This is a genomic window from Rhodococcus sp. WWJCD1 (assembly GCF_002258735.1).
Lineage (GTDB): Bacteria > Actinomycetota > Actinomycetes > Mycobacteriales > Mycobacteriaceae > Rhodococcoides.
The window spans coordinates 172,120-229,790 of the sequence record NZ_NOXY01000031.1 but is presented as its reverse complement, the minus strand read 5'-3'; the positions used below and the strand labels follow the sequence as shown (position 1 = coordinate 229,790).

Genomic DNA, 57,671 nt, shown 5'->3' with positions numbered 1-57,671 from the left:
GCACGACAGATCGAGCAGTCCGGGTACCTGGATGACGTCGCCGGGGTCGACATCGAGTTCACGCAGCAGCAATTCGAGCATGTGCTCGGTCATGTCGTCGGCGATCTCGAGGCGGACCGGTGAGCCGAAACGCCTACGGGCCAGCTCGCGCTCGAGCGCCTGAAGCAGATCCTCGTCGCGGTCTTCCTCGACCTCGAAATCGGCGTTGCGCGTGATGCGGAACGCGTGAGACTCGACGACCTGCATGCCGGGGAAGAGTACGTCGAGGTGCGCCGAGATCAACTCCTCCATCGACAGAAACGCGTCGATGCGGTGCGAGCCTTCGCCGCGCTTGACCCGCACGAAGCGATCGACGTTGTCGGGGACCTTCACGCGAGCGAAATGCTCACCGGTTGTGGAGTAATCCTTAACCGTCACAGCGAGATTGAGGCTCAGGCCGCTGATGTAGGGGAACGGGTGAGCGGGGTCGACGGCCAGTGGTGTGAGCACTGGGAAGACCTGTTCGGTGAAGTAGTCCGAGAGCCGGGCACGTTCGTCGCTGTCCAGATCCGACCACCGGATGATCGCGATGCCTTCTGCGGTGAGCTCCGGCAGAATCGAATCCAGCAGTACTCGCGCATGTTTGAGCGCGAGCTCCTGGGTTCGCTGGCCGATCACCGCGAGCTGTTCGCGCGGAGTCATACCGTCCGCGGATCGAACCGAAAGACCGGTTTCGTCGCGACGTTTGAGACCGGCCACTCGAACCATGTAGAACTCGTCGAGGTTCGACGCGTAGATCGCGAGAAACTTTGCCCGTTCCAGCAGGGGGAGCGACGAGTCCTCCGCCAGAGCGAGGACACGTGAATTGAAGTCGAGCCAGCTCAATTCCCGATTGAGATAGCGATTTTCGGGGAGCACGGTGGTGATGTCCACCGACTCCGGTGTGGCGGCCGGTAGCGCGGAGGGGATGCTCGGCATCGTCGCTGCGATCGGAGCGCTCCAGACCGGCTCCGAACCGGTGCCTTCCCCAGTCTCCCTCGACGGATCTTCGTTGGCCGGCTGCGCGTCGTCTCTGCTCACCGGACGATCATCCCTCATACCCGGCGTGGGTGAAACTCCGATGGGCGAAACTCGGTCACGCAGTTGTCGCCGATGCGTCGTCACTCCAACCGAGCGCGCGCAGGACGGCAGCCGTTGCGGGTCCGACCCCGAGCCGGTGTGCACTGCGGACGTCCACCGCAGTGTCGACGTCGAGCCGCAGACCCGGCCAGGTGCCGTCGAGCTTCTGTGCGCCTGACTCGGCATGGCGGCGTGCGGAATCCACCCCGAACAGTGGTGCGAGATCGCCGGGGGAGTCCTTGAGGATCAACGCGGCGGTACCGGTGCCGTGGTGATCGACCACCAGTGATCGGCCTCCGCGAGGCGCAACAGCGTATGCCTGAGCGAGTTCGGCGGGACGCATGGCCGGGAGGTCGGCTTGCAGCGCAATGATGTCGATCCGGGCGTCGTCATCGTGCTCTCGTCGCCGGCCGACGACCTCTGCGCGTCGCAACACGGCCGCCGCGGACGCGAACGCGTGGTTGAGACGTGCGTCCGGTGGCTGTGCGGGATCGACGACCGGCTCGTCGAACACTCGCGCGCCGATTCTGCGGGCGGTCTCTGCGACGAGGGGATCAGGGGTGACCACCGTGACCGAATCCACCACCGATACGGCGTCTGCGGCGGCCACGGTGTCGCTGAGCATCGCGAGCACCAAACTTGTTCGCTCGGAACCCGAGAAGTCCGCCGCCAACCGCGACTTCGCCGCCGCGAGATCCTTCACCGCGATGAGGACGGCGACAACGCGGCGGGCAGGGTCGGACGACGCGGCCACTCGGTCGCCGTCGTCGAGTCGGTGTGCACCCATGGTGCTCGATCCTGCCAGCGTCGCGGATCTGTGCCGACTCCGACCGCCCGAGCCGGTGTGCGAGTTAGGGTGATGCCGCGCGAAGAACGAGGGCATCGGCAAGCAGGTGAGGGGTTGGCGGCATGAGCAGAGCAGCGGTGATGGGTTCGGGGTCGTGGGGAACGGCATTCGCCAAAGTGCTGGCCGATGCCGGGACCGACGTCACGATGTGGGCCCGCCGTGACGAGCTCGCTGCATCCATCACCGACGGCCACGAGAACAAGGACTACCTTCCGGGGATCGAGCTGCCCTCGTCGATTCACGCATCGAGCGATCCCGCTCGTGCTCTCGACGGAGCCGACATCGTGGTGTTGGCCGTGCCGTCGCAGAGTCTGCGGGCCAACCTGGGGGAGTGGACCGACTCGATCCCGCCGCACGCAACACTGCTGTCGTTGGCCAAGGGAATCGAGACCGGCACGCTCATGCGCATGAGCCAGGTGATCGCTCAGGTCACCGGAGCAGATCCGAGTCGGGTGGCGTGTCTGTCCGGGCCCAACCTTGCGCGCCCGATCGCCGAGGGGCAGCCTGCCGCGACCGTCATCGCATGCTCGGACTCCCAGCGTGCCCTCGAGATCCAGAAGTCCTGCGCCACCGGTTACTTCCGGCCGTACACGAACTCCGATGTCATCGGGGCCGAGATCGGTGGAGCCTGCAAGAACGTCATCGCCCTCGCGTGCGGGATGGCCAGTGGCGTCGGATACGGAGAGAACACACTCGCATCGATCATGACCAGGGGTTTGGCCGAGATCATCCGACTCGGCGTAGCACTCGGTGCCAAGCCGTCGACGTTGTCCGGTCTGGCCGGCGTAGGCGACCTCGTCGCCACGTGTTCGTCGCCCCTCTCGCGCAACCGCACGTTCGGTGAGCGCCTCGGTTCGGGTGGTTCCCTCGAAAGCGCGCAGGAAGCAGCGCACGGACAGGTTGCCGAGGGTGTGAAGTCCTGCACGTCGGTGCGTGCGCTAGCCGAGAGCTACGACGTGGAGATGCCGCTGACCGATGCGGTGCACCGGGTGTGTCACGGGGGCATGTCCGTTCCGGACGCGGTCGGTCACCTGTTGGGACGACGTATCAAGCCCGAGTGAGGCAAAGTTCGCGCGCTCGCGACCGACAGGGCGAATCCGCGCCGAGCGGGTAGCGACGGTACGGTTTCTCATCGTGAGTACTCCCCGCATCAAAGTCGCCGTCGTCTTCGGTGGCCGCAGCAGCGAGCACGCCGTGTCCTGTGTATCGGCAGGTAGCGTGCTGCAGAATCTCGATCCGGCCAAGTACGAGGTGGTCCCGGTGGGCATCACCCCGGACGGTGCCTGGGTTCTCGGCTCCTCCGATGCCGGTGCACTGACGATTCACGACCGGGTGCTGCCCACCGTGGACAAGGCCGGTGCGGCACTGACCCTCAGTACCGACCCGGGCCACGCCGGTGCGCTGATCGCTCTCGGCGAGGGAGACGGCGCAACGGTCTTCACATCTGTCGACGTGGTGTTCCCGGTACTGCACGGGCCGTACGGCGAGGATGGAACGCTGCAGGGCCTGCTCGAGTTGGCGGGCGTCCCGTACGTCGGGCCAGGGGTGTTGGCCAGCGCGGCCGGAATGGACAAGGAATTCACCAAGAAACTGCTCGGTGCCGAAGGGCTTCCGATCGGTCGCCAGGTCGTACTTCGCCGCGGTGCCGACAACCTCACCACAGTCGAGCGGGACCGGATCGGGTTGCCCGCGTTCGTCAAACCGGCCAGAGGCGGATCGTCGATCGGTATCTCCCGGATCACCGGTTGGGATCAATTGGACGCCGCGATAGCCGTCGCGCGTGAACACGACCCCAAAGTGATCGTCGAAGGAATGATCCACGGCCGTGAGGTCGAGTGCGGGGTCCTCGAATTTCCGGACGGAACCGTGCGCGCGAGCGCCATTGCCGAAATCCGCATTCCGGATGCGGAGGTCGACGATCACGCGTTCTACGACTTCGACACCAAGTACCTCGACGATGTCAGCGAGTTCGACATCCCGGCTGCTCTCGACGATGCGACCAGCGACCGCATCCGCGAACTCGCCGTTGCCGCTTTCCGGGCGCTGGACTGTCAGGGGCTGGCGCGAGTGGACTTCTTCGTCACCGAAGACGGCCCGGTCATCAACGAGATCAACACGATGCCCGGATTCACCTCCATCTCGATGTACCCCAAGATGTGGGCGGAATCCGGTGTCGACTACCCGACGCTGATCACCACCCTGATCGACACTGCGCTCGCCCGCGGGACGGGATTGCGCTAGTTCCGTCCGCTACTGCAACGGAGCCGGATCGAGGGCTTGCTGGGGTAGTGCGTTCGACACTGCCGATGACGCATCCTGCAGGGGCGTCGGACCGGAATCACCCGGAATGGTCAGGGCGATGTAGACACCTCGATCGACGACGAACCATGTGCTGGCGTCGATTCCGTCGTCCTCCCCGGACACTTCGAACCATTGGACGCCGTCGATGACCTGAAGCGGCGCAGCCACATCGAACCCGACCGGACGGGTCAGGCCGCAGCGCAGCACGACCGGCTCGGCGTTCTCCTCGGCCGAGACCCACGCGCGAACCCCGGCCGGCGCAGGGTCGGCCAGCTCGGCTGCGGTGTAGTCGCCCAGGTCCTCGGGCAGGGCGTCGAGTAACGACGCACATTGCGCACTCGTGGCGTCCGGGGAGTCGACCGGGCCCAACGCGACCGGATCGTGGACCGGCGAACGGTTCACCGCAATCGCGGCGACCAGAACTCCGACCACCAGCGCAACCGGCAACGCGATCGCGGTGGCTATCAAGGCGGGGTGTCGTTGTTCGCGGGTGCCGTCGGTGTCGGTCTTGCCGTCGGTGTTGTCGTCGTGGGCGTCGTTGCCTGCGTCGGTCGAGCTCACGAGCTATCCGACCGATGCGGTCGGCTGCGGAGCGACCGGACAGGTGAGAGTCCGAGTGATGGCGTCCACCTTCTGGATGCGGGAGACGATCTCGGCGACCTCGGCGTCGGATGCACCGTCGGCGCGCACGATGACGTCGTAGGGCCCGACGACGGCCTCCGCGGAGACCACTCCGTCGACGGCCTCGATCTGCTGCGCGACGGCCCTCGCGCGGCCCACCTCGGTCTGAACGAGAACGAATGCTTGCACCATCGGTGGTCCCTTTCCCTGCCGGACTTCTCGACTGTAAATTGGGTCGACTACGTTCTCTGTGCACGTAACCTGCAGCGTCGGTGCTGTCCCGGCCGCCTCTGAAAGGTACCGCAGGCGGGCCACGCGCTCCGCGCGAGTCCGTCGCGCACGCACCGCGTTCTCGAGGAGGAACATCATCGACGACCCCGGCACCGAGTCGGCCGCAGACGCCGAACCCACCGTCGCGCAGATCGGCGAATTCGAAGTGATCTCCCGCGCCGTCGCAGACCGCGTGCAACCTCCGTCGACCATCGTCGGGCCCGGTGACGACGCGGCCGTCGTCGCCGCGCCCGACGGAAGAATCGCGGCATCGACGGATATGTTGGTGCACGGCAGGCATTTTCGGCTGGACTGGTCCAGTCCGGTGCAGATCGGCCGCAAGGCGATCGCGCAGAACGGCGCGGACATCGCCGCGATGGGCGCTCGGTGCTCGGGTTTTCTCGTCTCTCTCGGATGCCCGGCCGATACGCCGGTGCGTGTGACCGACGGCCTCAACGAGGGCATGTGGCTCGAGGCGGTGGCCGCGGGATCGGCCATCGTCGGTGGCGATGTGGTGCAGTCACCAGAGCTGGTGATCTCGGTCACCGCCCTCGGTGATCTGCAGGGCAGGGCGCCGGTGCTGCGATCGGGCGCGCGTGTCGGTGACGTGATCGCTTACGCGGGGCGACTCGGCTGGTCGGCCGCCGGACTGGCTCTACTGCTTGCGGACACGGACAGAACGGGCCACGACGCTGTGCTCGACGCACACCGAGTTCCCGTCCCGCCGTACCGCGCCGGGGTCGGGGCCGCCGAGGCCGGCGCGACGTCACTCACCGACGTCTCCGATGGATTGCTGTCCGATCTGGGCCACATAGCCGATGCGTCGAACGTCCGAATGGACATCGATCCCGAGCTGTTGGAAATTCCAGTCGAATTGCGTTCGGCAGCAACGGTAATGGGAGTCGATCCGCTGGATTGGGTACTCACGGGCGGTGAGGACCATGCTCTCGTAGGAACGTTCGGCGATCACAGTGCCGTTCCGGCGGAATGGACGGTGATCGGCCGTGTCGAGCACGTCGTTGACGACCGGGCGAGTCGGGTGACGGTCGACGGACGCGTTCATTCGGGTAGATCGGGGTGGACGAGCTTCGAGAGCGAGTGAACGCGGCCGGCGTCCGATCGAGTCGGCTAAGTTGCTGGGATGGCTATCTACGCACTCGGTGATCGTGAACCCGACATTCATCCCGACGCCTACGTCCACCCCGACGCGGTCGTCATCGGAGCGGTGACCCTCGCGGCCGGATCGTCCGTGTGGCCCACCGCAGTTCTGCGGGCGGATTACGGCACCATCACCATCGGCGCGGGGACCAACGTCCAGGACGGGACCGTGGTGCACTGCACACCGATCGACGCGACGGTGATCGGCTCCGGATGCGTACTCGGGCACAATGCACACGTCGAAGGTGCGGTCATCGGAGACAACTGCCTCATCGCCTCGGGCTCGGTGGTGCTGAACGGCTCGAAGATCGGGGCGGGTTCGATCGTCGGGGCGGGAGCAGTGGTGCCGTTCAAGTTCGTCGTTCCCGAACGTTCCATGGCGCTCGGTGTTCCCGCGAAGATCCGGGAGGGGTACCAGGTCCCCGAAGGGCATGTGGACATCAACGTACAGATGTACTCGGCCAATGCCGCGTACTACCGTGACGCGCTGCGCCGGATCGACCGATGACGCCCCGGCCGCTCGCCGAGAGCGTCGAATCGGGGTGGGCGGATGCTCTTTCGCCCGTCGAGTCGAATGTTGCCGCGATGGGCGACTTTCTGCGGGAAGAGCTTGCCGCCGGTCGGCACTACCTGCCTGCAGGAGAGAACGTTCTGCGCGCGTTTCGCTATCCCTTCGACCGTGTCCGGGTCCTCATCGTCGGTCAGGATCCGTATCCGACACCGGGACATGCAGTGGGACTGAGCTTTTCCGTCGCACCGGAGGTAAAGCCCGTGCCGCGCAGCTTGAGCAACATCTTCAAGGAGTACTCCGACGACCTGGGGTTACCCACGCCCAGCAACGGAGATCTCACACCGTGGTCGGACCGTGGCGTGATGCTGCTCAACAGGGTGCTCACCGTCGAACCGTCGCAGGCCGCATCGCACCGGAAGAAGGGGTGGGAAGCGGTGACGGAGCAGGCTATTCGGGCTCTCGTCGCGCGATCCGAGAATCCCGACGCGCCGGGTCTCGTCGCGATTCTGTGGGGACGCGACGCTGCGACTCTGAAGCCGATGCTCGGATCTGTGCCGTACATCGAATCTGCGCACCCGTCACCGCTGTCCGCGTCACGCGGGTTCTTCGGGTCCAAGCCTTTCAGTCGAGTCAACGAGTTGTTGGTCGAGGGGGGAGACGAGCCGATCGACTGGACGTTGCCGTGATCGGATCAGGAGAAATCGGGACGACGCTTCTCCACGAACGCGTCGACGCCTTCTCGTCCGGCCGGCGAGGATGCGGCCGCCGAAATCGATGCGGCTTCGGCGTCCAAATGCTCTGTCAGAGTTGCGGATTCGGACGCCTGTAGCAGCGATTTGATTCCCTTGTACGCTGATGTCGGCCCGTTGGCGAGGGTTCGAGCCAGGCGCTCGGCCTCGCTGTCCACGATGTCGTCGCCCACGAGGCGGCTGAGAATCCCGAGACGAACTGCCTCCTCGCCGTTGATGATCGAGTCGTTCAGCAGAATGTCCATCGCGCGGCCCGAACCGACGATGCGGGGCAGCGTCCACGACATTCCTCCGTCCGGAGTGAATCCGATCGAGGGGTACGCGGGGCGCAGCTTGGTGGACGGTCCGCCGATGGCGATATCGGTGAGACACACCAGGCTCATACCTGCACCGGCGGCCCAGCCGTGTACACCGGCGACGATCGGGACGCTGACTGCTGCGAGTTCACGAACGAAAGCATGGAACGTGTCTGCGACGGAACCGACGAAGGCACTGCGATCGGCCGCACCGGCGAAATCGCGTACATTGCCGCCGGCGCAGAAATTGGGTCCCCGTCCGATGAGCAGGACGCTTCCGATTGCGGTCGTACCGGCGTTGACGGAGCGGAGGGCCGAGGTGCCGTCGGCGATGCCTTCGAGGTCGAGCGAGGCACCGCCTGCCTCGGTGGCGACGACGATGCGCAGTACACCGTCCTCGATGCTGACCTTGCTGGAAATGTCTGCGTCCGAATAAGTCACGTTCGGGACTCTAACCGACTCTTCTGTTCCGCCGTGGGGCCGGAGTGCTCGGGCACGGATGCGCGAGCCCTCTGCCAGGATCGCTACCGGGGTCGAAGACGGGGCAGCTGGACGCTGAATACCGTGCTCGAATCCACCCGGTCGACGGTGATGGTGCCGCCGTGCAGGCGCACGTTCTCGGCGGCGAGGGACAGTCCGAGACCGCTGCCCTCGCTGCGTCCACGAGCGGTGTCCACCTTGTAGAACCGTCGGAAGATCGCGTGGCTGTCCTCCGGTGATATTCCGGGCCCGTGGTCGACCACTGCCACGTCCACCCACTCGGGACGAGCGTGCATCTCCACGCGTACCGGGGGCTCGCCGTGACGCAGGGCATTACCCACGAGGTTGGCGACCACCACGTCGATGCGTCGTGGATCCACGGTGGCGTCGATAGTGTCCGGCCCACGCAGTTCGACGCTCTCCGCCCATCCGCGGCGGGTCAGCGAGTGTCGGACGAGTTCGACGAGGTCTACGTCGTCGAGAACGAGGCGCGCCTGTTGTGCGTCGTGACGAGACATCTCGATGAGATCCTCGACGAGGCGAGTGAGCTTGCCGATCTCACCGCTGACTATTCGGGCGGCTGCTCCCGCATCGGGCGAGAGTTGGGGGATTTCCTCTCGGAGTATCTCGCCGACCGGAACGAGTGCTGCCAGCGGAGTTCTCAGCTCGTGGGAGACGTCGGCGACGAACCTGCGCGCCTGCTCTTCCGACTCCTCCAACCCGCGAATGACCGTCTCGTTTCTGGCGATCATGGTGTTGAAGGTCGTCGTCAGCTCGGCGAGTTCGGTCACGCCCTCCTCGGAGAGTCGGACACTCAGATCACCGTCGGCGGCGCGGGCAGCGGCCCGATCGAGGCGTCGCAGCGGACGCACCAGGGTCGAGGCGATCCACAATCCGAGCAGACCACTGACCAGTACTCCGCCCGCCAGGGTGAGGGCCACGGCGCGCAGAAGATCGTCGAACTTGTCCTGCACGCCCTCGAGCGGCCGAATGGCGACGGCCGTGACGAGGGTTTCGTCGCCGTCCGGGTCGTTCGACTGGAAGACACGGACCGACATGGCCAGCAGGATCCGTTCGGAGTCGAGTCGGACGAAACGGATGATTCCGCGACCGTCCACCCCGGCCAGAAAGTCGGGGGAGAGCGTGGCCGGGTCGACGGATCCCCGTTGCACTTCGTCGTCGCCGACGAGCAACGTCGCGTCGGACGGAAAGAGTTGTCTCAGTTCGGATGCCGTCGTTCGGGTCACCTGGGCCCCGTCGACATCCCGTAGCTCGTCGCGGAACTGCGCCGTCGCCACGTCCTGCGCGTTGGAGTAGATCCACGATCGCGCCATGAACGACACCACACCGGCAGTGGCACCGGCGATGATCACGACGATGGTGATGAACACGAGGACCAGTCGAGTACGTAGGCCGTCGACTCGCAGCCGAGACGGCATCAACGAGCCGGGCCGGGATCGAATCGATATCCGAACCCGCGCACCGTTTCGATGGCTGCCGGTGCAGCAGGGTCGTCCTCGATTTTTCCGCGCAGTCTCTGGATCGCGGCATCGACGATCCGGGAGTCACCGAGGTAGTCCTGATCCCATGCTGCAGACAACAATTGGCCTCGGCTGAGCACGTGACCCACGTTCTCGGTCAGGGCGAGCAGGAGGCGAAGCTCGGTCGGTGTCAGCGTCAGCAGAGTTCCGCCCTTCCTCACCTGTAGCGACGAACGGTCGACGGTCACATCGCCGTACTGTTCGACGATTGCCGTTGCCGTCGCCGCGGCGGGTGTCGTCTCGGTCGATCGTCTGACCACAGCCTTGATACGAGCGTCCAGGACTCGTGGGCTTGCGGGTTTGACCACGTAGTCGTCCGCACCGGCTTCCAGACCCGCGACGGTGTCGATGTCATCGGAGCGGGCCGTGAGGATGATGATCGGGATCGAACTCTGCGCTCGAATCCGTCGACAGATCTCGTAACCGTCGGCTCCGGGGAGACCGAGGTCGAGCAGGACGATCTCGGCGGCGGTGAGCGCGTTGTCGAGATCACCGTTGCCGTCGGGGCGATGGTCGACGCAGTGACCGAGTCGATTCAGCCCCAACGTCATTGCTTCGGCCACAGCTGGATCGTCCTCCACGAAGAGAATGTTCACCATGTCGAAGACCTTGTGTAGTAGGGGCAATCGCGATCGGCCAAGGGTACAGGGCTCACACCTGCGCGAGACGTTCGTTGTCGGGGTCGGCCAGCGTCGAATGTCGGGGGTCGGAGATCCTGATCGGAAATGCGGAGACCGCCAGGGCATAGCATCCGACGAGCAGCAGCGCGCCGAGCGCGTCACTGGGGCGGTGCCATTTCAGGACGACGACCGACACGGCAGTTCCGAGGACGAGCAGTGCTCCGTTGATCGCGACGACGATCCGCCAGGGGCGAGCGGTTGCGAGGTAGACCGCACAGACGACAGCTGTGACGCAGGTGAGGGTGCCGCTGGGAAAGGAATTGTGCTGGACGAGGCCGTCCAGGTTCGGTCGATCGAGCGAGTACTTGAGAATCCAGGCCGTCGCAATCGGTCCGAGTGTCATGATTCCCACTCGCAGTGTCAGGGCAATCCTGTTGCCGCTGAACATGATCAGAAATGCGACGAGAACCGCTCCTGCGGCCGAGACCGGTGCGACGAGGTCGACGAATTCGGCGCAGACGTCCACGAGGTCTCCGGACAGTGTTTCGGCGCTCACCATCAGTTCCTGATCCACCGTTTGTCCTACGGTCGTCAACACGCCCAGGTAGTAGACGACGACTCCCAGGTTCAGCAATGCCAGCGCGGCGACCAGACGCCTCGGTTCGACCCGTGTCATCGTCGGCCCTCCGCTCGTTCGTCGGACGGGTCGTCGAGTGCGACCGGGCATGTGTCGCCGGGAGTGGTCGCCATCTCGAAGTGCCACATTTCGTTGGCATAGGTCTGGCACAGGCCGTAGTCGTTGCCGTGTCGGCTCATCCAGTCGGCGGCATCCGTCGGTCCGACATCCACCGCCCGTCCGGTGACATGCTTGGAGTTGTTCGGAGTTTGCACCCATCGTCTGGCTTCGTCGGTGCTGCCGTAGCGGCGTACGGCCTCGTCGAACAAGCGTTGCTGGTACGCCGCGGAACGCCATCCGGAGGTGACGTACACATCCACTCCGGACGATGTCGCATCGGCAGCAGCGGAGCGCAGCGCTTTCAGCAGAACGGGGTCGAGACGGGCCAGTGCGGGAAGATCGGTGTTGTCGAGGCCTATCCGGTCGTCTATCTCACCGCCGGCCGGCCCCGAGTCGGGCTGAGTGGCCAGGTAGTGCTCGGCCGTCGGCGTGTCGGGCTCTGTATTCGAGCATGCCGTGAGCGTCAGCATTGCGAGCGCCGAGACGAAGAGTGTGCGTGTGGTCGCCATACGTTCGAGACTGCTCGGCCGGTGTCACCGGCCGGTGCCCGTGATTCGCCATCTTCGTCACGGTTCCGCTCGGCTGTGTAACAGAACAGAACGGGAGCACGAACGACTGTGCCCCGCCTCCGAGTATCCGGGGGCGGGGCACAGTGCTCGCACGCAGTCGAGGCCGTGGAGGAAATCGAAGAGCGAGGCCGAAATCAGCCCCGGACCACCTTGCCTGCCTTCAAGCAGGAGGTGCACACGTTCATGCGCTTGGAATTACCAGGCGCAACCTGAGCGTGAACGGTCTGGATATTCGGGTTCCAACGACGGTTGGTCCGTCGGTGCGAGTGCGAGACCGACTTACCGAAGCCGGGCCCCTTGGCGCATACGTCGCAGACGGCAGCCATAGTCGCGAACTCCTTGATAGATGTTGATCGATACATGTGGTCGAAGACATCGAAACGAACTACGAGCAGATGCAAGGATTGCAATGCGTGAAGATCGCCTCGAGGCAACCCTGCAAGAATAGCGGCGCAGCACGCAATCACCAAACCGCCACGGCAGACGCTGCGTGAGGGCTCACGGCGGCGCGCCACCGATCCTGCCCGACTAAGCTTCGGGCACTGTCCGCGACCGGAGTACGGACAAGGGTATCGGTGCAACGCGGGGGAGGCTGCTCGACGTGGTCGACGTTCTCGATTCGATCGATGCTGCAGCCCTGCGACGGTGGGCCTACCGGTGCGTGGATTCCCTCACTGCCCGGTGCGACGAGATCAATGCGCTCAACGTGTTTCCGATCCCCGACTCGGACACCGGTACCAACCTGATGTTCACCTTCCGGGCCGCGGTGGAGTCGATGCGAGGGGCCGGACCCGCCGCGGACACCCGTGCCATCGGGCGTGCACTGGCCGTCGGCGCGGTAGCGGGTGCCCGCGGTAACTCGGGTGTGATCGTCTCCCAGTTGCTGCGTGCGGTCGCCGAGGCTGCAGCGGACGGCCCCTTGGACACCGTGTCGATCCAGGCGATGCTGCGACGCGCGCAGGTCCTGGTCTCGGATGCGGTGAGCGTTCCGGTCGAGGGCACGATGCTCACCGTGCTCGCCGCCGCCGACCGCGATGCTGCGGCGCACGACGCCAACGTCGATCTCTCCACGCTGGTGATCGACATCGCCGAGGCCACGGCGCGCGCCCTCGACAGCACGACCGACCAACTCGTCGAACTCCGCGAGGCCGGGGTCGTGGACGCCGGAGCGCTCGGGCTCTCGGTCGTTTTCGATGCGCTGGTCGAAGTGGTGACCGGCCGCATCCCGCCGCGCAGGCGTTACCACCGCCCACAGAGTCGTGAACGGACACTCGTAGGCGACGGATCCAACGCGACCGACGGCTGTACCGGATCACCCGAGACGGTGACGGTGTCCACCCACGGCCGGCCCCTGGGGTACGAGGTGGTCTACGTCGTCCACGGGATCGACGACGCGCAGGCAACTGCCCTCCGCGCTGCTCTGTCCGATCTCGGCGACTCGGTGGTGGTTGCCGGTGACGGATCCGGGGCCTGGTCTGCGCACGTTCACACCGCAGATCCCGGTGCTGCCGTCGAGTGCGGAATCGGCACCGGAAGCGTTCGCGGGGTGCGTATCTCGTGCTTCGGCTTGGCCGAGTTCGATGCTGGGGTCGGCGGCGACGCACGCCGTGGACCGGCGTTGTCGGTGGGACGCGATATTTTGGCGCTGGTTGCCGGTGACGGTGCCGCTGATCTCTACGTTCAGGAAGGCGCGACGGTGGTGCGGTGTGACGAGCCGATCGACTCCTCGGTACTGCAGCGAGCAATTGTCGCAGCCAAGCATCGCGAGGTGTTGGTGTTGCCGAACGGGGCGCTGTCGGCGCAAGAACTGGTTGCCGTCGGCGCCGCGGCCCGAGCCGACGGCAAGGACGTGATGATGCTGCCGTGCTCGGCGATGGTGCAGGGACTGGCTGCGCTCGCGGTGCACGACGTCGCCAGGGCCGCGGTCGACGATGCGTTCACGATGTCCGAGGCGGCGGCGGGAACCAGGTGGGGTTCACTGCGGATCGCGCAGGAGCGGTCGCTCACGTGGGTGGGTATGTGCGAGCCGGGCGACAGCATCGGCCTGGCGGGGCAAGAGGTGGTGATCGTTGCCGCGCGCCCGCTCGACGCGGGGTGCCGTCTGCTCGATCAGCTTCTGGCCACCGGCGGAGAGATGGTGACGGTGCTCGTCGGGGCTCAGGCGTCGGCGGACTTCGGTGATCGGCTCGCCGAGTACGTGACGGGTGCGCATCCCGGGGTCGACGTGGTGGTCTACGCAGGTGGGCAGCCCGGAGACCTCGTGCAATTCGGAGTGGAATAGGGAATTTCGGTTATGGCAACGCTGGTGGACCGGCTCGATCACGTTCTCGGAGTCGCGGCGGCAACCCCGCTCGCAGACACCTTCGGTATTCGTACCGTCGAGGATCTGCTGCGGCACTATCCGCATCGCTACATGACGCAGGGTTCGGAGCTCGGCGAAACAGAGCCCCCCGAGGGCGAGCACATCACCATCGTCGCCACGGTCGAGTCCGCGACGCTGCGTTCGATGAAGAATCGCAACGGCCAGTTCCTCGCAGTGACCCTCGCCGCCGACGGACAGCGGATCGAGGCCACCTTCTTCAGTCCGCACAAGCTCAAGCACGTAGTCGTGCCAGGTCGGCGGGGAATGTTCTCCGGCAAGGTGAAGTACTTCGGCAAGCGGTGGAATCTCACCCACCCCAGCTACGTGATCCTGGGTGGAGACGACAACGACGGAGCCGTCGTGCCCGCGGGTCGCATCGTCGGCGGCGGAACTCTGGCCGGTCTGGCCCGTGGTGCGGTCGATGCCTCGGGATCCGTCGACATGTCGGTCTTCGATCGGGCGTTCGTTCCCATCTACGCGGCCACCAAGGACGTCGAGAGTTGGACATTCATGCGTTGCGTGCGGCAGGTCCTCGACCAACTCGACGATGTGACCGATCCGCTGCCGGAATCGGTGCGCCGAGAACGTGGACTCGTCGACATCGATACCGCGCTGCGGTCGGTCCACTTCCCCGACACCGCGCAGGACAAGGACTCCGCCCGTGAGCGGCTCAAATTCGACGAGGCTCTGGCCGTGCAGCTCGTCCTCGCGGACCGTCGCCGCGATGCATCGACTCGGGTGGCCGCGCGATGCCCGCCGATCACCGACGGCATCGCCGTCGAGTTCGATCGGCGGCTGCCGTTCGAATTGACCGCCGGTCAGCACGACGTCGCGGCCGAGATCGCCAACGATCTGTCTGCGCCACATCCGATGTCGAGGCTGTTGCAGGGCGAGGTCGGCTCGGGCAAGACCATCGTCGCGCTCCGGGCGATGTTGCAGGTGATCGATGCCGGTCATCAGTGTGCGCTGCTGGCACCCACCGAGGTGCTCGCCTCCCAACATGCGCGATCGATCAGGTCGATGCTCGGCAGTCTCGCCGCCGGTGGCGAGCTCGGATCGCACGAACTCGCGACCAAGGTCGCTCTGCTGACCGGTTCGATGTCCACTGCGGCCAAGCGGTCCGCACTGCTCGATGCCGTGACCGGAGACGCCGGGATCGTGATCGGTACCCACGCCCTGATCGAGGACCGGGTGGAGTTTCTCGATCTCGCGATGGTCGTCGTGGACGAACAACATCGATTCGGTGTCGAGCAGCGAGATGCGTTGCGGGCCAAGGCCCGCGGCAACACCAGTCCCCACTTGCTCGTGATGACAGCGACACCGATCCCGCGCACCATCGCGATGTCGACGCTCGGCGATCTCGAAACGTCGGTACTGACAGAACTTCCTCGCGGCCGGTCACCGATCATCAGCAATGTCGTGCCTGCCAGAGCCAAGCCGACGTGGGTGGATCGAGCGTGGCAGCGCATCCGTGAGGAAGTTGCTGCCGGACGTCAGGCCTACGTGGTCTGCTCGCGGATCGGCGACGGCGACGACGCCGAGACGGGCAAGAAGAAGACCGCCTCGAAGTCCGACGACGGACCGGAGACCACGGCCGCGGTGGACATGTACGACACCCTCGTTGCCGGTCCGATGCACGATCTCCGGGTGGGGTTGTTGCACGGGCGACTGTCGGGTGACGACAAGGACATCACCATGTCCGAGTTCAATACGGGCGAGATCGATGTCCTCGTGTGTACGACGGTGGTCGAAGTGGGCGTCGACGTTCCCAATGCGACGGTGATGGTGATCATGGACGCCGACCGATTCGGGGTCAGTCAACTCCACCAGTTGCGCGGTCGAATCGGTCGAGGTGGACACCAGGGTCTGTGCATCATGATCAGCTACCTCAGTCCCATGGGCGGTTCGTTCGCCCGGCTCGAGGCGGTGGCCGCGACCAACGACGGCTTCGAGCTGGCAAAACTGGACCTCGCCACCCGGCGAGAAGGTGACGTACTCGGGGCCGCACAGTCCGGCACGGTCAGCGGCCTTCGGCTGCTGTCGTTCATCGACGACGAGGACATCATCGCCGACGCACAGGACTGCGCGAGGACACTGTTCGCACGGGACCCGTCGTTGGCGAACGATCCTGGCATCGCGTCGATGATGCGGTCGGCCTGGCGATCGGACCGGGTCGACTACCTGCAGAAGTCCTGACCGGACAGGAGTGGAGCCTGCAGGAACGATCAGGGAAGCGGGAGTGGAGCCTGCAGGAACGACCAGGGGAGCCAGTAGGCCTTCACTGCACCGTTTCAGTCGAGAGAATCGAACAATTCGTCCCGAATGGTGAGATCAGTACGCCTCGGAGGCCCATGCTGCCGGGTAAGTTGAGCCAATGTTCTCCAAAGTTTTGGTTGCCAACCGCGGCGAGATCGCCATCCGTGCCTTCCGTGCTTCCTACGAACTCGGTGCCTCCACCGTTGCGGTGTTCCCGTTCGAGGACCGAAACTCGGTGCACCGGACGAAAGCCGACGAGGCATATCAGATCGGGGAGAAGGGCCATCCGGTACGGGCGTACCTCTCGGTCGACGAAATCGTCGCCGCCGCCAAGAGGAGCGGGGCCGACGCGGTGTATCCCGGGTACGGATTCCTCTCCGAGAACCCGGATCTGGCCGCTGCGTGTGCCGAGGCCGGCATCACCTTCGTCGGCCCGTCCGCCGATGTACTGGAGCTGACCGGCAACAAGGCACGCGCTATCGCGGCAGCGAAAGCCGCAGGGCTTCCGGTTCTGGCGTCGTCGGAACCCTCGTCCGACATCGACGAGCTCGTCGCAGCGTCGGAGACCATGACCTTTCCCCTTTTCGTCAAGGCGGTGGCGGGCGGCGGTGGCCGAGGGATGCGACGAGTTGCCGAACCGGCGCAGTTGCGTGAGTCCATCGAAGCTGCTGCGCGCGAGGCGGAGTCGGCGTTCGGAGACGCGACGGTATTCCTCGAGCAGGCCGTGATCGATCCCCGGCATATCGAAGTCCAGATACTCGCCGACGGCCAGGGCAATGTGGTGCACCTGTTCGAGCGGGACTGCAGCGTGCAGCGTCGGCACCAGAAGGTCATCGAATTGGCACCGGCACCGAACCTGCCCTCGGAGCTGCGGGAGAGAATCTGCGCCGACGCCGTTGCGTTCGCCAAGCAGATCAACTACTCGTGCGCCGGTACCGTGGAGTTCCTCCTCGACACCCGCGGCAATCACGTCTTCATCGAGATGAATCCGCGAATTCAGGTGGAGCACACCGTCACCGAAGAGGTGACGGATGTGGACCTGGTGCAGTCCCAGTTGCGGATCGCCTCGGGGGAGACGCTTGCGGACCTCGGTCTGCAGCAGGAGAACATCGTGTTGCGCGGTGCCGCGTTGCAGTGCCGTATCACCACCGAGGATCCAGCGAACGGCTTTCGGCCCGACGTCGGCCGCATCACCGCCTACCGCACTCCCGGCGGTGCCGGGGTTCGGCTCGACGGTGGTACGACGCTGGGCGCAGAGGTCGGCGCCTACTTCGATTCCATGCTCGTCAAGCTCACCTGCCGTGGCCGTGACTTCGACACCGCTGTGGCGCGGGCCCGACGTGCGGTGGCGGAGTTCAGGATTCGCGGCGTCGCGACGAACATCCCGTTCCTGCAAGCGGTTCTGGTCGACCCCGACTTCACCGCGGGCCGGGTCACCACCTCGTTCATCGAGGAGCGACCGGAACTACTGACGTCGCGCTCCTCGGGTGACCGTGGCACCAAGATTCTCACCTACCTTGCCGATGTGACGGTCAACAAGCCGCACGGTGAGCGTCCGTCCCCGGTGTACCCACACGACAAACTTCCTGCGGTCGACTTCTCCGCGCCGATTCCCGACGGTTCGCGTCAGCGATTGCTCGCCCTCGGGCCCGAAGGCTTTGCCCGAGATCTGCGCAACCAGAAGGCACTCGGCGTCACCGACACCACCTTCCGTGACGCGCACCAGTCCTTGTTGGCCACGCGTGTGCGCACGAGTGGATTGCTGGGTGTGGCCCCGTACGTGGCACGTACGACGCCGCAGTTGCTCTCCATCGAGGCGTGGGGCGGTGCTACGTACGATGTGGCGCTGCGCTTCCTGCACGAGGATCCGTGGGAACGACTTGCAAGTCTGCGAGAAGCTGTCCCCAACATCGCAATTCAGATGCTGCTGCGCGGTAGGAACACCGTCGGCTACACCCCGTACCCGGAGAAGGTGACCCGCAGTTTCGTCGCCGAGGCCACCGACACCGGAATCGACATCTTCCGCATCTTCGACGCGCTCAACAATGTCGATCAGATGCGCCCTGCAATCGATGCGGTGCGCGAAACCGGAACTGCGCTGGCCGAAGTGGCGCTGAGCTACACCGGGGACCTGTCCAACCCGAACGAAGACCTGTACACCCTCGACTACTACCTGAAGTTGGCCGAGCAGATCGTCGATGCAGGAGCGCATGTACTCGCGATCAAGGACATGGCCGGGCTGCTTCGCGCACCGGCGGCCAAGACGTTGGTGACGGCGCTACGGTCGAATTTCGATCTGCCCGTACATGTGCACACGCACGACACACCCGGTGGTCAGTTGGCCACGTACTTGGCAGCGTGGGAGGCCGGTGCCGACGCCGTCGACGGTGCCAGCGCGGCGATGGCCGGAACCACCAGCCAGCCGGCGCTCTCGGCCATCGTTGCGGCAGCGGCCCACACCGACCGGGACACCGGGTTGGATCTGCAGGCCGTCTGCGATCTCGAGCCCTACTGGGAGGCCGTGCGAAAGGTTTACGCGCCCTTCGAGTCCGGACTGCCGGCACCGACCGGCCGTGTCTACACGCACGAGATTCCCGGCGGTCAACTCTCCAACTTGCGGCAGCAGGCCATCTCGCTCGGACTCGGTGATCGGTTCGAGACGGTCGAGGCCAATTACGCCGCAGCAGACCGTATGTTGGGTCGCCTGACCAAGGTGACGCCGAGTTCCAAGGTCGTCGGTGATCTGGCCCTGGCTCTGGTCGGTGCGGGAGCATCGGCCGAAGAGTTCGCCGAAGACCCGAGTCGATACGACATCCCCGATTCGGTGATCGGATTCCTCCGTGGCGATCTGGGAACTCCTGCAGGTGGCTGGCCCGAGCCGCTGCGCACCAAGGCTCTCGAAGGCCGAGGTGCGGGCAAGCCGGTCACGCCGCTGACCGACGAGGACGAGAAGAATCTCGACGGCACGTCGGCGCAACGCCGTACGACTCTCAATCGCCTGCTCTTCCCCGGCCCGACGGCGGAACTCGAGGCACACCGCGAGAAGTACGGCGATACGACTCGGCTGTCGGCCAACCAGTTCTTCTACGGGCTGCGTCAAGGTGAAGAGCATCGCGTCACCCTGGAGAAGGGAGTCGAGCTGCTCATCGGGCTCGAAGCGATCTCCGACCCCGACGAGCGTGGCATGCGCACCGTCATGTGCATTCTGAACGGTCAGCTGCGTCCGGTGTCGGTGCGCGATCGATCCATCTCGAGCGAGGTGCCGACGGTCGAGAAAGCGGACCGATCGAACTCCGGCCACATCCCGGCACCGTTCGCCGGTGTCGTGACCCTGTCCGTCGAAGAGGGACAGAAGATTTCGGCCGGCGACACGGTCGCCACCATCGAAGCGATGAAGATGGAGGCGGCGATCACCGCGCCTCGCGGCGGCACGGTGACCCGGCTGGCGATCTCGGGTGTTCAACAGGTCGAGGGCGGCGATCTGCTCGTCGTCGTCGGTGGGGGGTCGACGGGCGAAGAGGCCGGGAGCGAATGACGCGGATCGTGGCGGGGGTCGCAGGGGGCCGGCGGCTCTCGGTTCCGGGCCAGGGCACCCGCCCGACATCCGAGCGGGTGCGGGAGGCTCTGTTCAGCTCGCTCGAGAGCCGGATGGACTTCGACGGTGCCGCGGTTCTCGATCTGTTCGCTGGGTCGGGTGCGCTCGGGCTCGAAGCGCTCTCGCGCGGCGCATCGTCGGCGGTACTGGTCGAGTCCGACTCACGAGCGGCGGCGGTTGTGCGCCAGAACATAGAGTCGGTCGGACTGATCGGCGCGTCGGTCAAGTGCGCCCCGGTGGCCTCGGTACTGGCTGGGGTACCGGATGCGGAATACGACCTGGTGCTGGCCGACCCGCCGTACGCCGTCACCGACAGTGCGGTGACGGATCTGCTGAACAGGCTCGTCACCGGGGGATGGCTTGCACCGGATGCGGTGGTCGTTCTCGAGCGATCGTCGCGTTCGCCGGAGACGGAGTGGCCGGACGGTCTGGTAGCGGAGAAGTCGAAGAAGTACGGGGAGAGTAGAATCGAGATCGCGGCACGATCGTGACGACCGATCCCGGGATCGGCTGATAAGTTCGCGGGCATGACTGGCGCACTGTGTCCTGGATCCTTCGACCCGGTGACCAATGGTCATCTCGATATCTTCGAGCGAGCCGCCGCCGCGTTCGACGAGGTGGTGGTCACGGTGATGGTGAACAAGAGCAAGAAGGGCATGTTCAGCATCGACGAGCGAATCGAGATGCTCGAGGTGGCCACGGAGCATCTGCCCAACGTCAGAGTCGGTTCCTGGTACGGCCTGTTGGTCGATTATGCTCGGCAAGAAGGCTTTTCGGCGATCGTCAAAGGTCTGCGCAGCTCGGTCGATTTCGACTACGAGTTGCAGATGGCGCAGATGAATCGAACCCTCACCGGGGTGGACACGCTGTTCCTCCCGGCGAATCCAGCGCACAGCTTTCTGTCCAGTTCGCTGATCAAGGAAGTCGCGACCTTCGGGGGAGACGTCACCGGGATGCTGCCGCCGTTCGTGCAGGAGCGACTGACCGCTCGTATCGCCGAGCGCGCCGCCGACTAGTTCGCGGAGCGACACACCGGGAGGGTATAGCGCCGACGCGCGCCTGGGCAGGCAGACTGAATAAGTGCAGCACTGTGTAGCTCGACCGCTCGGCGGTCGGCACGTGCAGTGGCAGATTCGACGATTGGGGTAACCGGTGTACCGCGTATTCGAGGCGCTCGACGAGCTCGTCGCCATTGTCGAGGAGGCGCGCGGCGTTCCGATGACCGCTGGATGCGTCGTCCCGCGCGGCGATGTCCTGGAACTGCTCGACGATGTTCGTGACGCCATACCCGGCGAGCTCGACGACGCGCAGGACGTTTTGGACCATCGCGACAAGCTCGTGGGCGATGCCCGGGCCACAGCGGAGAAGACGGTCGGAACCGCCAACGCCGAAGCGCAGGACACCGTCGAGAACGCTCGGGATTCTGCCGATCGCATTCTCGCCGATGCCAAGGCGCAGGCGGACCGCATGGTGTCCGAGGCGTCGGCGCATGCCGAGCAGCTCGTGGCCGATGCCGAGGCAGAAGCAGAGCGGACGGTGCTCGAGGGCCAGCGCGAGTACGAGGAGTTGACCGTTCGGGCCCGTACCGAGGCCGACCGAATGATCGAGTCCGGCACGTTGTCCTACGAGCGATCGGTGGCCGACGGCACCGCCGAACAGAACCGATTGGTGTCCCAGACCGAGGTGGTGCAGGCCGCGCACGCCGAGTCGGCGCGCGTGATCGACAGTGCCCATGCCGAATCCGATCGAATGCGCAGTGAGTGCGACGTGTACGTCGACACCAAACTCGCGGAGTTCGAGGAGTTCCTCAGCGGCACCATTCGCTCCGTCGGTCGCGGACGTCAGCAACTTCGAACCGGTTCCGGTGTCCCGGAGTACGGCAGCGAGCCGTACGGCGAACCCGCGTACGGCAGCCAGGAAGGCCGTCGCAGCCGACACTGAGGGTGGTGATTTGCCCTCGTATGCACGCATGCGTATCGTTGTGGGGTTGCTTACCGACAGTAGGCAAACCGACAGTAAGGAAGAACAGCCGTGCCCCCGCCCAAGAGAACGACCCGTCCTGAACTGGACGCCGGATTCGTTCTGGACATCCTCAACCTCGGTCGTCGACCTGGGTCGACGAAGACCGTCGAGCGGACGGTTCCGGCTCCTTCCCGAATCGGCCTCGATGCGATTGCCATCGAAGCCGGAGTCCCGGTCTCGCTCGATCTGCAGTTGCAGGCGGTATCGGAGGGCGTTCTCGTCACCGGTTCCGTACGAGCTGCCACTGCCGGCGAGTGCACGCGGTGCCTCGATCCGGTCAGCGGCAACGTCGACGTCTACTTGACCGAACTGTTCGCATACCCGAACAGCATCACCGAGGAGACCACGGATGCGGACGAGATCCACCGCATCGTCGACGACCTGATAGACCTCGAACCCGTCATCGTCGACGCGGTCGGTCTGGAGCTTCCACTCCACCCCGTCTGCAGTGACGAGTGCGAGGGATTGTGCCCAGAATGCGGCGTTCGCCTGGCGATTGCTGAATCCGGCCACAGTCACGATACAATTGATCCTCGCTGGGCTGGACTTGCAGCCAAATTTGGCGTGGATCCAGAACCGAGCACAGAACTTGTGAACAACGAAGCCGAGGAGAAGTAAGTGGCTGTCCCGAAGCGCAAAATGTCGCGTTCCAACACGAGGTCGCGTCGTGCACAGTGGAAAACCACTGCGCCCACCCTCGTGACGTGCCCCAACCGTGGGTGCGGCGAGAAGACGTTGCCCCACATCGCGTGCCCTTCGTGCGGTACCTACAAGGGCCGCCAGGTCGTCGCAGCGGTCTGATTCCCGCTCCGGTGACCAACGAAGTAGTGGATCGTCGCAACAACGATTCACAGAAAAATAGTTCTACTGCCGTCAGCGGCGGGGACGACCGAGAGTCGCTCCTCGCCGCTATCGGTGTTTCTCTGTCGGAACCACTGTTGACCCTGGCTCTGACCCATCGTTCGTTTGCCTACGAGCACGGCGGTCTTCCTACCAACGAGCGCCTCGAGTTCCTGGGCGATTCGGTGCTCGGCCTGGCGGTGACAGAGCATCTCTACGCGGTGCACCCCACCAAGTCCGAGGGCCAGTTGGCCAAAATCCGGGCGAGCGTGGTGAACATGCATGCCTTGGCGGAAGTAGCGCGCGGTCTCGGTGACGGCGGTCTGGGTCGGCATCTGCTGCTGGGTAAGGGCGAGGAGCAGACCGGCGGACGTGACAAGCCGAGCATCCTTGCCGACGGTATGGAATCGATGCTGGGTGCGATTCACCTGCAACACGGCATCGACGTCGCTCGCACCGTCGTTCTGACCCTGTTCGCCGGCCTGTTGGACCGCGCTCCCAAGCTCGGTGCAGGTCTGGACTGGAAGACGAGCCTGCAGGAATTGACTGCAGAACGCGCGCTCGGCGTTCCCGCGTACGAGATTGCGTCCACCGGGCCCGACCACGACAAAGAATTCACTGCCACCGTGTTGATCGGTGGATTTCCCCGTGGTGTCGGAGTCGGTCGATCGAAGAAGGAAGCCGAGCAGAAGGCCGCCAGTTTGGCGTGGAATACGCTGTCGGGCAACGAGATTGCCGTAGTCGACGCGCCCACGACCAACCCTTCCTGATGCCCGAACTGCCCGAGGTCGAAGTCGTCAGGCTCGGTCTGGAATCTCACGTGGTAGGCAAGACCATCGACTCGGTGGAGGTACTGCACCCCCGTGCCGTGCGTCGACACGATCTCGGTGGCCTCGATCTGATCGGTCAGCTGCGGGGTCAGCGCGTCTCGTCGGCCCGGCGCCGTGGGAAGTATCTGTGGCTGGTGATGGAGCCCGGCGACTTCGCCACTGTCGTGCACCTGGGTATGAGTGGGCAGATGCTGGTGCAGCCGCCGTCCGCGCCTGACGAGAAGCACCTGCGGATTCGGGCACGACTCGACGACGGTACCGATCTTCGGTTCGTCGACCAGCGAACATTCGGCGGCTGGGCTCTCTCCCCGATCGTGACGGTGGACGGCACACCGGTACCCGAACCGGTGGCGCACATCGCGCGAGATCCGATCGACCCGCTGTTCGACGCGGAATCCGTGGTGAACGTGCTGCGCGGCAAGCACACCGAGATCAAGCGGGCTCTCCTCGATCAGACCGTGCTGTCCGGCGTGGGCAACATCTACGCAGACGAGGCTCTGTGGCGGGCGAAGATTCACGGCAACCGCATCGCAGAAACGTTGACCCGGCCTGCTCTTCGTCGACTGCTGACTGCCGTCCACGCGGTGATGGGGGAGGCCCTGGCGCAGGGTGGTACCTCGTTCGATGCGCTGTACGTCAACGTCAACGGACAGTCCGGCTACTTCGACAGGTCGCTCGATGCCTACGGACAGGAAGGTCTGCCCTGTTCACGATGCGGAGCACCGATCAGGCGTGAGAAGTTCATGAATCGCTCCTCGTTCAGCTGCCCCACCTGCCAGCCGAGACCCCGACACATCCGGACCTGACAGCGCACAGGTCATTCCGCAGGCTCCACTCCTGAGCCGCCCGCCTAGTATTTCGGTCATGGCAGAACAGAGCACGCCGACCAACCTCTGGGTCGAGCGCACAGGCACCCGTCGCTACACCGGTCGCAGCTCGCGAGGAGCCGAAGTACTCATCGGTTCCGAGTCGGTCGAGGGCGTCTTCACACCCGGTGAGCTGCTCAAGATCGCACTCGCAGCGTGCACCGGTATGAGCTCGGACGTACCGCTCTCGCGTCGACTGGGGGACGACTACTCCGCCACCGTCGAAGTGTCCGGTGCAGCAGATCGTGAGAACGAGCTGTACCCGGAATTGAACGAGATCCTCCGCGTCGACCTCAGCGCGATGGACCCCGACGCGCAGCAGCGACTGCTCACCGTCGTCGAGCGGGCGATCGACAAGGTCTGCACGGTGGGGCGGACCCTGAAGGCGGGTACGACGATCAACTTGGACATCGACGTGGACGCCTGATGAAGGTGGGGGCAGCCGCCGTCGTGGCGGGCCTTGTTCTCGCAGCGTCGGTTGCCCTGTCTCCCACCGCGGAGGCGTCGAGCACCTGCACTCCGTGGTCGGTGAGCACGGTGGCATCGGGATTCGGGCTGCTCGAGAATCTGGAATTCGACGGCAGAGGCTCGATGATCGTCTCCGAGACCTCGCCGATCGGACCGGGCGCTCTGCGTACCGTCGCACCGAACGGGGACCGGGGCACTCTCGTGTCGGGCGTCGAGTCACCCGGCGGATTGGTACGGGACGGAGACACTCTGTACTTCACAACCGGAAACAGTGCTGCGCCAGGACTTTTCGACATGCGGACGGGAACGATCGAGACGATCGATCTCGGCACGGGTGCCAGGTCGACGTACGCGTCGGGCCTGACCATGCCCAACGGCCTGGCCCGCTCCGCCACCGGCGATCTGTTCACCACCCGGAATCTCGGTGGCGCGTCTGGGCTCACTCGCATCGCAGTCGGCGGCGATGAGACGGTCGGTTCGGTGTCGACGGTGCGTACCGATCTGGGTTCGGCCAACGGCATCGGTGTCGGCGGCGGAAACATCTACGTGGCCACTACGTTCGATCCGGAAACGACGGTGACTGTGCTCGACGAGAAGGACCCGGCCGGTCCGTCCACGCGCATTCGCGTCGACGGATTCGGACCGCTCACGATGTCGGACGATCTGACCGTGGCCGACGACGGAACGGTCTATCTCGCACAGAATCTCGCGGGCAGGGTCGTCCGTGTCGATCCCGAGACCGGATCGTCCTGTGTAATCGCGACCGGAGTGCCGTTGACCTCGTCGGTTGCTTTCGGCGGAGTCGGATTCGATTCGGAGGCGTTGTACGCCACGAGTTTCGACGGAACGGTCCGAAAGATGAGTCCGGTATGACGGACGAACGGCTGACGGCATGGGTGCACGGCCTGGTTCAGGGGGTCGGGTTTCGTTGGTGGACTCGCTCGCGTGCGCTGGAGCTGGGATTGGTCGGGCATGCGACCAACCACGCGGACGGACGTGTTCTGGTGATAGCCGAGGGTCCGCGCCAGCGCCTCGACGCACTCCTGGAATTGCTTCGAGGCGGCGGCACCCCGGGCACGGTCACCCTGGTCGTCGAGAGTTGGGAGAGCGCCCGCGGCGGCCTCACAGGCTTCGTGGAACGGTGACCCGCCGCCGCCCGCGGACGGCTCGGCGCACATCGCTACGTCGTACCGGTAAAGTACGGACGCTATGTATCTCAAGAGTCTGACGCTCAAGGGCTTCAAGTCCTTTGCTTCGGCGACGACTCTTCGTTTCGAGCCTGGAATCACCTGTGTGGTCGGCCCCAACGGCTCCGGTAAATCCAACGTCGTGGATGCCCTGACCTGGGTGATGGGTGAACAAGGTGCCAAGGCGTTGCGCGGCGGGAAGATGGAGGACGTCATCTTCGCGGGTACGTCCGGCCGCGCACCCCTCGGCCGCGCCGAGGTGACTCTGACGATCGACAACTCGGACGGTGCGCTGCCGATCGACTACTCCGAGGTCTCGATCACCCGACGCATGTTCCGGGACGGTGCCGGTGAATACGAGATCAACGGCAGCTCGTGCCGGTTGATGGACGTCCAGGAGTTGCTCAGCGACTCCGGTATCGGCCGCGAGATGCACGTGATCGTCGGTCAGGGTCGACTGGCGGCGATCCTGGAATCGCGTCCCGAGGACCGTCGGGCCTTCATCGAGGAAGCCGCCGGGGTGCTCAAGCACCGCAAGCGCAAGGAAAAAGCGGTTCGCAAGCTCGACGCGATGCAGGCCAATCTCGCGCGGTTGACGGACCTCACAACCGAATTGCGCCGTCAACTCAAGCCACTGGGCAGGCAGGCCGAGGTTGCGCGTCGCGCGCAGACCGTGCAGGCAGATCTGCGTGACGCTCGGCTGCGGTTGGTGGCCGACGACCTGGTGGCCAGACGTGAAGAATTCGCGAACCAGACCCAGGACGAGGAAGCGGCTCGCGAGCAGTACGCGATGGTGCAGGATGCCCTCGAAGCCGGAACCGTAGCGCTCGCAGAACACGAGCAGGCGGTGGCACGGCTGACACCGAGCGCCGAAGCGGCCGGGCAGACGTGGTTTCGCCTGTCCGCGCTGGCCGAACGCGTGAATGCGACGGTACGCATCGCGCACGAACGTGCTCGGCATCTGGACGCCGTCCAGAGCACCGGTCGCGGGCAGGATCCGGACGAGCTCGAAGCACAGGCCGAGCGCGTCGCCGAGGAAGAAATGGAACTCGTCGAGGCTGTCGAGATGGCGCGCGAAACCCTCGAAGCGGCCCGCGAGCAGCTCGCCGAGCGCGAATCCGCTGCTGCAGCCGCCGAGCGTGCTCACCTCGCCGCTGTTCGCGCGGTTGCCGACCGCCGCGAAGGATTCGCGCGCCTGTCCGGTCGAGTCGACACCTTCAGAACCAAGGTCGAGTCCATCGACGCCGAAGTAGCGCGACTCTCGGTGGCCATCGACGAGGCCAGAGAACGCGGCGAGTCGGCTCAACGTGAGTTCGAGAGCGTCCAGGATCAGATCGGCACCCTCGACGCCAGTGAGCTCAGCCTCGACACCCATTACGAACGAGCGGTCGCCGCATTACGCCATGCCGACGCCCGGGTATCGGAATTGCAGGCCGAAGAGCGCATCGCTGGTAAGAGGGTGGCATCGTTCGAGGCCAGGATCGAGGCGCTCACCATGGGCCTCGAACGCAAGGACGGTGCCGGGTGGCTTGTGGAGAACCAGCAGGACGGTCTGTCCGGTCTGCTCGCCGGCCATCTCACGGTCGAGCCGGGGTACGAGATCGCGGTCGCCGTCGCCATGGGTCCGGCGGCCGATGCTGCGCACGCCGAATCGTTCGACGCTGCGCGCGCTGCCGTGCTGGCCCTACGCGCTGCCGACGGCGGTCGCGCGTCCATCGTGCACGGTAATGCTGTTGCTGCACAACCGATTCAACGGCCTGCGCTAGCGAACGGTGCTCGGTGGGCACTCGACCTGATCGAGTATCCGGATCGGTTGGCCGGAGCGATGGCGGCATTGCTCGACGGTGTGGTGGTTGTCGACTCGCTGGACGCGGCGCACCGGCTCGTCTCGGATTCGAGTGAACTGCGTGCCGTGACCACGGACGGCGACGTCGTCGAGCCGGGCTGGGTCACCGGCGGATCGGACCGTCGACCCAGCACCCTGGAAGTACAGTCGGCGATCGATACGTCGACGGTGGAGCTGACGGCGGCCGTACGCCGGGCCGAGGAGCTCGACGCCGCGCTGTCGGGCGCGTTGGCGGAACAGCGCGACCGGCGTGAATCCGCCGAGCAGGCGCTCGCAGCCCTGAACGAATCCGATGCTGCGATGGCCGCTGTGTACGAGCAGTTGGGTCGCTTGGGGCAGCTGGCACGTTCGGCACACGCAGAATCCGCGCGATTGGCGACCCAGCGCAGTTCCGCCGAAGCGAGCCGCGAAGAAGCGATCGAGCGCCTGGCCGAGCTCGAAGACAGTCTGCGGACGGCAGAGGACGAACAGAATGGTTTCGCCGGAGACGGCGAGAGCGGTGACGCGGCGACCACCATGGAGCGCGAGATGGCGGCTGCGGCACTGACCGAAGTGCGCGCGGTGGAGGTCGAGGCGCGGCTGAACGTACGAACCGCCGAGGAGCGCGCGCAGTCGGTGCGGGGCCGAGCCGATTCGCTGCGCCGAGCGGCGCGAACCGAACGCGAGGCCAGGGCACGAGCCGAACGCGAAGGCGCAGCCCGGCGGCACGCTGCCGCAGTGGCTGCTGCCGTCGGCGAATCGGGTGAGGACCTCGCCGCTCGATTGGCCTCGGTGGTGGCTGCGGCGGCACGAAGGCGCGATCAGCTCTCCGCCGAACGCGCCACGCGCACAGTCGAACTCGACAAGGTCAAGGAACAGGTTCGGGCCCTTCAGGGCCAGCTTGCGTCGATCACCGACGCCGTCCACCGGGACGAGGTCGCCCGTGCGCAGGCGGCACTGCGAATCGAGCAACTCGAAACGACGATTCTCGAACAACACGGCATCGGCCTCGACGATCTGGTGGCCGAGTACGGCCCCGATGCGACGCTGCCCCCGACCGAGCTCGAGATGGCGGAGTACGAGGCCGCCAAGGAACGCGGTGAGCAGGTTGTGGCCCCCGCGCCCATGCCGTTCGATCGCGCCACTCAGGAGCAGCGGGCCAAACGCGCAGAACGTGATCTCGCCACACTCGGCAAGGTGAACCCGTTGGCTCTCGAAGAGTTCGCAGCCCTCGAAGAGCGCTACAACTTCTTGTCCACTCAACTCGAGGACGTCAAGTCCGCGCGCAAGGACTTGCTCGGCGTGGTCGCCGACGTCGACGACCGCATCCTGCAGGTCTTCACCGAGGCCTGGCTGGACGTCGAAAGAGAATTCACCGGCGTGTTCGCCAAACTCTTTCCCGGCGGCGAAGGACGGCTGATTCTGACCGACCCGTCGGACATGCTCACCACCGGAATCGAGGTGGAGGCGCGTCCACCGGGCAAGAAGGTCAAGCGATTGTCCTTGCTCTCGGGCGGCGAGAAGTCGCTCACTGCAGTCGCCATGTTGGTGGCCATCTTCCGTGCCCGGCCGTCACCGTTCTACGTCATGGACGAGGTCGAGGCTGCACTCGACGACACCAACCTGCGCCGACTGATCGGGTTGTTCGAGCAGCTCCGTGAGAAGTCGCAGCTGATCGTCATCACGCACCAGAAGCCGACCATGGAAGTCGCCGACGCGTTGTACGGCGTCAGCATGCGCGGTGACGGCATCACCACGGTCATCTCGCAGCGACTGAACCGAGAACGCGTGGCGGTGGATGTAGCCGAGCCGGAGACAGCACCCGTGGTCGAACCGGACGCGGTCTCGTAGGTCCGGTCCCGCCTACTGCTTCGGGTAGAGCTGCTCGGTGTACGAGGGCCCGTAGTACTCGCGCAGTTCCTCGACGGTCTCGGGGGCCTGCGGAATCAACGCCTTCGTCAAGGACGCGACATCGGGAATGGACTCCGCATCCCATGTTTCCGGCTGCCACAACTTGGACCGCATGAACGCCTTGGCGCAGTGGTGGAACACCTGCTCGATGTCGACGACGAGGCACATGATCGGCCGGTGGCCCTTGACCTGCAGTTCGTCGAAGAACGGTGCATCGGTCACCAGTGACGCGCGACCGGCGATGCGCAGAGTGTCACCGCGCCCCGGCACGAAGAAGTTCAGTCCGACGAACGGGTTCTCGAGAATGTTCCGGTAGCCGTCCATCCGACGATTGCCGGGACGTTCGGCAAGGGCGATCGTGGCGTCGTCGATGACGTGGACCAAGCTGCCGGGCGGGTCACCTTTGGGGGAGACGTCGCACCGTCCACTCGCGTCCGAGGTACCCATCAGGCAAAAAGGCGAGGCAGCGAGCCATTGCACGTCCAGCGGGTGCAGTGTGCTGCGGTCCTTGTTCGCGGCTCGAAAGCTCGGCTGGCCGAACATCTCCGTCAATCGGTCGGCATCGCGCACCGTCGTCCACTCCATGACTTCAGATGCTATCGACACGGCTGGGGTGGGGGACAGTGCTTTTCTCGGGCGGAGCACCACCGGTGACGAACGGCCGTGAACGCCTGACAGTATGGGGTATGTGAGTAACCAAGCGTGGATCATCGTCGCGGCGATCGCCGCTGTCCTACTGGTCGTTCTCGTCGTCGGGCTGGTGCTCTCCCGTCGACGGAGAGTGTCGCTCAAGTCGGACGAGGCCGCGCGGATCGAGGACGCGGCCACCAAGGACAGATCCGGTGGCTATACGGCGGGCAGTGGTTTCTCGTTCAGCCAGGGCACGGCGACCGCCGAGCCCGTCGCGCCTGCCCCGAAGCCCGTTCCACCTGCGCCGAAGCCTGTCCCGAAGCCCGTCGAGACCTCCCCGGTCGAGCCGACGCCGGTGGCACCCACTCCCACCCAGGACGAGCCGGAGGTGCTCGAACCCGAGGCACCGGTCGTCGAGCCTCAGGAGCCGGTTGTCGAGCCCCCCGAGCCGGCCGAGCCCGCAGTGCCGGAACCGGCCGTGGACGCCGAGGCTTCTGCTCCTCGACTGGACACCATCGATCCCACCGAGGGTCGGCTGGATCGGCTCCGCGGTCGCCTGGCGCGCTCTCAGTCCGCGGTGGGCAAGAGCTTGCTCGGATTGCTCGGCGGCGGTGACCTGGACGAGGATTCCTGGGAAGAGGTCGAGGACACCCTGCTGATCGCCGATATCGGTTCTGCGACCACCGCCGAGATCATGCGCACCCTGCGCGAGCAGATGGCGGCGCGCAGCATTCGTACCGAAGCCGACGCGCGAGCACTCTTGCGCGAGATTCTCGTTGCGCAACTTCATCCCGAGTTCGACCGCTCGATTCGGGCGCTTCCGCACGACGGTGCGCCTGCGGTGCTGTTGGTGGTCGGAGTCAACGGCACCGGCAAGACGACGACCACCGGCAAGCTTGCTCGTGTGTTGGTCGCCGACGGGCGACGAGTGTTGCTCGGTGCTGCCGACACGTTCCGCGCGGCTGCCGCAGACCAGCTGCAGACCTGGGCCGAGCGAGTCGGTGCCGAGGTGGTGCGCGGCAAGGAGGCCGCAGACCCGGCCGCTGTCGCATTCGACGCTGTGAGCAAGGGCATCGAGAACGGTGTCGACGTGGTTCTGGTCGACACAGCGGGACGCCTGCACACCAAATCGGGTCTGATGGACGAACTGAGCAAGGTCAAGCGTGTCATCGAGAAGCGTGCCCACGTCGACGACGTTCTGCTCGTTCTCGATGCGACCGTCGGTCAGAACGGGCTGACACAGGCTCGTGTCTTCGCGGAGATCGTCGACATCACCGGCGTCGTGCTGACCAAGCTCGATGGAACCGCGAAGGGTGGCATCGTTTTTCAGGTGCAGCGTGAACTCGGAGTGCCCGTCAAGCTCGTCGGTCTCGGCGAGGGTGCCGACGATTTGGCTCCGTTCGAGCCGGGAGCGTTCGTCGACGCGTTGCTCGGCTGATCGAGCCCTCGAGGTTGCCCCCGAACCGGGCGAAAAGCACAAACGCCAGCACGAAACCTTTTTGCAACAGAATTCGGTCATGCGTTCACATGCCCGAAACACCCGAGTGTCACGGATGAAACTTCGTGAAACCACTCTTCTTGCGTAACGGCGCGCCAACCGGTGTGCAGGAGAATGGAGGGTGTACGTGAGTCCCGAGGATATGTTGGCCAACTCCGGCAACGCCGCGTGGATGCTGATTGCAGCATCGCTGGTACTGCTGATGACGCCGGGCTTGGCGTTCTTCTACGGCGGTATGTCGCAGTCGAAGTCCGTGTTGAACATGATGATGATGTCGTTCGGAGCAATGGCCGTCGTCTCGATCATCTACTTCCTGTGGGGTTGGTCGATGTCCTACGGAACCCAGGACATCGGTGGCGTCTTCGCCAACCCGTTCGAGTTCTTCGGGCTCAAGGATTCGATCACCGATGCCGACGGTAATTACATCGTCGGTGCGTGGGGATACGCCAACATCATCGATGTGGCATTCCAGGTCACCTTCGCGATCATCACGGTTGCACTGATCAGCGGCTCGATCGCGGGCCGCGTCAAGTACGGAACCTGGCTCGCCTTCGCAGGTATCTGGGTCACCCTCGCGTACTTCCCGCTGGCCCACATGGTCTGGGGCGGCGGACTGCTCTCCGGATCCGAGAACGGTCTGGCGGCAAAGATCTTCGGTACCACCGACGACGGTGAGGGCGGACTGGTTGCGAACGTCGCCCCGATCGACTTCGCCGGCGGCACGGTCGTGCACATCAACGCCGGTATCGCAGGCCTGATTCTGGCGATCATCATCGGCAAGCGCGCCGGATTCGGCAAGGTCGCCTACCGCCCGCACAACCTGCCGTTCGTCATGCTCGGTGCAGCGCTGCTGTGGTTCGGCTGGTTCGGATTCAACGCCGGTTCCGCCTTCGCAGCCGACGGCATCGCCGGCTTGGCCTGGGTCAACACCACCGCTGCCACCGCAGCGGCCATCGCGGGCTGGCTCATCACCGAGCGCATTCGTGACGGCCACGCCACCAGCCTCGGTGCTGCCTCGGGCATCGTCGCCGGTCTGGTAGCAATCACCCCGGCCGCAGGCGCGCTGACCCCGGTCGGTGCCATGATTCTCGGCGTCATCGCCGGTGTGCTGTCCGCCCTCGCGGTCGGACTGAAGTTCAAGTTCGGCTACGACGACTCGCTCGATGTAGTCGGTGTGCACCTGGTCGCAGGCCTGTGGGGCACCATCGGAATCGGCTTCCTCGGCTCCGAGACCGGCCTGTTCTACGGCGGCGACTACAAGCAGCTCGTCGTGCAGATCGTCATCGCACTGTTCGCGTTGATCTTCACCGGCATCATCACCGCGGTCATCGCGTTCGCGCTCAAGCCTCTCGGCTGGCGTGTGTCGGACGAGGAAGAGGCCAATGGCATCGACGAAGCCGAGCACGCTGAGACTGCATATGATTTCGCCTGACAAGGTAGAGATAGATGTGAACGCTGCACCGTACGACAACGGGCACTCGAGGTCTTGTGAAGGGAATCAAAAATGAAGCTGATCACGGCAATCGTCAAACCGTTCACCCTGGAGGACGTCAAGACGGGGCTGGAGCAGGCCGGCGTGCTCGGAATGACCGTCAGTGAGGTTCAGGGCTACGGTCGCCAGAAGGGGCACACCGAGGTCTACCGAGGTGCCGAGTATTCGGTCGACTTCGTTCCGAAGGTGCGTGTCGAGGTAGTCGTCGACGACGCTGCTGTCGAGAAGGTCGTCGAGGTCATCGTCGAGGCCGCTCGCACCGGCAAGATCGGTGACGGCAAGGTCTGGGTTTCCCCGGTCGATTCGGTCATCCGAGTCCGCACCGGAGAACGTGGCGCCGATGCACTCTGACCCCAAAGGGTCTCGGGCCGGGGGCCCCGGTTCTGGCGCGAAAGCGTCAGGATCGGGGCCTTCGGTCTCCACGGGCTCCGCATCGAAGGGCACGAGCGATGCTGCAGCAGATCTCGCTCGCGCCAGAAAACAACTACTCGACGGCGGCACGCGCAACCGTCGCCTCGATGCTCCGTCGCTGAGGCAGGCTCTGGTCGATCTCCACGAGTTCTGGCTGACCACCAAAGGTGCCGAGCTGGGGATCAAACCGGACTCGGGCTTTGCGATCGTCGCTGTCGGCGGTCTGGCGCGCCGTGAACTGCTGCCGTACTCGGATCTGGACCTGATACTGCTGCACGACGATCTCGAACCGCGAATCGTGGCCGAGGTCGCCGACAAGCTCTGGTATCCACTGTGGGACGCCCATATCAAGCTCGATCACAGTGTGCGCACGGTGCCGCAGGCTCTCCAGGTAGCGGCGGCCGATATGACGGCAGCGCTCGGGATGCTCGAGGCCCGCCATATCGCCGGTGACGTCGAGTTGAGCAATCTGCTCATCGGCGGCGTACGTCGCCAGTGGCGCACCGGAATTCGCGGACGGTTCGACGAGCTGATCGAGCAGACCCGCGGCCGGTGGGCACGTAGCGGTGAAATCGCGCACCGCGCCGAGCCCGAGCTCAAGAGTGGCCGCGGCGGATTGCGTGACGTACAGCTTCTCGACGCCCTCTCCATCGCCCAACTCACCGACGGTATGCCCGGTCTCGGCCCCGAATCTCCCGGTGGCGGTTTGGCATTCGCGCACGGAAGACTTCTCGACGTCCGCACCGAACTGCATCGTGTTGCCGGCCGAGCGCGGGATCAACTGCGCGCGCAGGACGCCGATGAAATCGGTGCCGCGCTCCGCATCGGCGATCGCTTCGATCTTGCACGCGTGCTGAGCGATTCGGCTCGCACCATCAGTTACTCGGTGGATGTCGGATTGCGTACTGCCGGCAATTCGCTGCCGAGGAAAGGTCTTTCACGTCTGCGTCGTGTCCCGGTTCGTCGTCCACTCGACGAGGGGGTCGTCGAACACGCCGGTGAGGTGGTACTCGCCCGTGACGCACGACCGAACAAGGATCCGGGCCTGATCATGCGCGTCGCCGCGGCATCGGCACAGACCGGAATGCCGATGTCGGCATCGACACTCAACCGGTTGTCGGACAGCGCACCCGAGCTCCGCGAGCCCTGGCCGAAGGAGGCGCTGAACGATCTGCTCGTGCTGCTCGGATCGGGTCGCAAAGCCATTGCGGCCATCGAAGCGCTCGATCGAACCGGCCTGTGGGGCCGACTCATTCCGGAGTGGGGCGCAGTGCGCGACCTGCCGCCGCGAGATGCGGTGCACACGTGGACCGTCGATCGGCATCTGGTCGAAACTGCTGCCTATGCAAGCGCTTTGACCACCAGGGTCGCGCGTCCGGATCTGCTGGTTCTCGGTGCGCTGATACACGACATAGGCAAGGGGCGCGGCGGCGACCACAGCGTCGTCGGTGCAGATCTCGCAATCCAGATCGGTAACAGGCTCGGGCTGTGGCCGTCCGATGTGGCGCTGCTGACGTCGATGGTGAGATACCACCTGCTGCTGCCGGAGACCGCCACCCGACGCGACCTCGACGACCCTGCAACCGTGCAGACCGTCGTCGACGCACTCGGTGCCGACACCATCCTGCTGGAGCTGCTTCATGCTCTCGCCGAAGCGGATTCGCTCGCCACGGGTCCCGGAGTCTGGGGGGACTGGAAGGCGTCGCTCATTCGCGAGCTCGTGCGACGCTGTCGATTGGTGATGGCGGGGGAGTCTCTGCCATCCCCGGATCCACTCGACCCGGCTCACATCGAGCTGGCCGCGCGGGGAGGTGTGCACGTCGACATCGCGCCGACCGATGGGCTCCACACCTTCGTCGTCACGGTCGTCGCGCCCGACACCCCGGGACTGCTGTCGGACGCTGCCGGAGTCCTGGCGCTGCACTCGCTGCGCGTGCTTTCTGCCTCGCTCGGCAGTCACGAGGGGTCGGCGATCAACTCGTTCGACGTTGCGCCGCTGTTCGGAGCTCCGCCGCAGGCCGGTCTGCTCCGGCAGGAGATCATCCGCGCTCAGGCCGGAGAACTCGACCTCGTCGCGGTACTCGACGCCAAGGAACGCGACGCCAGAGCCGAGACCGTAGAGGACGACGGCGAGGATTCGGCGGTACCGGTTCTCTACGCGCAGGCTCCGCCTCGGGTGCTCTGGTTCGACGACCACGAACCAGGCCAGGTAGTGCTCGAACTTCGAGCAGAAGACCGGCTCGGTCTTCTCTGCAGGCTGGCCAGTGCCATCGAACAGCAGGGATCCGATATCCGCTGGGCTCGAGTGTCGACACTGGGCAGCTCGGTGGTCGATTCCTTCTGCATCGACCTGGCGGGAGCGGACAGCAGGGCGGTCCGAGAGGATCTCGAACGAGCCTTGCTCGCGGTTGTACCGGCCTCGGAACCGCCCAAGCCTCCGGAGAAGCCCGAGGGCACCTGACCGCTGGTCGGAACACAACCGCACACCGACACTCCGTGGTGACTTCTCACGAAGTTACGGCCGGTGGGTTTACCCCCGATATCAATTTGTTATGTTCGTCACCACACGCAGGACGACTCGGCGAGATCACATCCGCAGACTCCACACCGCCGGAACAAAGAGTCGTTTCTGCAGGCTCCACTGCTGCTAATGCGAGAGGCACGAACTGTGGGATCCCACCGACGGTCGAACATCTACACACCGGCCGACACAGCAACGGATACGACGCCCGGTAAGCACCGCGCCGCAGAAGTGACCCCGGACACCGGTCGACGGGCCGCGACCATCGTCGCGGCTACCGGTGCGATCGTCGTCGGCGCGACGTCGATGGGAGCGGGCACCGCGGGTGCCGCTCCGATCCCCGAGCCGCCCGCCGCAGGTTTTCCCTTCGCCGTCCCGGAGGGGCTGCTCCCCGCGGGATTCGAGCTACCCCAGTTCGTCCCCCCACAGTTCGAGGTTCCGCAGTTCGAGGTTCCGCAGTTCGTACCCCCGCAGTTCGTACCCCCACAGTCGGCACCCCCGGTGCAGCCCGCATCTCCGGAGTCGACGCCCTCCGAGGCCGCACCGGCAGCGGAGCCCAGCGCCGCACCGAGCCCGGGTCCGCTCGCTGCATTCGGAGTGACCGATCCCGGTGCTGCAGCGCAACAATGGCTCGACGACGTGGGTCTGGGTCAGCTGGGTACCGGTGGTGCGTCACCGCTGGAGAGTCTGCGTTCGCTGAAGAAAGCCACGGTCCAGCCCGTGGCGGGCGTGCTGACGTCCAATTTCGGATCGCGATGGGGCGCCCAGCACAGCGGCCTCGACATCGCGGCACCCATCGGGACCCCCATTTACGCGGCCGCCGACGGCACGGTGTCCGACGCGGGCCCGGCATCCGGGTTCGGTCTCTGGGTGAAGGTGAAGCACGACGACGGCACCGAGACGATCTATGGACACGTCAACGATTTCTCGGTGCAGACCGGTCAGCGCGTGTCGGCCGGCGAGCAGATCGCCACGGTGGGCAATCGTGGCCAATCGACCGGTCCGCATCTGCACTTCGAGGTGCACGATCCCTCGGGCGTCAAGGTCGATCCCGCATCGTGGCTCTCGACGCGGGGAGTGGCAGTGACATGGAACGATTCCGCGCGCAACGCCTGACTCGGTGCCATCTCCGAGCGACACGTCCGTCTGTCGAACGACACGGCTGCCGCACGCCCCAGCGACGGCAGGTTGTGCTGGCGCTAGTCTGGTGACCGTGCCGGATTCGGCTCGTTTTCGGTGATCGGCTAGCTCAGGAGTGCAATCGGTGTTCGAATCCCTTTCCGACAGGTTGGCCGGGACTCTCAAGGACCTGCGTGGCAAAGGTCGACTGTCCGGTGCGGATATCGACGCCACGGCCCGCGAGATCCGTCTGGCCCTGCTCGAAGCGGACGTGGCCCTGCCTGTCGTGCGGGAGTTCATCAACCGCATCAAGGTCCGTGCCAAGGGCGCCGAGGTGTCGGGCGCGCTCAACCCGGCGCAGCAGGTAGTCAAGATCGTCAACGAGGAACTCGTCGGCATCCTCGGCGGCGAGACCCGCAGACTCGTCTTCGCCAAGAACCCGCCCACGGTGATCATGCTCGCCGGCCTGCAGGGTTCGGGTAAGACGACGTTGGCAGGAAAGCTGGCCAAATGGCTCAGAGGCCAGGGCCACACTCCGTTGCTCGTTGCCTGCGACCTGCAGCGCCCCGGTGCCGTCAGCCAGCTTCAGATCGTGGGCGAGCGCGCGGGCGCAGCTGTGTTCGCGCCGCATCCCGGCACGTCGATCGGCGGCGGTGACAACGCACTCGGTGTCTCGGCTGCGGATCCCGTCGAGGTCGCGCGAGCCGGCATCGCCGAGGCGCGGAGCAAGCAGTACGACGTGGTCATCGTCGACACCGCCGGCCGCCTCGGCATCGATACCGAGCTGATGAGCCAGGCCGCTGGGATTCGCGATGCGGTGGAGCCGGACGAAACCTTGTTCGTTCTCGACGCCATGGTCGGCCAGGATGCCGTCAGCACCGCCGAGGCGTTCCGCGACGGAGTCGGTTTCACCGGCGTCGTGCTCACCAAGCTCGACGGCGACGCTCGTGGCGGCGCGGCACTCAGTGTCCGCGAGGTGACCGGGCAGCCCATCATGTTCGCGTCGACCGGCGAGAAGCTCGAGGATTTCGACGTCTTCCACCCCGATCGTATGGCCAGCCGGATCCTCGGCATGGGTGACGTTCTCAGCCTCATCGAACAGGCCGAGCAGCACTTCGACGCCGAACAGGCCGAGGCGACCGCCAACAAGATCGGCTCGGGACAGCTCACGCTCGACGACTTCCTCGAGCAGATGATGGCCGTCCGCAAGATGGGGCCCATCGGAAATCTGTTGGGCATGTTGCCCGGTGCGGGTCAGATGAAGGAACTCGCCAACGTCGACGAGAAGCAACTCGACCGTGTTCAGGCGATCATCCGCGGCATGACGCCGCAGGAGCGAACCGACCCGAAGATCATCAACGCATCGCGGCGACTGCGTATAGCGAACGGCTCGGGCGTCAAGGTGTCCGACGTCAATCAGCTGGTGGATCGATTCTTCGAGGCACGCAAGATGATGTCGGCGATGGCCGGGCGCATGGGTATGCCGGGCGCGCGCAAGCAGGTGCGGAACAACAAGAAGGGCAAGAAAGGCAAGAAGGGTGCTCGCGGCCCGACACAGCCGAAGATCCGCGGTGGATTCCCCGGAATGCCGGGCGGAATGCCGGCGGGAATGCCCGATCTGTCGTCCATGCCCAAGGGCCTCGACCAATTGCCACCAGGGCTGGAGGGCATCGATCTCTCTCAGCTGAAACTGCCGAAGAAGTAAGCGCCGCACGTGTCGGCGATGCGGGTGCGGGGCCGCGGACTGCCGGACGGGTCCGAGATCGATCTCTGGATCGACCACGGTCTCGTCTCCGTGGAGCCGATTGCGGACGCGGATTTCGTGCACGACGGTGGTTGGATTCTGCCCGGTCTCGTCGATGCCCACTGTCATGTGGGAATCGAATACGGCGGGGGCCACACGGACCTGAGCGGCTCGATCCGACAGGCACAGACCGAGCGAGGCGTCGGCGCGTTGCTGCTTCGCGACGCCGGGTCTCCGGTCGACACCCGCGAGTTGGACGAGCGGGACGACCTTCCTCGGATCATCAGAGCAGGCCGACACATCGCATCGCCGAAACGGTACATACCGGGTCTGGCCATCGATATCGAGGACGTGTCGCAGCTGCCCGAGGCAGTTGCACAGCAAGCTCGGTTCGGTGACGGCTGGGTCAAGCTCGTCGGCGATTGGATCGATCGCTCGGTAGGCGATCTTCGGCCGCTGTGGAACGACTCGATCCTCGTCGACGCCATAGCCGCTGCTCATGCCGAGGGCGCGCGGGTGACCGCCCATGTATTCGGCGAGGATGCGCTCCCCGGACTGATCGCGGCGGGAATCGACTGCATCGAACACGGCACCGGTCTGACCGACGAGACCATCGAGATGATGGTCTATCACCGAACTGCGCTGGTGCCGACGCTCATCAACATCGAGACGTTTCCCGGAATCGCGGACTCCGCCACCCGATACCCCGTCTACGCCCGGCACATGCGGGCGCTGCACGCCCGCGTCGCCGACACCGTCGGACGGGCTCATGATGCCGGGATCTCCATCTATGCGGGAACCGATGCCGGTGGGTCGATCGCCCACGGTCGCATCGCCGACGAGGTCGCGGCACTCGCGCGCGTCGGACTCTCTCCGACGGACGCCCTCGGTGCTGCCTGCTGGGACGCTCGGTCCTGGCTGGGACGACCGGGGCTCGAGCACGGCGCACCCGCAGACCTCGTCGTCTACTCCGAGGATCCGCGTGGAGGACCGGACGTGCTGGCCAACCCGGAGCTGGTGATACTGCGCGGACGCGTGACCGACAGAGGAGCCCGCACGACGAGAAGATCGGAGGCCGGTGATGACTGATCCGTACAACAGCGGCGGGCAGTTCGACCCGAACCGCCCGAGTTGGGCCGGATTGGCACCGATGAATCACGTTCAGCAGCAAGGCTCGGGACTGTCCGAGACCTACTGGCGGGCCGAACAGGCCGCTCACCAGCGTCGACTCGGCCAGCGATGGGGACTACCGGCGGCAGCGCTCGTTCTCGGCCTCAATCTGGCGGGCTTCCTGCTTCTCGGACTCGTCGTGACGACCGAGACCTCCTCTCTGTTCATCGTGGGCATCATGATTCCCAGCCTGCTCGCCGCCGGACTGGCTGTGGCGATCTCGATGTCTCGTGGCAACGGTCCCGTCGTGGATTTCGGTCTTCCCAGATCCAGTTCCGAACTGCTGGGTCAGGTTCGATCCGGACTGGCATGGGGTGGTGTCGCCGTGGTCGGCGGTCTACTGCTCGCGCTGGTGCTCTTGTCGAGCCTCGACCTCGAGGACCAGACCCCACTGGGCAACGTCACGGATACGGCTGTCGGATGGAAAGTCGCTCTGGCCGTATGGATCTGGATCGGCGCACCGATCTGCGAGGAAACGATGTTTCGCGGCATGCTGTGGGGCGCGCTCGAGAAGCGCACCCGCCCGATGCCGATGGCCTGGCTGGGCAATCGATGGGTGGTCCTGGCGATCACGGCGGTCGTGTTCGCCATCTGGCATCGCGAATGGTGGCGCTTCGTGATTCTGCTGTGGGGCGGGCTGGCAATCGGCATCGCCAGAATGCGGACCGGCTCGATCGTGGCGTCGACCACGGCTCACTCGATGAACAACACTCTGCCTGCCCTCGTGATCCTGCTTGCTTGAGCGAGTCGTTGCCGAGGGCGATTCACGGTTCGCGGTGCTCGTCTGGCACAATGAACAGCTGTTCGCCCGTCTTCCGGTTACGTACCGCGCGGCGGTCACAACAACCTTCAACGCAAAACCGGGTTCGCATGCCGTGTGAACCGCTGAATTGCGCCGTGACCAACTTTCGAAAGGCTCCACCAGAACATGGCTGTCAAGATCAAGCTCATGCGTATCGGCAAGATCCGCACCCCGCACTACCGCGTCGTCATCTCCGATGCTCGTACCCGCCGTAACGGCCGTGCGATCGAGACCATCGGCACGTACGAGCCCAAGCAGGACCCCAGCGTCATCGAGATCAACTCCGAGCGTGCGCAGTACTGGCTGGGCGTCGGCGCGCAGCCGACCGAGCCTGTCGAGGCCCTGCTGAAGATCACCGGCGACTGGCAGAAGTTCAAGGGTCTGCCCGGCACCGAGGGAACCCTCCGCCTCGCCGAGCCCAAGCCGTCGAAGCTCGACCTGTTCAACGCCGCACTGGCGCAGGCAGATTCCGAGCCGCAGGGCGAGGCCACCACCGCGAAGAAGAAGAAGGCTCCGAAGTCCGACGACGCCGCTGCGGAGAGCACCGACGCTGCAGCAACCGAGACGGCAGACGCGCCGGCCGCCGAGGCTGCTGAGAAGTGAGTGCCGTTGTCGCCGATGCCGTCGAACATCTCGTTCGCGGCATCGTCGCCAATCCCGATGACGTTCGCGTCGAGATGATCACCGGCCGTCGTGGTCGCACTGTGGAGGTTCACGTGCACCCCGACGATCTGGGCAAGGTCATCGGTCGCGGCGGTCGTACCGCCACGGCGCTGCGCACACTCGTCTCGGGTATCGGTGGTCGCGGCATTCGTGTCGATGTGGTCGACACGGACCACTAGGTCACGCACACAATTATGGAGCTGGTCATCGGCCGTGTTGCAAAGTCGCACGGCATCAAAGGCGAAGTCGTCGTCGAGGTTCGCACCGACGACCCCGACGACCGCTTCGCAGTAGGGACCGTTCTTCGCGGCCGCAAGCCTCGATCGAACGCTGCTCCCGCCTCGTACACGGTGGATGCCGTCCGCGAACACTCCGGGCGGCTTCTGCTGCGTCTGAACGGCATCGACGACAAGACGACCGCGGACCTGATCCGCGGAACGTTGTTCATCGTCGAGTCGACGGACTTGCCCCCGTCCGACGATCCGGACGAATTCTACGATCACGAACTCGAAGGACTCACCGTCGTCCTGACCGACGGCTCGGCAGTGGGAACGGTGCGCGAGGTCCTGCACTCGGCAGCGGGCGAGTTGCTCTCCATCCGGCCGAGTACGACGTTCGGCGGAGACACCCGCGCCGAAATTCTCGTTCCCTTCGTGGCGGCGATCGTGACGTCGGTGTCGTTGGCCGACAAGACGATCGAGATCGATCCGCCCGAGGGCCTGCTGGACCCGGAGTAGATCGTGCGCCTCGACGTCGTCACCATTTTTCCCGAATACCTGACTCCGCTGCGAACTGCTCTGTTGGGCAAGGCAATCGACCGCGGTCTTGTCTCTGTGGAGGTTCACGATCTGCGATCGTGGACCCATGACGTGCACAAGGCCGTCGACGATTCACCCTATGGCGGCGGACCGGGGATGGTCATGAAGCCGACGGTCTGGGGCGATGCCCTCGACCACGTACTGACCGAGGATTCGCTCCTCGTCGTTCCTACTCCCGCCGGTGTTCCGTTCACCCAGCGCACGGCCGAACGGTGGTCCACCGAGCAACATCTCGTGTTCGCGTGCGGCCGGTACGAAGGAATCGATCAGCGGGTCTTCGACGACGCGTCGCGCCGCGTACGCGTCGAAGAAGTCAGTATCGGCGACTACGTGCTCATCGGCGGCGAGGCGGCCGTCCTGGTGATGGCCGAGGCGGTGGTTCGACTCATGCCCGGAGTACTCGGCAATCAACAGTCGCACCAAGAGGATTCGTTCTCCGATGGTCTGCTCGAAGGGCCGAGCTACACGCGTCCGGCCCGGTGGCGCGAACTCGACGTTCCCGACGTCCTTCTCTCCGGCGATCACGCGAAGATAGCGGCATGGCGTCGGGCTCAGTCGTTGACACGGACCGCCGAGCGTCGCCCGGATCTGCTCGGCGACTGAGCAATTCAGCTGATCGTTCCGCCAGGAAAAAGCATCGAGACGAATCCGGTGAGAGTGTCCCTGGCGTGTAGGGCGCTGGCGTCGTCACTCACGTCGACCACCGCGGTGTCCGGATAGCTCTCCATGTCGTCGGCGTAGAAGATGTCTTCCCGTGACGACAGAGCGAGGACGTAGCGATTGTCGACCCCGATCGTGCCGGTCGACAAGTGCACCCACCGATCGGAAACACAGCACATCCAGCCCTGCTTGACGGCGTGCTCGCTCTCGCCCGGTAGACCGTCGACGATTCCGAAATGCTGTTTGTAGCCGTCTGCGGCAATCGGTGCCGAACGCCGCAGCATGCCGATTATGACGTCCGTCGACGCAGTCGTCAGTCCGCCGCTGCCGTTGAGCAAGCCTGCGTAGTACCCGACCAGGTCGCCCGGCGTTGTCTCGGTGTTGTACCACTGATCGTCGCCCGGTGCCGTCGTGCGTTGCAATCCGTATCGGGCCGCGACCGCGCGGACAATCTCGGACGTGCCGTAGCGGTACCACAGGGTATAGGCGGCGTTGTCGTCGGAGAGCTCCAGCATGCTGGTCATGGTGGCCAGTTCGTCGGCCGAGACAGGGCGGTTCTCCGACTGCGCTCGGAACATCACTTCGTCGGCGATGAATAGCTTGGACACCGACGCGGTTTCGACCTGTGTGTCGGCGTTGCTGCTGTAGAAAGACCCGGTGTCGCGGTCGAGCAACGCGAAGTCGACGTCGGCACCTCGGGCCTGCGCCGACGCGATCGCCATGGGGATTCGGGCTTCCAGAGCGACGCCGTCGACCTTCTGCATGTCGGGAAAGGGCGACGCGGAGGTCTCGGCGGTTGCTTTCGCAGCGGAGTCGCCGGGTTGATCGTCCGGTGGAACCGAGCAACCTGCGGTGAGGAGCAGGGAGGCACAGACGACAGTCAGGAATCGAGACACCCTGACCATGCGTGCATCTCTCCCAGACGTTGAACCGCTGACCGACCTGTCCCACAGTAGCGGTAGGGTCCATCGCCGTGACCACTGCTCTGAAATCTGTGAACAAGCGCATAGCCGAAGAACTCGACGTTCGTGAGGAACAGGTTCGGGCCGCCGTCGAACTGCTCGACGGCGGCTCGACGGTCCCGTTCATCGCGCGGTACCGCAAGGAGGTCACCGGCACCCTCGACGATGCGCAGCTGCGTCAGCTCGACGAGCGGCTGCGGTACCTCCGTGAGCTCGACGAGCGCAGAGATGCCGTCATCGAATCCATCCGTGGTCAGGGCAAGCTCGACGACGCCCTCGAGCAGTCTCTGATGCTCGCCGATACCAAGGCGCGCGTCGAGGACATCTATCTGCCGTTCAAGCCCAAGCGTCGGACGAAAGCCCAGATTGCGCGTGAAGCGGGGCACGAGCCCGTGGCCGATGCCCTGTTCTCCGACCCCACGACGGATCCGGCGCAGTTCGATCAGGAGCAGCTCGACGGCGCGCGTGCGATTCTCGTCGAGCGTTTTGCCGAGGATGCCGACCTGGTGGGTGAACTGCGTGAACTCATGTGGACCTCCGGCAAGCTCGTTGCCACGGTCCGCAAGGGCAAGGAGGAGGAGGGTGCCAAGTTCTCCGACTACTTCGAGTTCTCCGAACCCTTCACGAGCCTGCCCTCGCATCGCATCCTCGCCACCCTCAGAGGCGAGAAGGAAGAAGTACTCTCGCTCGGATTCGAGCCCGAGCGCGAAGAACCGACGCCCGGGGTGCCGAGCGTCTACGAGGGTCGGATCGCCACCAAGTTCGGGATCGCGAATCGAGGACGGCCCGCCGACAAATGGCTGCACGATACCGTTCGATGGGCGTGGCGTACCAAGATGCTGGTCACGGTCTCCCTCGATACCCGTATGCGACTGCGTCAATCCGCCGAGAAGGACGCCGTCGACGTGTTCGCGAGCAACCTCAAGGACCTGCTGCTCGCCGCGCCGGCGGGCAACCGCACCACGATGGGACTCGACCCGGGCTTCCGTACCGGCACCAAGGTTGCCATCGTCGACGCGACCGGAAAGGTCGTCGACTACGACACCATCTATCCCCACAAGCCGCAGGGCAAGTGGGATCAGGCGCTGGCCACTCTCGCCGGCCTCGCGGCCAAGCACGAAGTGGAGCTCATCGCCATCGGAAACGGTACGGCGTCACGTGAAACCGATTCCCTGGCAGCAGAATTGATTGCCAAGTTCCCGGCTGCGAATCTGACCAAGGTGGTGGTCTCCGAGGCCGGTGCCTCGGTCTACTCGGCGTCGGCGTACGCCTCGAGTGAACTGCCCGAACTCGACGTCTCGATCCGCGGCGCGGTCTCGATCGCTCGCAGACTGCAGGATCCGTTGGCCGAGCTGGTCAAGATCGATCCCAAGTCCATCGGCGTCGGCCAGTACCAGCACGACATCTCCGAAACCTTGCTCGCTCGCTCTCTCGGGGCCGTCGTCGAGGATGCGGTGAACGCGGTCGGTGTCGACGTCAACACAGCGTCGGTGCCACTGCTGTCGCGGGTATCCGGAATTGCCGGCTCGCTCGCCGAGAGCATCGTGGCGCACCGCGACCAGAACGGACCGTTCGCCAGCCGCAGCACCCTCAAGGACGTACCGCGCCTGGGCCCCAAAGCTTTCGAGCAGTGCGCCGGGTTCCTCCGCATCTCCGGGGGAGAGGATCCACTCGATCGCTCGAGCGTGCACCCGGAGGCGTACCCCGTAGTGCGCCGCATCGTCGGCAAGGCCGGCGTCGGAGTGCGCGAAGTGGTCGGCAACACGGCCCTCCTGCGCCGCCTCGATCCCGCGGAATTCGTCGACGAACGATTCGGGTTGCCCACTGTCACGGACATCATCTCCGAGCTGGAGAAGCCGGGACGCGACCCGCGTCCGGAGTTCAAGACCGCTACTTTCGCGGCCGGTATCGAGAAGGTGGCCGACCTGAAGCCGGGGATGACGCTCGAAGGCGTCGTGACCAACGTGGCGGCATTCGGTGCTTTCGTCGATGTCGGTGTCCATCAGGACGGTCTCGTTCACGTCTCTGCGATGTCGCACAACTTCGTCAAGGACCCGCGTGAGGTCGTCAAATCCGGCGACGTCGTGCGCGTCAAGGTCATGGAGGTCGACCTCCCTCGTCAGCGCATCGGGTTGAGTCTGCGACTGGACGACGAGCCTGGGGCCTCCGCCGGAAAGGACGCCCCACGTGGACAACAGGGCGAACGTCCGCGGGGCCAAGGGCGAGCCGGCGGTGCCGACCAGGGCAGTCGTGGACGAGACTCACGTCCCCAGCGTGAACGCCGCGGCGGCGGCCAGCAGGCCGCACCGGCGGCCGGCTCGATGGCCGACGCGCTGCGGAAGGCCGGATTCGGAAAATAGCGACGGCTCGGTGGTCGATGCCGTCCTGGGCGGCACGGATCACGAATAGTGTGAAGTCCGACTCGCCGGTCGTTCGGTAGGAAGGACGTGAGACGCACGTGAGGTGGTTGCAACACGGGGTCATCGATCACGGTCGTCTGCCACTGCTGTGTTTCCTACTGGGACTCCTGCTGGGTTTTCTGCTGATCCGTCTCAGCGTCAGGATGATTCGCGCAGATGTGAAGTGGTGGCCCGGCAACATCACTCCCGGTGGGCAACACATACATCACGTCGTGTTCGGGATCGTGTTGATGCTGCTGGCAGGGATCGGCCTGATCGCGGTGTACGTCGACGGATCGCAGACGATCGGCGCGGTGCTGGCCGCCGTCTTCGGCATCGGCGCTGCGCTCGTTCTCGACGAGTTCGCGTTGATCTTCTACCTCCGCGACGTCTACTGGTCGGAACAGGGCCGCACGTCGGTCGATGCCGTCTTTGCGGCCCTGGCGTTCACCGGTTTGCTGCTGCTCGGCTTCCATCCGTTGGAGCTGTTGAGCCCGGCAGACTTTCGGGCCGACCCCGATCCGTGGGTGCGCAGCGCGCTGGCGGTCTTGGCGCTGATCAACCTGGCCCTGTGCGTGATCGTCCTGCTCAAGGGCAAGATCTGGACTGGGTTGGTAGGGCTGTTCGTACTGCCGATCCTCGTGTTGGCGGCGATTCGGTTGAGCCGACCGAGCGCGCCGTGGGCGAGGTGGCGCTACACCAGCAGGCCGAAGAAGATGGAGAGAGCTCTGCGGCGCGAGAAGCGCTGGCGCAGACCGCTCATCAGAGCCAAGATCTACTTGCAGGACGCGATCGCGGGCAAGCCCAGCATCGTTCATGCACGCGAGGCCACCGAGGACGAGCTGGCGCGTGTCGTGGTGCCGGCACCGGTGTCGGGCGCCGGCGTCTCACCCCGCGCGGAGTCGATTTCGCCGTAGGCATGATGGTCTGGCACAATGGTCGGGTTGCCTCTAGCAGGCACGGACCTCACTCGGAGTACGAACCAGTCGAGCCGCGCAGTGCGCGAGCCGCTCGGTTCCTCTACTCAAGCGCAGAACGCAAGGATGGCACAACCGATGAACACTCTGGACTTTCTCGACAATCAGTCGCTGCGTGGCGACATCCCCGATTTCCGCCCGGGCGACACCCTGAACGTGCACGTCAAGGTCATCGAAGGCTCGAAGGAGCGTATTCAGATCTTCAAGGGCGTCGTCATCCGACGTCAGGGCGGTGGCGTTCGCGAGACGTTCACGGTTCGTAAGGTCTCGTTCGGCGTCGGCGTCGAGCGCACCTTCCCGGTGCACAGCCCCAACATTGCGCAGTTCGAGGTCCTCACCCGCGGTGACGTCCGTCGCGCCAAGCTCTACTACCTCCGCGATCTGCGTGGCAAGGCTGCCAAGATCAAGGAAAAGCGCTGACCGGTTCCGCCCGGCTCCACATAGCTCCCATCATGCCGCGTCGCCCCTTCGGGCGGCGCGGCATGATGCGTCTCGGCCGGTCCGAAACGCCGGTGCACAGACCGTCCGGCCGTGCAGACGAGCGTTCCGGCTAACCTGTTGACGTGACGCAGTCCCCACAGGATCCGACCGATGAGCCCGACGACGAGTCTTCGCAGAACAAGCGTCGGGATCGCAAGCCCCGATCGTTCTGGCGAGAGCTTCCGATTCTCATTCTGGTAGCGCTGGTGTTGAGTTTTCTGCTCCAGACATTCGTCGCTCGGGTGTACTTGATCCCGTCCGAATCGATGGAGCCGACTCTGCACGGCTGCGCGGGCTGTACCGGCGACCGGATCGTGGTCGAAAAGATCGGTTACCGCTTCGGAGACCCGAAGCCCGGCGACATCGTCGTCTTTCGTGGTCCGGATTCGTGGAACGACGAATTCGTCTCGCAGCGCTCCGACAATTCGATCGTCCGCGGGGCTCAGGAAGTGGGCTCCTTGATCGGCGTCGTCGCCCCGGACGAGAACGATCTGGTCAAACGCGTCATTGCCACCGGCGGTCAGACCGTCGAGTGCTGTGACGATCAGGGCCGAGTACTCGTCGATGGGAAGCCCTTGGACGAGCCGTACATTCAGATGGATTTCCCGTTCGCGCCCGGGACGATGACCTGTGACACCGAACTGAAGTCGGGACGATGCTTCGACCCCGTGACCGTTCCGGACGGCAACATCTGGGTGATGGGAGACAACCGGAGCAACTCACGAGACTCCCGCTATCACGTCACCGACGAATTCACCGGTACCGTTCCGCTGGACAACGTGATCGGCAAGGCCGTCTTCATTGCGCTGCCACCGTCACGGACCGGCCTCCTGGATTCTCCCGACATTCAAGGTCGATGACGACGGCCCCCCGCCGCGTGCCCCGTGCACGAGCGACTCTGACGCGGTCGTCGTGGCCGCCCCGTCCGGTCATCCGGCGGGCTGCAGGTTTGCGGACGATGGAGTCGGCCTTGGAGCGCGGAGGTCTCGGGCCGGTTGCGGGTGTGGACGAAGCAGGTAGGGGAGCGTGTGCCGGTCCGCTGACGGTGGCGGCCTGCGTACTCGGCGCACGAGCCCACGCAGCGCTGGCCGATCTGGACGACTCGAAGAAGTTGACCGAGCGTCGGCGCGAGGAACTGTTCCCCAAGATCCAGAAGCTGGCTCTGGCATGGAGCGTGGTGTTCATCGACGCTGCCGAGGTCGATCGCATCGGGGTGCACGTAGCGAACATCGAGGGAATGCGTCGCGCAGTTGCCGGGCTCGGAGTGACCCCCGGGTACGTGCTCACCGACGGCTTTCGGGTGCCCGGCCTGCCGGTTCCGTCGCTACCGGTGATCGGCGGCGACGCCACCGCAGCGTGCATCGCTGCCGCGAGTGTGCTGGCGAAGGTCTCACGCGATCGGCTGATGGTGCAGATGGACGAAGAGATTCCGGGCTACGGGTTCGCCGTCCACAAGGGTTACAGCACGCGGGCTCATTCGGCCGCCATGATCGCTCTCGGCCCCAGCCGAGAACATCGAATGTCGTATGCGAATGTCGCTGCGGCGGCCGCGGGCTCGGCTGGGGATCCACCTGTGGGTCGTGCCGCAGGCACCACTCGGAACGGCGACGCCGTGGGGCGAATGGACTGCCGCGACGCAGGTGCGCGATGATTGCTTTTCACGCCCGACTGGAGGATGAAAGAGACCGATGAGTGCCGAAGATCTCGAAAAGTACGAAACCGAGATGGAGCTCTCGCTGTATCGCGAGTATCGGGACATCGTAGGTCAGTTCAACTACGTGGTCGAAACCGAACGTCGGTTCTATCTGGCGAACTCCGTCGAACTCATTCCGCACAACGCCGACGGTGAAATCTACTTCGAATTGCGGATGTCGGATTCGTGGGTGTGGGACATGTATCGCCCCGCCCGTTTCGTCAAGCACGTCCGAGTGATCACGTTCAAGGACGTCAACATCGAAGAGTTGGACAAACCAGACCTTCGCCTTCCGGAATAGCTCGCTGCGGCGAACGCCGCGGTACGCGGCAGTCGACGACGGCTCGCGGGCGTGTGAAACACACCAGGCCTCGCGCCGACGAGTTGCCGAACCGGTGTTCGCCGATTACGACCGTGATTGTTCGAGAAATTGGACAGCCGACCAAATCGTTCCGCATGTCCTGTTTCATCGTCGGTTTCGACGGGGGCCAGCTCCGGCAGGTGACGGCGCGGTAGATTCTCGTCCCGAAAGTAACTGCGCAACAAAGGCATTCGATTTCGACGTCTTATTTCTGGAAATGTGTCGCCATATCCGGACTGATATTCGCCGATTCGACACGTCGCGTAACACCTGTACTTCTTTGCGCCGATACGAGAATCGGTGGTAGAACTTGAATATCACATCCCCCAGACGTGTAAGAGGTACGAGATGGCACGCAAGACGCTTGTGCAGATGATCGACGATGTCGATGGATCGGTAATCAAAGACGGCCAAGGTGAATCCATCGAATTCGGCATCGGTGGAAACCAGTACCGCATCGATTTGAACCTCAAGCATGCAAACGAATTGCATGAACAGTTGGCTTTCTGGATCGAGCACGCAGAGAAGGTCTCCGGACGCCGTACCCGTAAGGGCGGCGCTGCTCCGGCACCGGCTCGCGGAAAAGTCGATCTTCAGGACATTCGGGCCTGGGCACGCGAGAACGGCCACGAGGTCAGTGCTCGCGGCCGCATCAGTCAGGACGTGCAGGCGGCATACGAGGACGCCCACTGATCATCCGGTAGCGCCGACTTCGTCGGTGCCCCGAAACTCTCCACCGGCACCCGTTTCCTGGTGTCTACGCTCGGCATCAACTCCGTCCGAATTCTGAATTCGGGCGGAGTTTTGTGCGTGGGGGCCACTGCCACCGGGCCGTTGTAACTCGCCGACGTTGCCACTCGCTCACGCTGTAACACGAAGGTCCGACAATGCCGACAATTTGTCCCCGCACATCTGCCCGTTCGTGCACAGGCGAGCAGTTGTCCACAGGGTAATCGCCCACCTGCGCATTCTTTGTTTCTCCTCGATTCGGACGTGCCACCTTCGGTAGCACCGAATCGGCCGCGAAGTACGGCCGGAGAGTGGAGGAATGCGGATATGCCGACCAATCAGGAACTCGGTGCGCGCGGTGAGGACCTCGCGGTGCGCCATCTCGAGGACATCGGGCTCGAGGTGATCGAGCGGAACTGGCGGCATCGATCCGGTGAGCTCGACATCATTGCGCGCGAGGGTGACACCATGGTGTTCGTCGAGGTGAAGACACGTTCGGGAATCGGTTACGGAACGCCGGCCGAGGCTGTGACGTACACCAAGCAGGTGCGGATCAGAGGGCTTGCGCTGTCGTGGCTTGCCCTGCAACAGGGTCCGTGGGTGCAGATCAGATTCGACGTGATCGCGATCGTGGTCGGGAGAGACGTCAATCCGGTGATCACTCACATCCGGGCTGCGTTCTGATGCCGCTCGGGAGAGCGCATTCGGTTGCGGTCAACGGTGTCGACGGTGTGCTGGTGGAGATCGAAGCCGACATCGGGCAGGGCTTGCCCGGCACCCATCTGGTCGGTCTGCCCGATACCGCGCTGAACGAGTCGCGAGATCGCGTGAAAGCGGCCGTGAAGAACTCGGGTGGCACGTGGCCGGACAGCCGGGTGATTCTCGCGCTGTCGCCCGCAACGTTGCCCAAGGGTGGATCGGTGTACGACCTCGCTCTCGCGTTGTCTGTTCTCGATGCGGCGAAGGCCATCCCGCGCGGGAGTCTGTCGGAGACGGTGTTTCTGGGCGAACTCGCTCTGGACGGCCGGCTCAGAGCAGTTCGCGGGGTCTTACCCGGGGTGCTTGCGGTCAAGGGTGCAGGTTGGCAACGGGTGGTGGTCCCGATGCAGTGTCTACCCGAGGCGGGCCTGGTGGACGGTATCGACGTGCTGGGCGCAGGCTCGCTCGGGGATGTCGTGGCGTGGCTTCGCGGCGAGCAAGCCCTGGAATCGCCGGTGCCGACCGAGTGGCATCAGGAGATCTATCCGGATCTCAGTGATGTAGCCGGGCAGGCGGATGCGCGGTGGGCTCTGGAAGTAGCGGCGGCCGGAGCACATCACATCATGCTGACCGGTCCGCCGGGGATCGGCAAAACAATGCTGGCGCAGCGTCTTCCGGGGATTCTGCCACCGCTGACCGAGTCCGAGGCGCTCGAGGTGACGGCCATCCATTCGGTGGCAGGGTTGTTGACCACTGCGCGACCGCTCATCACATCGCCGCCGTTCATCGCACCTCATCATTCGACGTCGGTGAGCGCTCTGGTGGGTGGTGGAACGGGAATGGCCAAACCAGGAGCGGTCAGTCGCGCACATCGCGGAGTCCTGTTTCTGGACGAGTGCGCCGAGATGAGCGTTCGCGTACTGGAGGCTCTGCGGACTCCGTTGGAGGACGGTGAGATTCGCATTGCTCGTCGAGACGGTGTGGCGAGATATCCGGCTCGATTTCAGCTGGTTCTGGCGGCGAACCCGTGCCCGTGCGCACCTGCGCGACAGGTCGATTGTGTCTGTGCGCCCACTGCTCGGCGCAAATATCTCGGAAAGCTCTCGGGGCCGTTGCTGGACCGTGTCGATCTCCGCATACAGATGATGGGCGTCGCGACGGGAGCACTGGTCGACGAGGTGGGGGAGGGAACGAGTGAGATCCGCGCACGCGTGACCGGAGCCAGGGACGCGGCCGCACAGCGGTGGCAGGATTTCGGCTGGAGAACAAATGCAGAAGTCCCGGGACCTGCGCTCCGGCAACGATTTCGGCTGGCGCGCTCGACGCTCGCGCCGGTGGAGCGTGCGCTCCGGAACGGATCGTTGACCGCGCGGGGAGCAGACAGGGCGATACGGGTGGCGTGGACGTTGAGCGACCTCGCAGGTGGCACGGTTCCCGGTGCCGACGAGGTCGGAGCAGCACTGGATTTCCGCGACAGGGGAGTGGCATGACCCACGACGCACGCCGACTCGCGTGGGCATATCTGTCGCGGGTGGCGCAGGGCCCGCATCGACTCGTGGTCGACCATGCCGCGGCGCACGGCCCGGAAGCGGCCGCTGCGGCGGTGCGGGCAGGCCGATTGGGCGAGCGGCTCGAGGTACGTGCCCACATCGACACCGCTGCAGCCGATCTCGATCACATCGGCGCGCTGGGTGGCCGGTTGATCACTCCCGACGACGACGAGTGGCCGGCGTGGAGATTCCTCGGCTTCGACGGATCGGGTCTGACCGCAGGGGTGGACACCTGTCCTCCGATTGCGTTGTGGGCGCTCGGAAATCGGCCCGTCGCAACTGCCACCGAACGATCGGTGTCGATCGTGGGGACCCGTGCATCGAGCCCGTACGGGGATCACGTGACCGCAGAAATTTCGGCAGACCTCGCACTCGACGGTTGGACCATCATTTCGGGAGCGGCCTTCGGGATCGATGCCGCGGCGCATCGGGCGGCTCTCGGAGTAGAGGGAACGACGATGGCGGTGCTCGCCTGTGGCGTCGACCGTGCGTATCCGGCGGGGCATTCGCGATTGCTGCGACAGATAGCCGATCACGGGCTGGTCCTGAGCGAGTACGCACCGGGCACCACCCCTGCCAAGCATCGCTTCCTCGCTCGCAACAGACTCGTTGCGGCACTCGGATCGGCAGTGGTGGTGGTCGAGGCAGGGTGGCGCAGCGGGGCTCGCAACACTGCGGCATGGGCCAAGAAACTGGGTCGTCCGGTACTCGCGGTCCCCGGACCGGTCACATCACCGACGTCCAAGGGGTGCCATCGCATGATCCGCGACGGCGAGGCCGTGCTGGTGTCGAGCTCGCACGATGTCGTTGCCGAGGCCGGTGCCCTCGGGTCGCCGGAGGAATGGCGGCCCGATCTCTTTCGTGAGACGGATGCGCTCTCGGAGACCGGATTGTTGATCTACGACGCGTTGCCGGCAACCGGGTCGCTGTCGAGCCGCGAGTTGTCCGAACAGTCCGGTGTGCCGATCGGCAAGGTGCGTGCTGCACTGCCTGTGCTGGAAATGGACGGCTTCGTTGCGAGCGACGAGACAGGATGGTTCCGAGTGGTGCGGGGATGAACACCACCTTCGCCGAGCCCCGAAGGTAGGGTGTTAGGTAATGCTTAGTCGGTGCAGCACGCATCGACGTCGTTCGCTCGAAGAGGGGTCCGAAGTGCCACGCAAGAAAACCACCCTGTCCGTCCTGCGCACCGAGGCGCTCACCCCGCACATGTACCGGGTGTACCTCGGCGGAGACAATTTCGACGACTTCGACGCGATCGACGAGACCGACGCCTACGTCAAGCTGTTCTTCGGAACCGACGACGATCCGATCATGCGCACCTACACCGTTCGATCCGTCGACACGAGTGCGCGCGAGATCGCGATCGACTTCGTGGTGCACGGCGACGAAGGAGTTGCCGGGCCGTGGGCCACCAAGGCGAAGCCGGGGGACGAGATGTCGTTCTTCGGCCCGTCCGGCGGGTACGCCCCTCGACCCGAGGCGGACTGGCATCTGTTCGCAGGTGACGAATCGGCGATTCCCGCTATTTCGGCCGCCGTGGAGGCGCTGCCCGAAGACGCCATCGCCAAAGTCTTCATCGAAGTTGCCGACCGTCACGACGAGATCTACATGGAGACGCTCGCCGTCGTCGATGTCACCTGGGTTCACCGGGGTGCATCCTCGAACGACGTCAGCGACGACCTGGCCGGCGACAACGCTCCCTTGATCGCAGCAGTCAAGGGTACGGAATGGCTGCCCGGCCAGGCACATGTTTTCGTGCACGGTGAGGCGCAGGCCGTGATGCACAACATCCGGCCCTACATTCGCAAGGAGCGTGGGGTCGGTGCCGAGTGGGCATCGATCTCGGGCTACTGGCGTCGAGGGCGGACCGAGGAGAACTTCCGAGTGTGGAAGCGCGAGCTCGCGCAGGCCGAAGCCGGTGTCGACGCCTGAGCGGGCGACGGCTCGTGACGGTCGGCGTGTCCGGTTGTCGCGGAGCGTGGGAGCGCTCAAGCTGAGCCGATGACCGATTCGCTGCCGCCCCACCTCGGCATCCACATCGAAGAGTTCGCCGAACACCTTCGACTCGGTCGAGAGCGCTCCGAGCACACCATCCGCGCCTACGTCGCGGATGCTCGATCGCTCCTCGCGCATCTCGCGGACTCCGACCCCGAAGCGACCATCGCCGATCTCGATCTCCGCGCTGTGCGCTCCTGGTTGGCGAAGTATTCGGCGGCTGGTGCGGCCAGAACCTCGATGGCCAGGCGAACCTCGTCGGCGCGGACCTTCGGCAAGTGGCTCGAGCGGGTGGGAGCGGTGCAGGTCGGGCCTGCAGAACGGCTGGCAGCACCGTCGAGTCACCGGACTTTGCCTGGTGTACTGCGCCACAATCAAGCGGCCGAGGCGTTGGCCGCTGCCGAATCGGGTGCTGCCGAGCTAGATCCGATCGCGCTGAGAGATCGGCTCATCGTCGAGTTCCTGTACGCAACCGGGGTCCGCGTCGGAGAGCTGTGCGGACTCGACATCGACGACGTCGACACCGATCGCCGCCTGATTCGCGTTCTGGGTAAAGGAAACAAGGAACGCTCTGCGCCGTACGGCATGCCGGCAGCAGACGCTCTGGAGAACTGGCTCGTCAGTGGCAGGCCGGAGTTGGTCGATGAGCGATCCGGGGCCGCGCTGTTGCTGGGTAGGCGAGGTGGGCGGCTCGACCAACGGCAGGCCAGAACAGCAGTTCATGCGGTGCTCGACGCCGTTCCCGGTGGCCCCAGCCTCGGTCCGCACGGCTTGCGCCACACAGCAGCGACCCATCTCCTCGAAGGCGGTGCCGATCTCAGGGTGGTGCAGGAGTTGCTCGGGCACGCCTCCCTCGCGACCACGCAGATCTACACCCACGTATCGGTCGAACGGTTGCGCGCCGTGCACGATCAGGCTCACCCCCGAGCGTGAGTCGAGCGTCGGCGGCGCTACGTTTGGTAGCGTCATCACCGACCAACAAGACCGAATACGGGGGACCGTGGACCGCGACCGACCGCAAGGTACTTCGGAGCCGTGGCCGATGCATGGCCGTCAGGACTTCGCGGCGCACGGCCAGGAGCCCGGCGACCGAAGCGGCACGGCACCGGAGAACGGTTCTCGGCCCGCACCACCGGAACCGATTCCGCGATCACGTTCGACGCCTCGGCAGCCGCCACCCTGGCAGACGCCCGATTCGATCGACCGACGGACCGTTCCGCCCCGATACAACCCACCCGTGCCGCTCGAGCCGGGGCCGGTGGCCGCAGAGCCCAACCGACACTTGCCCGCACAGTCGCGGCCCGAGGAGTTCCCGGCACCGACAGGAGGTTGGTCGCCCCAACCGTGGGCGGGTGCCCCCAATCCGTATCGGCCCAACAGTCAGGACCTCGGCGCGGATTCGCTGCTCAAGCGTCCCAAGCGAGCGTCGAACTCCGGATGGCGTCGAGGCGTTCACCGGCTGACCGGTGGTGTCATCAATCCGGGTGAGTCGACCGCAGAGGAGCGGTACCGAAATCAGGTCGAACGCATCCGCCAGCCTGTGCTCGGTGACTACCGGATCGCGTTCCTCTCGCTCAAGGGTGGTGTCGGCAAGACGACGACCACTCTCGGCCTCGGCTCGACGTTCGCGTCGTTGCGGGGAGATTGTGTCATCGCAGTGGACGCGAACCCCGATTTCGGCACCCTCGGAGAGCGGGTTCCGCGGCAGACGTCGTCTACCGTCCGAGACCTGTTGGCCGCCGCACCGAACATTCGGCGCTACTCCGACATTCGCGAGCACACCTCGCAGGCACCGAGTCGACTGGAAGTGCTTGCGGGAGAGCGCGACCCGGCGGCGTCGGAAATGTTCGGCGAAGAGGACTACCGAGCCGTCATCGACATGCTGCAGGTCTACTACAACCTGATCCTGACCGATTGCGGAACCGGCATCATGCACTCGGCGATGAACGGTGTGCTCCAACTGGCGAACGCGCTGGTTCTGGTCAGCTCGCCGGCGGTCGACGGTGCGCGCAGTGCAGCGGCGACATTGGACTGGCTCGAGCTGCACGGTTACGGACACCTGGTCGAGCGAACGGTAGTGGTGATCAGCTCGGTTCGTCCCGGCTCGTCGGCAGTGGACATGAACCTGCTGCAGCAGCATTTTCTCGAGCGATGTCGAGCCGTCCTCGTCGTTCCGTTCGACGAGCATCTGGCCGAGGGTGCCGTGGTCGATCTCGACATGTTGCGCCCCCAGACCAGGAGCGCATTCGTCGAGCTCGCCGCCATGGTCGCGGACGATTTTCCCGCAGCGTCCGGCAGGCACTCCGGCCCCCCGCGCTGACGGTCACCGGCTCGGT

The 57,671-nt window shown here is 65.0% G+C and carries 57 protein-coding genes (2 of these 57 only partly in view); 44 read left to right on the top strand and 13 right to left on the bottom strand.

The window, feature by feature from the left end; genetic code table 11:
* A protein-coding gene (locus CH286_RS24115; RefSeq protein ID WP_230592509.1) for an RNA degradosome polyphosphate kinase crosses the window boundary here: on the bottom strand, positions 1-957 show its beginning. Its footprint begins 1,164 nt before the window's first position; 957 of the gene's 2,121 nt are visible here — the first part of the coding sequence; its start codon is at positions 955-957; the stop codon falls past the left edge of the window.
* A 157-nt stretch (positions 958-1,114) separates the two neighbouring features.
* Positions 1,115-1,885, bottom strand: coding sequence for a 2-phospho-L-lactate guanylyltransferase (gene cofC, locus CH286_RS24110; protein WP_094610564.1), 771 nt, complete (start codon positions 1,883-1,885; stop codon positions 1,115-1,117).
* Between the two features lie 122 nt (positions 1,886-2,007).
* On the opposite strand from cofC, the gene CH286_RS24105 reads away from it, so the two are divergent.
* Positions 2,008-3,006 (top strand): NAD(P)H-dependent glycerol-3-phosphate dehydrogenase, encoded by a 999-nt coding sequence (locus CH286_RS24105; protein ID WP_032403162.1) that lies wholly within the window; start codon positions 2,008-2,010, stop codon positions 3,004-3,006.
* Between the two features lie 73 nt (positions 3,007-3,079).
* Positions 3,080-4,186 carry a D-alanine--D-alanine ligase family protein gene (locus CH286_RS24100; protein WP_032403163.1) on the top strand — a complete coding sequence of 369 codons (1,107 nt, stop codon included), beginning with the start codon at positions 3,080-3,082 and terminating at the stop codon, positions 4,184-4,186.
* A gap of 9 nt (positions 4,187-4,195) precedes the next feature.
* On the opposite strand, the gene CH286_RS24095 is transcribed toward CH286_RS24100, so the two are convergent.
* Positions 4,196-4,807, bottom strand: a complete 612-nt coding sequence (locus CH286_RS24095; RefSeq protein ID WP_094610563.1) for a DUF3515 domain-containing protein — start codon at positions 4,805-4,807, stop codon at positions 4,196-4,198.
* A 3-nt stretch (positions 4,808-4,810) separates the two neighbouring features.
* Positions 4,811-5,059: an Lrp/AsnC ligand binding domain-containing protein gene (locus CH286_RS24090; protein WP_032377015.1), complete on the bottom strand. Its 249-nt coding sequence runs from the start codon at positions 5,057-5,059 to the stop codon at positions 4,811-4,813.
* Positions 5,060-5,117: 58 nt separating this feature from the next.
* On the opposite strand from CH286_RS24090, the gene CH286_RS24085 reads away from it, so the two are divergent.
* Genes CH286_RS24085 through CH286_RS24075 form a run of 3 tightly spaced genes read left to right on the top strand, consistent with a single transcriptional unit; the run spans position 5,118 to position 7,492 of the window.
* Entirely contained in the window at positions 5,118-6,239 is a 1,122-nt protein-coding gene (locus CH286_RS24085; protein WP_441347138.1) for a thiamine-phosphate kinase, read from the top strand.
* A gap of 39 nt (positions 6,240-6,278) precedes the next feature.
* The gene (locus tag CH286_RS24080) at positions 6,279-6,803 is read left to right on the top strand and encodes a gamma carbonic anhydrase family protein (protein ID WP_032377016.1); all 525 of its coding nucleotides are present in this window, start codon (positions 6,279-6,281) and stop codon (positions 6,801-6,803) included.
* Positions 6,800-7,492 (top strand): uracil-DNA glycosylase, encoded by a 693-nt coding sequence (locus CH286_RS24075; RefSeq protein WP_037155614.1) that lies wholly within the window; start codon positions 6,800-6,802, stop codon positions 7,490-7,492. The genes CH286_RS24080 and CH286_RS24075 overlap by 4 nt, the downstream gene beginning before the upstream one ends.
* A gap of 5 nt (positions 7,493-7,497) precedes the next feature.
* Here the strand turns inward: CH286_RS24075 and CH286_RS24070 are convergent, their stop codons facing one another.
* The 6 genes from CH286_RS24070 to rpmB all read right to left on the bottom strand — a co-directional run bounded on the left by CH286_RS24070 (position 7,498) and on the right by rpmB (position 12,123).
* Entirely contained in the window at positions 7,498-8,292 is a 795-nt protein-coding gene (locus tag CH286_RS24070; protein ID WP_176458333.1) for an enoyl-CoA hydratase/isomerase family protein, read from the bottom strand.
* Between the two features lie 83 nt (positions 8,293-8,375).
* A complete protein-coding gene (locus CH286_RS24065; RefSeq protein ID WP_249305479.1) occupies positions 8,376-9,722 on the bottom strand; it encodes a sensor histidine kinase in 1,347 nt (448 codons plus the stop codon).
* Positions 9,723-9,769: 47 nt separating this feature from the next.
* The gene (locus tag CH286_RS24060; protein ID WP_094610562.1) at positions 9,770-10,471 is read right to left on the bottom strand and encodes a response regulator transcription factor; all 702 of its coding nucleotides are present in this window, start codon (positions 10,469-10,471) and stop codon (positions 9,770-9,772) included.
* A 52-nt stretch (positions 10,472-10,523) separates the two neighbouring features.
* Complete coding sequence (locus CH286_RS24055) at positions 10,524-11,168, bottom strand: phosphatase PAP2 family protein (RefSeq protein ID WP_032403169.1); 645 nt, start codon at positions 11,166-11,168, stop codon at positions 10,524-10,526.
* A complete protein-coding gene (locus tag CH286_RS24050; protein WP_094610561.1) occupies positions 11,165-11,737 on the bottom strand; it encodes a M15 family metallopeptidase in 573 nt (190 codons plus the stop codon). Before CH286_RS24050 ends, CH286_RS24055 begins: the two co-directional genes overlap by 4 nt.
* A gap of 194 nt (positions 11,738-11,931) precedes the next feature.
* Positions 11,932-12,123: a 50S ribosomal protein L28 gene (rpmB, locus tag CH286_RS24045; protein WP_008717389.1), complete on the bottom strand. Its 192-nt coding sequence runs from the start codon at positions 12,121-12,123 to the stop codon at positions 11,932-11,934.
* Between the two features lie 275 nt (positions 12,124-12,398).
* On the opposite strand from rpmB, the gene CH286_RS24040 reads away from it, so the two are divergent.
* The 14 genes from CH286_RS24040 to smc all read left to right on the top strand — a co-directional run bounded on the left by CH286_RS24040 (position 12,399) and on the right by smc (position 29,899).
* The gene (locus CH286_RS24040) at positions 12,399-14,078 is read left to right on the top strand and encodes a DAK2 domain-containing protein (RefSeq protein ID WP_094610560.1); all 1,680 of its coding nucleotides are present in this window, start codon (positions 12,399-12,401) and stop codon (positions 14,076-14,078) included.
* A gap of 12 nt (positions 14,079-14,090) precedes the next feature.
* Entirely contained in the window at positions 14,091-16,355 is a 2,265-nt protein-coding gene (recG, locus tag CH286_RS24035) for an ATP-dependent DNA helicase RecG (RefSeq protein ID WP_094610559.1), read from the top strand.
* A gap of 178 nt (positions 16,356-16,533) precedes the next feature.
* Positions 16,534-19,950 (top strand): pyruvate carboxylase, encoded by a 3,417-nt coding sequence (locus tag CH286_RS24030; protein ID WP_094610558.1) that lies wholly within the window; start codon positions 16,534-16,536, stop codon positions 19,948-19,950.
* Positions 19,947-20,501 (top strand): 16S rRNA (guanine(966)-N(2))-methyltransferase RsmD, encoded by a 555-nt coding sequence (gene rsmD / locus CH286_RS24025; RefSeq protein WP_032377024.1) that lies wholly within the window; start codon positions 19,947-19,949, stop codon positions 20,499-20,501. The genes CH286_RS24030 and rsmD overlap by 4 nt, the downstream gene beginning before the upstream one ends.
* Positions 20,502-20,537: 36 nt before the next feature.
* The gene (gene coaD, locus CH286_RS24020) at positions 20,538-21,026 is read left to right on the top strand and encodes a pantetheine-phosphate adenylyltransferase (protein ID WP_032377025.1); all 489 of its coding nucleotides are present in this window, start codon (positions 20,538-20,540) and stop codon (positions 21,024-21,026) included.
* 136 nt (positions 21,027-21,162) lie between these two features.
* The gene (locus CH286_RS24015; protein ID WP_032377026.1) at positions 21,163-21,951 is read left to right on the top strand and encodes a DivIVA domain-containing protein; all 789 of its coding nucleotides are present in this window, start codon (positions 21,163-21,165) and stop codon (positions 21,949-21,951) included.
* A gap of 90 nt (positions 21,952-22,041) precedes the next feature.
* Positions 22,042-22,650, top strand: a complete 609-nt coding sequence (locus CH286_RS24010) for a YceD family protein (RefSeq protein ID WP_032403173.1) — start codon at positions 22,042-22,044, stop codon at positions 22,648-22,650.
* Positions 22,651-22,833 (top strand): 50S ribosomal protein L32, encoded by a 183-nt coding sequence (gene rpmF / locus CH286_RS24005; protein ID WP_032397784.1) that lies wholly within the window; start codon positions 22,651-22,653, stop codon positions 22,831-22,833. It abuts the gene before it with no gap.
* A 26-nt stretch (positions 22,834-22,859) separates the two neighbouring features.
* The gene (gene rnc / locus CH286_RS24000) at positions 22,860-23,642 is read left to right on the top strand and encodes a ribonuclease III (RefSeq protein ID WP_037155595.1); all 783 of its coding nucleotides are present in this window, start codon (positions 22,860-22,862) and stop codon (positions 23,640-23,642) included.
* Entirely contained in the window at positions 23,642-24,508 is an 867-nt protein-coding gene (mutM, locus tag CH286_RS23995) for a bifunctional DNA-formamidopyrimidine glycosylase/DNA-(apurinic or apyrimidinic site) lyase (RefSeq protein ID WP_032403175.1), read from the top strand. Before rnc ends, mutM begins: the two co-directional genes overlap by 1 nt.
* Before the next feature lie 58 nt (positions 24,509-24,566).
* On the top strand, positions 24,567-24,995 hold the full coding sequence (locus tag CH286_RS23990) for an OsmC family protein (RefSeq protein WP_032377030.1): 429 nt from the start codon (positions 24,567-24,569) through the stop codon (positions 24,993-24,995).
* The gene (locus CH286_RS23985; protein ID WP_255182755.1) at positions 24,995-25,909 is read left to right on the top strand and encodes an SMP-30/gluconolactonase/LRE family protein; all 915 of its coding nucleotides are present in this window, start codon (positions 24,995-24,997) and stop codon (positions 25,907-25,909) included. Before CH286_RS23990 ends, CH286_RS23985 begins: the two co-directional genes overlap by 1 nt.
* A complete protein-coding gene (locus CH286_RS23980) occupies positions 25,906-26,181 on the top strand; it encodes an acylphosphatase (protein ID WP_032377032.1) in 276 nt (91 codons plus the stop codon). Before CH286_RS23985 ends, CH286_RS23980 begins: the two co-directional genes overlap by 4 nt.
* A gap of 64 nt (positions 26,182-26,245) precedes the next feature.
* Positions 26,246-29,899: a chromosome segregation protein SMC gene (gene smc, locus CH286_RS23975; protein ID WP_037151378.1), complete on the top strand. Its 3,654-nt coding sequence runs from the start codon at positions 26,246-26,248 to the stop codon at positions 29,897-29,899.
* Between the two features lie 12 nt (positions 29,900-29,911).
* On the opposite strand, the gene CH286_RS23970 is transcribed toward smc, so the two are convergent.
* The gene (locus tag CH286_RS23970; RefSeq protein WP_032403179.1) at positions 29,912-30,544 is read right to left on the bottom strand and encodes an MSMEG_1061 family FMN-dependent PPOX-type flavoprotein; all 633 of its coding nucleotides are present in this window, start codon (positions 30,542-30,544) and stop codon (positions 29,912-29,914) included.
* A 103-nt stretch (positions 30,545-30,647) separates the two neighbouring features.
* Here CH286_RS23970 and ftsY point away from each other — a divergent pair, with 103 nt between their 5' ends.
* The 12 genes from ftsY to trmD all read left to right on the top strand — a co-directional run bounded on the left by ftsY (position 30,648) and on the right by trmD (position 43,430).
* On the top strand, positions 30,648-32,027 hold the full coding sequence (gene ftsY / locus CH286_RS23965; RefSeq protein WP_094610646.1) for a signal recognition particle-docking protein FtsY: 1,380 nt from the start codon (positions 30,648-30,650) through the stop codon (positions 32,025-32,027).
* A 187-nt stretch (positions 32,028-32,214) separates the two neighbouring features.
* Complete coding sequence (locus CH286_RS23960) at positions 32,215-33,519, top strand: ammonium transporter (RefSeq protein ID WP_371828260.1); 1,305 nt, start codon at positions 32,215-32,217, stop codon at positions 33,517-33,519.
* Positions 33,520-33,591: 72 nt separating this feature from the next.
* Positions 33,592-33,930 carry a P-II family nitrogen regulator gene (locus CH286_RS23955; protein ID WP_019664269.1) on the top strand — a complete coding sequence of 113 codons (339 nt, stop codon included), beginning with the start codon at positions 33,592-33,594 and terminating at the stop codon, positions 33,928-33,930.
* On the top strand, positions 33,920-36,451 hold the full coding sequence (locus CH286_RS23950; RefSeq protein ID WP_094610645.1) for a [protein-PII] uridylyltransferase: 2,532 nt from the start codon (positions 33,920-33,922) through the stop codon (positions 36,449-36,451). Before CH286_RS23955 ends, CH286_RS23950 begins: the two co-directional genes overlap by 11 nt.
* 207 nt (positions 36,452-36,658) lie before the next feature.
* Complete coding sequence (locus CH286_RS23945) at positions 36,659-37,627, top strand: M23 family metallopeptidase (RefSeq protein WP_094610644.1); 969 nt, start codon at positions 36,659-36,661, stop codon at positions 37,625-37,627.
* A 148-nt stretch (positions 37,628-37,775) separates the two neighbouring features.
* On the top strand, positions 37,776-39,335 hold the full coding sequence (gene ffh / locus CH286_RS23940; protein ID WP_094610643.1) for a signal recognition particle protein: 1,560 nt from the start codon (positions 37,776-37,778) through the stop codon (positions 39,333-39,335).
* Between the two features lie 18 nt (positions 39,336-39,353).
* Positions 39,354-40,463, top strand: coding sequence for an amidohydrolase family protein (locus CH286_RS23935; RefSeq protein ID WP_094610642.1), 1,110 nt, complete (start codon positions 39,354-39,356; stop codon positions 40,461-40,463).
* Positions 40,456-41,286 carry a CPBP family intramembrane glutamic endopeptidase gene (locus tag CH286_RS23930; protein WP_037151387.1) on the top strand — a complete coding sequence of 277 codons (831 nt, stop codon included), beginning with the start codon at positions 40,456-40,458 and terminating at the stop codon, positions 41,284-41,286. Before CH286_RS23935 ends, CH286_RS23930 begins: the two co-directional genes overlap by 8 nt.
* A gap of 186 nt (positions 41,287-41,472) precedes the next feature.
* Complete coding sequence (gene rpsP, locus CH286_RS23925; protein WP_032377037.1) at positions 41,473-41,949, top strand: 30S ribosomal protein S16; 477 nt, start codon at positions 41,473-41,475, stop codon at positions 41,947-41,949.
* On the top strand, positions 41,946-42,188 hold the full coding sequence (locus CH286_RS23920) for an RNA-binding protein (RefSeq protein ID WP_008717313.1): 243 nt from the start codon (positions 41,946-41,948) through the stop codon (positions 42,186-42,188). The genes rpsP and CH286_RS23920 overlap by 4 nt, the downstream gene beginning before the upstream one ends.
* A gap of 15 nt (positions 42,189-42,203) precedes the next feature.
* On the top strand, positions 42,204-42,746 hold the full coding sequence (gene rimM, locus CH286_RS23915; RefSeq protein WP_037151390.1) for a ribosome maturation factor RimM: 543 nt from the start codon (positions 42,204-42,206) through the stop codon (positions 42,744-42,746).
* Between the two features lie 3 nt (positions 42,747-42,749).
* The gene (gene trmD, locus CH286_RS23910) at positions 42,750-43,430 is read left to right on the top strand and encodes a tRNA (guanosine(37)-N1)-methyltransferase TrmD (RefSeq protein WP_032377039.1); all 681 of its coding nucleotides are present in this window, start codon (positions 42,750-42,752) and stop codon (positions 43,428-43,430) included.
* Positions 43,431-43,435: 5 nt separating this feature from the next.
* Here the strand turns inward: trmD and CH286_RS23905 are convergent, their stop codons facing one another.
* A complete protein-coding gene (locus CH286_RS23905) occupies positions 43,436-44,392 on the bottom strand; it encodes a serine hydrolase (protein ID WP_032403183.1) in 957 nt (318 codons plus the stop codon).
* 68 nt (positions 44,393-44,460) lie between these two features.
* Between CH286_RS23905 and CH286_RS23900 the strand changes: the two genes are divergently transcribed.
* The 13 genes from CH286_RS23900 to CH286_RS23840 all read left to right on the top strand — a co-directional run bounded on the left by CH286_RS23900 (position 44,461) and on the right by CH286_RS23840 (position 57,655).
* Positions 44,461-46,809 carry a Tex family protein gene (locus CH286_RS23900; RefSeq protein ID WP_094610557.1) on the top strand — a complete coding sequence of 783 codons (2,349 nt, stop codon included), beginning with the start codon at positions 44,461-44,463 and terminating at the stop codon, positions 46,807-46,809.
* Positions 46,810-46,916: 107 nt separating this feature from the next.
* Positions 46,917-47,765: a hypothetical protein gene (locus tag CH286_RS23895; protein WP_032403597.1), complete on the top strand. Its 849-nt coding sequence runs from the start codon at positions 46,917-46,919 to the stop codon at positions 47,763-47,765.
* Positions 47,766-47,903: 138 nt separating this feature from the next.
* Entirely contained in the window at positions 47,904-48,245 is a 342-nt protein-coding gene (rplS, locus tag CH286_RS23890) for a 50S ribosomal protein L19 (RefSeq protein WP_032378188.1), read from the top strand.
* Between the two features lie 143 nt (positions 48,246-48,388).
* A complete protein-coding gene (gene lepB / locus CH286_RS23885; protein ID WP_094610556.1) occupies positions 48,389-49,165 on the top strand; it encodes a signal peptidase I in 777 nt (258 codons plus the stop codon).
* Complete coding sequence (locus CH286_RS23880) at positions 49,162-49,956, top strand: ribonuclease HII (protein WP_196248413.1); 795 nt, start codon at positions 49,162-49,164, stop codon at positions 49,954-49,956. Before lepB ends, CH286_RS23880 begins: the two co-directional genes overlap by 4 nt.
* Positions 49,957-49,993: 37 nt before the next feature.
* Positions 49,994-50,299, top strand: coding sequence for a DUF2469 domain-containing protein (locus tag CH286_RS23875; RefSeq protein ID WP_008717288.1), 306 nt, complete (start codon positions 49,994-49,996; stop codon positions 50,297-50,299).
* A 408-nt stretch (positions 50,300-50,707) separates the two neighbouring features.
* Complete coding sequence (locus CH286_RS23870) at positions 50,708-51,052, top strand: histone-like nucleoid-structuring protein Lsr2 (protein WP_094610555.1); 345 nt, start codon at positions 50,708-50,710, stop codon at positions 51,050-51,052.
* Positions 51,053-51,415: 363 nt separating this feature from the next.
* Positions 51,416-51,772, top strand: coding sequence for a YraN family protein (locus CH286_RS23865; RefSeq protein WP_094610554.1), 357 nt, complete (start codon positions 51,416-51,418; stop codon positions 51,770-51,772).
* Positions 51,772-53,277, top strand: coding sequence for a YifB family Mg chelatase-like AAA ATPase (locus CH286_RS23860; RefSeq protein WP_094610553.1), 1,506 nt, complete (start codon positions 51,772-51,774; stop codon positions 53,275-53,277). Before CH286_RS23865 ends, CH286_RS23860 begins: the two co-directional genes overlap by 1 nt.
* Positions 53,274-54,395, top strand: coding sequence for a DNA-processing protein DprA (gene dprA, locus CH286_RS23855; protein ID WP_032377046.1), 1,122 nt, complete (start codon positions 53,274-53,276; stop codon positions 54,393-54,395). The genes CH286_RS23860 and dprA overlap by 4 nt, the downstream gene beginning before the upstream one ends.
* Before the next feature lie 94 nt (positions 54,396-54,489).
* Entirely contained in the window at positions 54,490-55,272 is a 783-nt protein-coding gene (locus CH286_RS23850) for a siderophore-interacting protein (RefSeq protein WP_094610552.1), read from the top strand.
* 69 nt (positions 55,273-55,341) lie between these two features.
* A complete protein-coding gene (locus tag CH286_RS23845) occupies positions 55,342-56,268 on the top strand; it encodes a tyrosine recombinase XerC (protein WP_094610551.1) in 927 nt (308 codons plus the stop codon).
* 109 nt (positions 56,269-56,377) lie between these two features.
* Positions 56,378-57,655 carry a MinD/ParA family ATP-binding protein gene (locus tag CH286_RS23840; RefSeq protein ID WP_249305475.1) on the top strand — a complete coding sequence of 426 codons (1,278 nt, stop codon included), beginning with the start codon at positions 56,378-56,380 and terminating at the stop codon, positions 57,653-57,655.
* A 3-nt stretch (positions 57,656-57,658) separates the two neighbouring features.
* Here CH286_RS23840 and CH286_RS23835 read toward each other — a convergent pair whose 3' ends face one another.
* Positions 57,659-57,671: the 3' portion of a M23 family metallopeptidase gene (locus CH286_RS23835; protein ID WP_094610550.1), read on the bottom strand. It continues 494 nt past the right edge of the window; only the last 13 of its 507 coding nucleotides appear in the window; the start codon falls outside the window, past its right edge — the gene reads right to left on this strand; the stop codon is at positions 57,659-57,661.

What these genes read in the sequence shown, in the direction of transcription:
- cofC (WP_094610564.1), bottom strand. Translation starts at nt 1,885, where the DNA reads ATGGGTGCACACCGACTCGACGACGGCGACCGAGTGGCCGCGTCGTCC.
- CH286_RS24105 (WP_032403162.1), top strand. Translation starts at nt 2,008, where the DNA reads ATGAGCAGAGCAGCGGTGATGGGTTCGGGGTCGTGGGGAACGGCATTC.
- CH286_RS24090 (WP_032377015.1), bottom strand. Translation starts at nt 5,059, where the DNA reads ATGGTGCAAGCATTCGTTCTCGTTCAGACCGAGGTGGGCCGCGCGAGG.
- CH286_RS24080 (WP_032377016.1), top strand. Translation starts at nt 6,279, where the DNA reads ATGGCTATCTACGCACTCGGTGATCGTGAACCCGACATTCATCCCGAC.
- CH286_RS24075 (WP_037155614.1), top strand. Translation starts at nt 6,800, where the DNA reads ATGACGCCCCGGCCGCTCGCCGAGAGCGTCGAATCGGGGTGGGCGGAT.
- CH286_RS24060 (WP_094610562.1), bottom strand. Translation starts at nt 10,471, where the DNA reads ATGGTGAACATTCTCTTCGTGGAGGACGATCCAGCTGTGGCCGAAGCA.
- CH286_RS24055 (WP_032403169.1), bottom strand. Translation starts at nt 11,168, where the DNA reads ATGACACGGGTCGAACCGAGGCGTCTGGTCGCCGCGCTGGCATTGCTG.
- CH286_RS24050 (WP_094610561.1), bottom strand. Translation starts at nt 11,737, where the DNA reads ATGGCGACCACACGCACACTCTTCGTCTCGGCGCTCGCAATGCTGACG.
- rpmB (WP_008717389.1), bottom strand. Translation starts at nt 12,123, where the DNA reads ATGGCTGCCGTCTGCGACGTATGCGCCAAGGGGCCCGGCTTCGGTAAG.
- recG (WP_094610559.1), top strand. Translation starts at nt 14,091, where the DNA reads ATGGCAACGCTGGTGGACCGGCTCGATCACGTTCTCGGAGTCGCGGCG.
- CH286_RS24030 (WP_094610558.1), top strand. Translation starts at nt 16,534, where the DNA reads ATGTTCTCCAAAGTTTTGGTTGCCAACCGCGGCGAGATCGCCATCCGT.
- rsmD (WP_032377024.1), top strand. Translation starts at nt 19,947, where the DNA reads ATGACGCGGATCGTGGCGGGGGTCGCAGGGGGCCGGCGGCTCTCGGTT.
- coaD (WP_032377025.1), top strand. Translation starts at nt 20,538, where the DNA reads ATGACTGGCGCACTGTGTCCTGGATCCTTCGACCCGGTGACCAATGGT.
- mutM (WP_032403175.1), top strand. Translation starts at nt 23,642, where the DNA reads ATGCCCGAACTGCCCGAGGTCGAAGTCGTCAGGCTCGGTCTGGAATCT.
- CH286_RS23990 (WP_032377030.1), top strand. Translation starts at nt 24,567, where the DNA reads ATGGCAGAACAGAGCACGCCGACCAACCTCTGGGTCGAGCGCACAGGC.
- CH286_RS23985 (WP_255182755.1), top strand. Translation starts at nt 24,995, where the DNA reads ATGAAGGTGGGGGCAGCCGCCGTCGTGGCGGGCCTTGTTCTCGCAGCG.
- CH286_RS23980 (WP_032377032.1), top strand. Translation starts at nt 25,906, where the DNA reads ATGACGGACGAACGGCTGACGGCATGGGTGCACGGCCTGGTTCAGGGG.
- smc (WP_037151378.1), top strand. Translation starts at nt 26,246, where the DNA reads ATGTATCTCAAGAGTCTGACGCTCAAGGGCTTCAAGTCCTTTGCTTCG.
- CH286_RS23970 (WP_032403179.1), bottom strand. Translation starts at nt 30,544, where the DNA reads ATGGAGTGGACGACGGTGCGCGATGCCGACCGATTGACGGAGATGTTC.
- CH286_RS23955 (WP_019664269.1), top strand. Translation starts at nt 33,592, where the DNA reads ATGAAGCTGATCACGGCAATCGTCAAACCGTTCACCCTGGAGGACGTC.
- CH286_RS23950 (WP_094610645.1), top strand. Translation starts at nt 33,920, where the DNA reads ATGCACTCTGACCCCAAAGGGTCTCGGGCCGGGGGCCCCGGTTCTGGC.
- CH286_RS23935 (WP_094610642.1), top strand. Translation starts at nt 39,354, where the DNA reads ATGCGGGTGCGGGGCCGCGGACTGCCGGACGGGTCCGAGATCGATCTC.
- CH286_RS23930 (WP_037151387.1), top strand. Translation starts at nt 40,456, where the DNA reads ATGACTGATCCGTACAACAGCGGCGGGCAGTTCGACCCGAACCGCCCG.
- rpsP (WP_032377037.1), top strand. Translation starts at nt 41,473, where the DNA reads ATGGCTGTCAAGATCAAGCTCATGCGTATCGGCAAGATCCGCACCCCG.
- rimM (WP_037151390.1), top strand. Translation starts at nt 42,204, where the DNA reads ATGGAGCTGGTCATCGGCCGTGTTGCAAAGTCGCACGGCATCAAAGGC.
- CH286_RS23905 (WP_032403183.1), bottom strand. Translation starts at nt 44,392, where the DNA reads ATGGTCAGGGTGTCTCGATTCCTGACTGTCGTCTGTGCCTCCCTGCTC.
- rplS (WP_032378188.1), top strand. Translation starts at nt 47,904, where the DNA reads ATGAACACTCTGGACTTTCTCGACAATCAGTCGCTGCGTGGCGACATC.
- CH286_RS23880 (WP_196248413.1), top strand. Translation starts at nt 49,162, where the DNA reads ATGACGACGGCCCCCCGCCGCGTGCCCCGTGCACGAGCGACTCTGACG.
- CH286_RS23875 (WP_008717288.1), top strand. Translation starts at nt 49,994, where the DNA reads ATGAGTGCCGAAGATCTCGAAAAGTACGAAACCGAGATGGAGCTCTCG.
- CH286_RS23870 (WP_094610555.1), top strand. Translation starts at nt 50,708, where the DNA reads ATGGCACGCAAGACGCTTGTGCAGATGATCGACGATGTCGATGGATCG.
- CH286_RS23865 (WP_094610554.1), top strand. Translation starts at nt 51,416, where the DNA reads ATGCCGACCAATCAGGAACTCGGTGCGCGCGGTGAGGACCTCGCGGTG.
- CH286_RS23860 (WP_094610553.1), top strand. Translation starts at nt 51,772, where the DNA reads ATGCCGCTCGGGAGAGCGCATTCGGTTGCGGTCAACGGTGTCGACGGT.
- dprA (WP_032377046.1), top strand. Translation starts at nt 53,274, where the DNA reads ATGACCCACGACGCACGCCGACTCGCGTGGGCATATCTGTCGCGGGTG.
- CH286_RS23845 (WP_094610551.1), top strand. Translation starts at nt 55,342, where the DNA reads ATGACCGATTCGCTGCCGCCCCACCTCGGCATCCACATCGAAGAGTTC.
- CH286_RS23840 (WP_249305475.1), top strand. Translation starts at nt 56,378, where the DNA reads ATGCATGGCCGTCAGGACTTCGCGGCGCACGGCCAGGAGCCCGGCGAC.